At 34.2% G+C, this 49166-nt stretch carries 41 protein-coding genes (1 of these 41 only partly in view); 21 read left to right on the top strand and 20 right to left on the bottom strand.

Features of this window, described 5'->3' with window-relative positions; all coding sequences use genetic code 11:
* Together PMI10_RS09355 and PMI10_RS09350 are read left to right on the top strand one after the other, a co-directional pair.
* The coding region (locus PMI10_RS09355; RefSeq protein ID WP_007807049.1) for an RHS repeat domain-containing protein at window positions 1–1285 on the top strand (1285 nt) is incomplete at its 5' end.
* Window positions 1282–2067, top strand: a complete 786-nt coding sequence (locus PMI10_RS09350; protein WP_007807047.1) for a hypothetical protein — start codon at window positions 1282–1284, stop codon at window positions 2065–2067. The genes PMI10_RS09355 and PMI10_RS09350, both read left to right, overlap by 4 nt.
* Before the next feature lie 92 nt (window positions 2068–2159).
* On the opposite strand, the gene PMI10_RS21655 is transcribed toward PMI10_RS09350, so the two are convergent.
* Window positions 2160–2621 (bottom strand): DMP19 family protein, encoded by a 462-nt coding sequence (locus PMI10_RS21655; RefSeq protein ID WP_007807045.1) that lies wholly within the window; start codon window positions 2619–2621, stop codon window positions 2160–2162.
* Window positions 2622–2729: 108 nt separating this feature from the next.
* Here PMI10_RS21655 and PMI10_RS09340 point away from each other — a divergent pair, with 108 nt between their 5' ends.
* Window positions 2730–3614: an RHS repeat-associated core domain-containing protein gene (locus tag PMI10_RS09340; RefSeq protein WP_007807043.1), complete on the top strand. Its 885-nt coding sequence runs from the start codon at window positions 2730–2732 to the stop codon at window positions 3612–3614.
* Window positions 3615–3711: 97 nt separating this feature from the next.
* Complete coding sequence (locus PMI10_RS09335; protein WP_007807041.1) at window positions 3712–4389, top strand: IS1 family transposase; 678 nt, start codon at window positions 3712–3714, stop codon at window positions 4387–4389.
* A gap of 171 nt (window positions 4390–4560) precedes the next feature.
* Here PMI10_RS09335 and PMI10_RS09330 read toward each other — a convergent pair whose 3' ends face one another.
* Both PMI10_RS09330 and PMI10_RS09325 read right to left on the bottom strand, forming a co-directional pair.
* Window positions 4561–6150: a peptide chain release factor 3 gene (locus tag PMI10_RS09330; protein WP_007807039.1), complete on the bottom strand. Its 1590-nt coding sequence runs from the start codon at window positions 6148–6150 to the stop codon at window positions 4561–4563.
* Between the two features lie 146 nt (window positions 6151–6296).
* Window positions 6297–7736, bottom strand: coding sequence for an alpha-amylase (locus PMI10_RS09325; RefSeq protein ID WP_007807037.1), 1440 nt, complete (start codon window positions 7734–7736; stop codon window positions 6297–6299).
* Between the two features lie 530 nt (window positions 7737–8266).
* Here PMI10_RS09325 and PMI10_RS09320 point away from each other — a divergent pair.
* The 5 genes from PMI10_RS09320 (at window position 8267) to PMI10_RS09300 (ending at window position 17833) form a co-directional block, all read left to right on the top strand.
* On the top strand, window positions 8267–9697 hold the full coding sequence (locus PMI10_RS09320; RefSeq protein ID WP_007807035.1) for a peptidylprolyl isomerase: 1431 nt from the start codon (window positions 8267–8269) through the stop codon (window positions 9695–9697).
* Between the two features lie 77 nt (window positions 9698–9774).
* On the top strand, window positions 9775–10728 hold the full coding sequence (locus PMI10_RS09315; protein ID WP_007807033.1) for an AAA family ATPase: 954 nt from the start codon (window positions 9775–9777) through the stop codon (window positions 10726–10728).
* 465 nt (window positions 10729–11193) lie between these two features.
* The gene (locus tag PMI10_RS09310) at window positions 11194–13977 is read left to right on the top strand and encodes a bifunctional aconitate hydratase 2/2-methylisocitrate dehydratase (protein WP_007807030.1); all 2784 of its coding nucleotides are present in this window, start codon (window positions 11194–11196) and stop codon (window positions 13975–13977) included.
* 128 nt (window positions 13978–14105) lie between these two features.
* Window positions 14106–16370 carry an aconitate hydratase gene (locus tag PMI10_RS09305; protein WP_007807024.1) on the top strand — a complete coding sequence of 755 codons (2265 nt, stop codon included), beginning with the start codon at window positions 14106–14108 and terminating at the stop codon, window positions 16368–16370.
* Between the two features lie 332 nt (window positions 16371–16702).
* On the top strand, window positions 16703–17833 hold the full coding sequence (locus tag PMI10_RS09300; protein ID WP_007807022.1) for a C40 family peptidase: 1131 nt from the start codon (window positions 16703–16705) through the stop codon (window positions 17831–17833).
* 80 nt (window positions 17834–17913) lie between these two features.
* Here PMI10_RS09300 and PMI10_RS09295 read toward each other — a convergent pair whose 3' ends face one another.
* The 6 genes from PMI10_RS09295 to PMI10_RS09270 all read right to left on the bottom strand — a co-directional run bounded on the left by PMI10_RS09295 (window position 17914) and on the right by PMI10_RS09270 (window position 22554).
* Entirely contained in the window at window positions 17914–18471 is a 558-nt protein-coding gene (locus PMI10_RS09295; RefSeq protein ID WP_007807019.1) for a DUF4738 domain-containing protein, read from the bottom strand.
* Window positions 18472–18642: 171 nt separating this feature from the next.
* Window positions 18643–19179, bottom strand: coding sequence for an STM3941 family protein (locus PMI10_RS09290; RefSeq protein ID WP_007807017.1), 537 nt, complete (start codon window positions 19177–19179; stop codon window positions 18643–18645).
* A gap of 162 nt (window positions 19180–19341) precedes the next feature.
* The gene (locus PMI10_RS09285) at window positions 19342–20007 is read right to left on the bottom strand and encodes a DUF4844 domain-containing protein (RefSeq protein WP_007807015.1); all 666 of its coding nucleotides are present in this window, start codon (window positions 20005–20007) and stop codon (window positions 19342–19344) included.
* 108 nt (window positions 20008–20115) lie between these two features.
* Window positions 20116–20502 carry a response regulator gene (locus PMI10_RS09280; RefSeq protein ID WP_007807014.1) on the bottom strand — a complete coding sequence of 129 codons (387 nt, stop codon included), beginning with the start codon at window positions 20500–20502 and terminating at the stop codon, window positions 20116–20118.
* Window positions 20492–21799, bottom strand: a complete 1308-nt coding sequence (locus PMI10_RS09275) for a sensor histidine kinase (protein WP_238539462.1) — start codon at window positions 21797–21799, stop codon at window positions 20492–20494. Before PMI10_RS09275 ends, PMI10_RS09280 begins: the two co-directional genes overlap by 11 nt.
* 353 nt (window positions 21800–22152) lie before the next feature.
* Window positions 22153–22554, bottom strand: coding sequence for a DUF5958 family protein (locus PMI10_RS09270; protein WP_007807010.1), 402 nt, complete (start codon window positions 22552–22554; stop codon window positions 22153–22155).
* Between the two features lie 235 nt (window positions 22555–22789).
* On the opposite strand from PMI10_RS09270, the gene PMI10_RS09265 reads away from it, so the two are divergent.
* Both PMI10_RS09265 and PMI10_RS09260 read left to right on the top strand, forming a co-directional pair.
* On the top strand, window positions 22790–24199 hold the full coding sequence (locus tag PMI10_RS09265; protein WP_007807008.1) for an APC family permease: 1410 nt from the start codon (window positions 22790–22792) through the stop codon (window positions 24197–24199).
* Window positions 24200–24347: 148 nt separating this feature from the next.
* Window positions 24348–25355, top strand: coding sequence for an LLM class flavin-dependent oxidoreductase (locus tag PMI10_RS09260; RefSeq protein WP_007807006.1), 1008 nt, complete (start codon window positions 24348–24350; stop codon window positions 25353–25355).
* A gap of 47 nt (window positions 25356–25402) precedes the next feature.
* Here PMI10_RS09260 and PMI10_RS09255 read toward each other — a convergent pair whose 3' ends face one another.
* Together PMI10_RS09255 and PMI10_RS09250 are read right to left on the bottom strand one after the other, a co-directional pair.
* A complete protein-coding gene (locus PMI10_RS09255) occupies window positions 25403–25903 on the bottom strand; it encodes a pyridoxamine 5'-phosphate oxidase family protein (RefSeq protein WP_007807004.1) in 501 nt (166 codons plus the stop codon).
* Between the two features lie 17 nt (window positions 25904–25920).
* The gene (locus tag PMI10_RS09250) at window positions 25921–26295 is read right to left on the bottom strand and encodes a SpoIIAA family protein (RefSeq protein WP_007807000.1); all 375 of its coding nucleotides are present in this window, start codon (window positions 26293–26295) and stop codon (window positions 25921–25923) included.
* 215 nt (window positions 26296–26510) lie between these two features.
* Here PMI10_RS09250 and PMI10_RS09245 point away from each other — a divergent pair, with 215 nt between their 5' ends.
* The gene (locus PMI10_RS09245) at window positions 26511–27131 is read left to right on the top strand and encodes a DUF4230 domain-containing protein (protein ID WP_007806998.1); all 621 of its coding nucleotides are present in this window, start codon (window positions 26511–26513) and stop codon (window positions 27129–27131) included.
* Window positions 27132–27229: 98 nt separating this feature from the next.
* Here PMI10_RS09245 and PMI10_RS09240 read toward each other — a convergent pair whose 3' ends face one another.
* From PMI10_RS09240 to PMI10_RS09205, 8 genes are all read right to left on the bottom strand, one after another.
* Window positions 27230–28489, bottom strand: a complete 1260-nt coding sequence (locus PMI10_RS09240; protein ID WP_007806997.1) for a glycoside hydrolase family 5 protein — start codon at window positions 28487–28489, stop codon at window positions 27230–27232.
* A gap of 324 nt (window positions 28490–28813) precedes the next feature.
* Entirely contained in the window at window positions 28814–30559 is a 1746-nt protein-coding gene (locus tag PMI10_RS09235) for an aromatic amino acid hydroxylase (RefSeq protein ID WP_007806996.1), read from the bottom strand.
* 144 nt (window positions 30560–30703) lie between these two features.
* The gene (locus PMI10_RS09230; RefSeq protein WP_007806993.1) at window positions 30704–31144 is read right to left on the bottom strand and encodes a hypothetical protein; all 441 of its coding nucleotides are present in this window, start codon (window positions 31142–31144) and stop codon (window positions 30704–30706) included.
* Between the two features lie 100 nt (window positions 31145–31244).
* Complete coding sequence (locus PMI10_RS09225; RefSeq protein WP_007806991.1) at window positions 31245–31625, bottom strand: group III truncated hemoglobin; 381 nt, start codon at window positions 31623–31625, stop codon at window positions 31245–31247.
* A gap of 141 nt (window positions 31626–31766) precedes the next feature.
* Complete coding sequence (gene ilvA / locus PMI10_RS09220) at window positions 31767–33011, bottom strand: threonine ammonia-lyase IlvA (protein WP_007806989.1); 1245 nt, start codon at window positions 33009–33011, stop codon at window positions 31767–31769.
* A 336-nt stretch (window positions 33012–33347) separates the two neighbouring features.
* Window positions 33348–33884: a DUF4136 domain-containing protein gene (locus PMI10_RS09215; protein ID WP_007806987.1), complete on the bottom strand. Its 537-nt coding sequence runs from the start codon at window positions 33882–33884 to the stop codon at window positions 33348–33350.
* 127 nt (window positions 33885–34011) lie between these two features.
* Entirely contained in the window at window positions 34012–35988 is a 1977-nt protein-coding gene (locus tag PMI10_RS09210) for a urocanate hydratase (protein WP_007806985.1), read from the bottom strand.
* Window positions 35989–36240: 252 nt separating this feature from the next.
* Window positions 36241–36426: a DUF5522 domain-containing protein gene (locus PMI10_RS09205; protein WP_007806983.1), complete on the bottom strand. Its 186-nt coding sequence runs from the start codon at window positions 36424–36426 to the stop codon at window positions 36241–36243.
* Window positions 36427–36543: 117 nt separating this feature from the next.
* Here PMI10_RS09205 and PMI10_RS09200 point away from each other — a divergent pair, with 117 nt between their 5' ends.
* The 5 genes from PMI10_RS09200 to PMI10_RS09180 all read left to right on the top strand — a co-directional run bounded on the left by PMI10_RS09200 (window position 36544) and on the right by PMI10_RS09180 (window position 42656).
* Window positions 36544–36885 carry a hypothetical protein gene (locus PMI10_RS09200; RefSeq protein ID WP_007806981.1) on the top strand — a complete coding sequence of 114 codons (342 nt, stop codon included), beginning with the start codon at window positions 36544–36546 and terminating at the stop codon, window positions 36883–36885.
* A gap of 3 nt (window positions 36886–36888) precedes the next feature.
* A complete protein-coding gene (locus PMI10_RS09195) occupies window positions 36889–37785 on the top strand; it encodes a 1-aminocyclopropane-1-carboxylate deaminase/D-cysteine desulfhydrase (protein WP_007806978.1) in 897 nt (298 codons plus the stop codon).
* Window positions 37778–38650 carry a glucosaminidase domain-containing protein gene (locus PMI10_RS09190; RefSeq protein ID WP_007806976.1) on the top strand — a complete coding sequence of 291 codons (873 nt, stop codon included), beginning with the start codon at window positions 37778–37780 and terminating at the stop codon, window positions 38648–38650. The genes PMI10_RS09195 and PMI10_RS09190 overlap by 8 nt, the downstream gene beginning before the upstream one ends.
* Before the next feature lie 63 nt (window positions 38651–38713).
* On the top strand, window positions 38714–40000 hold the full coding sequence (gene hemL, locus PMI10_RS09185; RefSeq protein WP_007806974.1) for a glutamate-1-semialdehyde 2,1-aminomutase: 1287 nt from the start codon (window positions 38714–38716) through the stop codon (window positions 39998–40000).
* Between the two features lie 181 nt (window positions 40001–40181).
* The gene (locus PMI10_RS09180) at window positions 40182–42656 is read left to right on the top strand and encodes a zinc-dependent metalloprotease (RefSeq protein ID WP_007806972.1); all 2475 of its coding nucleotides are present in this window, start codon (window positions 40182–40184) and stop codon (window positions 42654–42656) included.
* 222 nt (window positions 42657–42878) lie between these two features.
* Here the strand turns inward: PMI10_RS09180 and PMI10_RS09175 are convergent, their stop codons facing one another.
* Window positions 42879–43322 carry a hypothetical protein gene (locus tag PMI10_RS09175; protein WP_007806970.1) on the bottom strand — a complete coding sequence of 148 codons (444 nt, stop codon included), beginning with the start codon at window positions 43320–43322 and terminating at the stop codon, window positions 42879–42881.
* A gap of 244 nt (window positions 43323–43566) precedes the next feature.
* On the opposite strand from PMI10_RS09175, the gene PMI10_RS09170 reads away from it, so the two are divergent.
* From PMI10_RS09170 to PMI10_RS09155, 4 genes are all read left to right on the top strand, one after another.
* Entirely contained in the window at window positions 43567–45039 is a 1473-nt protein-coding gene (locus tag PMI10_RS09170; protein WP_007806968.1) for an MFS transporter, read from the top strand.
* 289 nt (window positions 45040–45328) lie between these two features.
* Window positions 45329–46378 (top strand): hypothetical protein, encoded by a 1050-nt coding sequence (locus PMI10_RS09165; RefSeq protein ID WP_007806966.1) that lies wholly within the window; start codon window positions 45329–45331, stop codon window positions 46376–46378.
* A gap of 22 nt (window positions 46379–46400) precedes the next feature.
* Complete coding sequence (locus PMI10_RS09160) at window positions 46401–48617, top strand: molybdopterin oxidoreductase family protein (protein WP_007806964.1); 2217 nt, start codon at window positions 46401–46403, stop codon at window positions 48615–48617.
* Window positions 48618–48638: 21 nt separating this feature from the next.
* On the top strand, window positions 48639–49166 hold the 5' portion of the coding sequence (locus tag PMI10_RS09155) for a 4Fe-4S dicluster domain-containing protein (RefSeq protein ID WP_007806963.1). Its footprint extends 42 nt past the window's final position; only the first 528 of its 570 coding nucleotides appear in the window; its start codon is at window positions 48639–48641; the stop codon falls past the right edge of the window.

The raw sequence follows: 49166 nt of genomic DNA, 5'->3' as shown, positions 1-49166 counted from the left end.
TAAAGACAATAACAAAAACATCACAGTCATAACCTACAACCATCTTAACCTGCCAACTAAAATAACTTTTGCCACAACAGGAAGCATTGTTTATATTTACAATGCAACGGGACAAAAAGTACAAAAGATTGTAAACGAAACAGGTAAAGCAGCCATAACAACAGATTATCTGGGTGGTTATCAATATGATAATGCTTTACTGAAGTTTTTTCCAACCGCAGAAGGTTATGTAGAACCTTCAGGAAGTTCTTATAAATATGTATACCAATACAAAGACCATTTGGGTAATGTTCGTTTGAGTTATGATAAAACTCTTGCTATTAAGGAAGAGAGTAATTTCTATCCATTTGGTTTGAAACAGGAAGGATATAATAATGTTAAAAGTGGTGTAGAGAATAAGTATAAGTTCAATGGAAAAGAGCTGCAAGACGAGCTAGGGCTTGGGTTTTACGACTATGGGATGAGAAATTATGACCCTGCATTAGGACGATGGATGAACATTGACCCGCTGGCAGAGAAAATGAGGAGATATAGTCCTTATACATACGCTCTTGATAGTCCTGTATTCTTTGTTGATCCGGATGGCATGCAAGCAGAAGCTGGACAATCAGGAAATTATTATGATTGGGATGAAAAACAGTATAAAAATAAAGATACTGGTGCAACAGTGACAGCTGAGGAAGCTATTGCAAGTCATAGTAGTGAATCAGATGATGGTGGCGACCCTCCGAAAAAGAAACCAGGTTTATTTAAGCAATTTCTGTTGGCTGTTCCTGTTTTGGGAGCTACCATTGACAGTAGTGACAAAATGGGAGAAGGTGACTATTTAGGTGCAGCTTTAAGTTTTGGAGCTGGAGTTATGGATTTGTTTACTCTTGGGACCGCTAACAAATATAAAACTGGTACAGCTGGAGTTATAGCCGGAGTAGAAGTTGCTGCAGCTGAACAAGCAGGTAAATATGGAGGACTATCAGTTGCGGAAAAATATGGGATTAAATCATATTCAGCTTTAAAGACCTTGCTTAAAGGCAAAGGCTTACAAGCGCATCATTTAATAGAACAACGATTTGCTGGAACTTTAGGAGTCACACCAGGAAGTATGAGTTCTATAGCTGTAACAGCTGAAGAGCATCAGATATTTACTAATGCTTGGCGAGCAGAAATAGGATATGAAGGTTCCAAAGCCACGACAACAACATTAGAAGCTTCAAAGACGCAAATATATAGTGCTGCTAAAAGAATATATAAAGATTACCCTCAAATATTAAAAGCTTTAGGATTATGAAAATAATGTATCACGTAGCACTTGATTGGAGTGATGCTCAGATAAAGATTATGAATGAGTTTGGTATTTATCCTGTTAAAGGACATACTGCTGTTCAAATGGGTGAAGAAACCTATTTTAAGGTTAAAGATTATATTTATAAATGGGCTGGTAGTGACGGTATACGTTATCCTGAATTCACAAAACAAGAAATAAAGGAATCCTTATTGTCTGTAAAAAAAACAGCTTTTTCTCATGGTTATCCAATGCCTGATATGGATTTTGGATATAAAGAACTAACTTATGATTTAAGTGATTACTGTCCTAGTTGTGGCATAGGGTTTAAACAAAAAGATGCATTTAGACTTAAAAATGTTCCGCCAGCAGGTAAAAAGCAAATATTTAGTTTAGGTTGGGTTTTTGATGAATTGTTTGTTGAAAAAACAGTTTATGAAGAAATTTTTAAACCGTTAGGAATTAAATGCAGAGAAGTCTTAAAGTATAAAAAAGACACTCCTTTTGAAAATACAGTGCAATTGGTTCTGGAAGAAACCCAAGAAAAATTAAATCTAGAAGGATACCCGACCGAAATCTGTAATGTATGTGAGAGAACTAAATACCTAGCAATGCCACAAGGCTTTTATCCGATGCCCAAAGATATTATTGCACCTATTTTTAAAAGTCATGAGTATTTTGGTAGCGGTGCTTTAGCCTTTAAAAGAATCTTTGTAGAAAAAGAATTACGGGAAAAACTTGTAAAATCGAAAATTGATAAAGAAGATTGGTATATACCAACAAAATAAATAAAACGCTTAAATAAAAAAAAGACGACATTATGTCGTCTTTTTTTATAATTTGGAAGTTGAGAATGTACCGTATGCTTGTCGATAAACCCTTATTCTTTATCCAAACTTCCATCTGGATATTTATAAAACATTTCATCAAGTTTTTCCAATCCGGCTTTTACTTTTTCATCATCGAGTTCTTCAACTTCCCTTTTTCTAATTTTTTCTATAAGTTCTCTTTCTGAAAGTTGATTTGGATTAATTAAATCAATTGCACTTTTAAGTAGTTTTGCCGTCTTTGATTTTCCATTTTTTTTTAACGCTTTCAATGTTGCAAAACAATTTTGTCCAGAAGTATTGAAGAAGTATTGAAGGAATCCGCCATTATTAATTTCCATTTCTAATTCTTCAATGTTAGCTTTTGGAGTTACTTTTTTAAGCTCTGTATCTTTCAGTTCTTCTTTTATATTTTGATAAGTGTCAATTTTTCTGTTTTCAGGTGAGTTTTTTTGATTGCAGCTTGAGAGAATTGCAATTAGAAGAACTATTTGAATTTTTAAGAATTGTTTCATAAGAGTCGTGTGGAATAATGCTGTAAACTTTATGCCGCTAGGCGAAATTGTAGTTTTCGTTACTGATGTTTACAAATATACCGAAAAGTTAGAAAGAGGAAACTTATTTTGAAAAAAGAAAATAAGCACAGCCTATACTCTATTGTGCGTAACGGAACCAATGAAACAGCCACAGCAATCGATAACCTTGTTTATAGTTACGGCCCAACAAATGCCACAAACCAGTTGACCAAAGTTGCCGACAGCAGCAACAAGACGCTCGGATTTGTTGATAGTGCGGCCAATAGTGTTGATGATTATTCCTACGATGCCAATGGAAACATGACCAAGGACAATAACAAAAATATTACGGCCATTACCTATAATCATCTTAACCTGCCAATCAAAATAACTTTTGCCACAACCGGAAACATTGTGTACATTTACAATGCAGCCGGGCAAAAAGTGCAAAAAGTGGTAACAATTACTTCTCCAGCCAGCACTACAACAACCGACTATTTAGGAGGGTATCAATACCTGAATACCGTTTTGCAATTTTTTCCTACTGCTGAAGGTTATGTAGAAGCAGTTACGGCAAGTTCTTTTAAATATGTATATCAATACAAGGACCATCTGGGAAATGTACGACTGAGCTACAAAGACAGTGACGGCAATGGAAGTATCGCTGCTGCAGAGATTCTCGAACAGAATGACTACTATCCTTTTGGATTAAAACATACAGGTTATGGACCTGTAATACAATCAACAAACCCTGCCCTAAAGTATAAATACAACGGCAAGGAACTGCAGGACGAGTTGGGGCTTAACTTCTATGATTATGGAGCACGTAATTATGATCCTGCACTTGGTCGTTGGATGAATATGGATCCGTTAGCAGAGAAAGGGCGTAGATGGTCACCATATAATTATGCAATGGATAATCCTGTTTACTTTATTGACCCAGATGGAATGGGTAATGTATCAGATGTGTTGGTGGTTAATTATTCCATCTAACATTTGCAGATAATCAATGATTTATAGTAATATCGCAACAAAATTAAAACAACCTTCGGGTTGTTTTTTTATTATATAATGTCTTAAATTGAAAAAAATGGGTTCAAACCAGACTTGGTGTTGCAGATGTGTTGGTGACATTAGAAACATGATAAAATACGGGAAAACAAAGTCTGGTAATCAAAGATATATTTGTAAGCTATGCAGGAAAACAAGAGTTGAAAATTATACTTATCAAGCTTACAAACCTGATATTGATGGAAGTATCATTCAATTAACAAAAGAAGGTTTAGGAATAAGAAGCACTGCTAGAATATTAAAAATTTCAACAGCAACATTATTGAAAAGGATTGTGTCAATCGCCAGAAATATTATCAAGCCAATTATCAGCAAAGGCAAAACTTATGAAGTCGATGAACTGTGTACTTACGTTAGGCACAAGAAAAATTATATCTGGCTGGTTTATGCTTTAGAAAAAGATTCAAAAAGTGTAGTAAGTTTTAATGTCGGTAAACGAACCAATAAAACATTAAGCCGTGTTTTAGATTCTTTAAAATTATCAGAAGCAAAAAAGATATTTACAGACAGATTAAAAAACTACAGATATCTGATTAATGAGAAATTACATTCTGTAAAACGTTTTGGTACAAACCATATTGAAAGGAAGAATCTAACATTAAGAACACATCTTAAAAGACTAAACAGGAGAACGATTTGCTTTAGTAAAAGTTTGTCAGTTTTGATTGCCATTTTAAAGATTTACTTTTGGATTTGACTAATTAAATAATACGTTTATTTTTTAAAACAACGTCCTTTTAAACAGAATCAGATAGGTAATCACTCGCTGAAAATATTGTTTATATTTACAATGCAGGGTATCATTGATTTATTTCAACAAAAAACGCCAATTTTTAAGTTGGCGTTTTTGGTATTATGTAAATAGATCTTATTCAAATTCCGAAGTAAAAAATAATTTTACATTTGGATATTTACTTTGTGTCATCTGAATTGTAAAATCGGAATCGGCAAGAAAAACCAATTGTCCATATTTATCATGAGCCAGAAATTTTTGCTTGATTCTTCTGAACTCTTTAAATTCATCACTTTTAGGATCATTAGGTTTTACCCAGCATGCTTTATGTACAGGGAAATTTTCATACGTACATTTTGCACCATATTCATGCTCCAAACGGTATTGAATAACTTCGTATTGAAGCGCTCCAACTGTTCCGATAATTTTACGGTTATTCATTTCTAATGTAAATAACTGAGCAACACCTTCATCCATTAGCTGATCAATTCCTTTGTCCAATTGTTTGGCCTTCATTGGATCCGCATTATTTATATATCTAAAATGCTCAGGGGAAAAGCTCGGAATTCCTTTGAAACTCATTAATTCACCTTCCGTTAAAGTATCGCCAATTTTAAAATTTCCTGTATCGTGTAAGCCTACAATATCACCTGGATATGAAATATCAACAATTTCTTTTTTCTCGGCAAAAAATGCATTCGGGCTGGAAAATTTTAAGTTTTTCTTTTGGCGAACATGATAATAAGGCTTATTTCTTTCAAAAGTTCCGGAGACAATTTTAATAAATGCTAAACGATCACGATGTTTAGGATCCATATTAGCATGTATTTTAAATACAAAACCTGACATTTTTTCTTCCGTTGGATCAACCAGACGGGTTTCAGAATCTTTAGGCCTTGGAGAAGGAGCAATAGAGACGAAACAATCTAATAATTCGCGAACCCCAAAATTATTTAAGGCAGAACCAAAAAATACAGGCTGAATTTTTCCGTCTAAATAATCCTGACGATCAAATTTTGGATATACTTCGTCAATTAATTCTAATTCTTCACGAAGTTTATCAGCTGGTTTTTGACCAATAATTTTTTCTAATTCCGGATTTTGAACGTCTGAAAACGCGATAGTTTCTTCAATATTTTTACGGCTGTCTCCACTAAAAAGATTAATGTTTTGTTCCCATAAATTATAAATCCCCTGAAAATCATAACCCATTCCGATAGGGAAACTTAAGGGCGTTACCTTTAAACCAAGTTTTTGCTCCACTTCATCCATTAAGTCAAAAGCATCTTTTCCTTCACGGTCTAATTTATTGATGAAAACAATCATCGGAATGTTTCGCATTCTACAAACAGCAACTAATTTTTCAGTTTGTTCCTCAACCCCTTTTGCAACGTCAACAACTACAATAACGCTATCAACAGCAGTTAAAGTTCTAAAAGTATCTTCGGCAAAATCCTTGTGACCAGGAGTATCGAGGATATTAATTTTTTTATCTTTATAATTAAAAGCAAGCACAGAGGTTGAAACCGAAATACCTCTTTGGCGTTCGATTTCCATAAAATCACTTGTCGCTCCTTTTTTTATTTTGTTGTTTTTAACAGCACCTGCTTCCTGAATTGCACCTCCGAAAAGCAATAATTTTTCAGTTAATGTTGTTTTACCGGCATCAGGATGCGATATAATTCCAAATGTTCTTCTGCGTTGTATTTCTTTTAAAAAACTCATATTTTGTATAAATAGGATGCAAAAGTACTATTAATTAAGTGGTAATAAAAATATTCACTTCTTAATTTGGAAGTCTTTCCTTTTATATATGGAGAAAAAAATAAGGCTGTTTTTTACAACAGCCTTGAAATGTAATTTTATGTGAATTACTGATTAATCGACCAAACTGAATATCCTTTTGGAGGACATTGTATTTTTACCCATTTATCGGCCTGAGTAGTTGGGTACCAGGTTGAGTTTCCTGTAAAATCTTTGATTTGAGTATTGGCCCAATTAGTCTGAATCCATCTTTCCTGCCATGAAGTTGAGTTGTTAATGTAAACAACTAATCCCGGGTTGCCGTTATAACCATTTCTTCTTGCGATATACTCATCATTATCAGAATATAATATTGAAGTTGTTCCTGTTGCTTTGTTATTGTGAATCCAGATTAGATTATTCAACTTGTTTTTATCGAGCCATTCTTCATAATCTCTGTAGAATATTGTTGGATATCCTTCATGGGTCAGAATATATGAATAGGCCAATAATTTGTTTGAAATCTCATCAGTATCATGATTACTGACAAAAGTAACAGCTTTGTATGGATTTCTTTTCCACATCATATCGTCGTTTAACAGGGCAAGATTATTTCCATCAAAAGCATCATTCATTTTGTAATAACAGGCAAAATCAAATACAGAACTATTGGCATTATTGGCCCACCATTCAAGTGTATTTACATTTGCATCCCAATATTCCCCAACCGAAAATCCGCCTACATTAGCGTTCCATGCATTTATCACCCATGGTCCAAAACCTTTTACGTAGTCAAATCTCCAACCATCAAACTTCATGGTGTTTTTGTAATATTTACCAACTCCATCTGCTCTTATCCACAACCAATCCTGTACATATGGATTCGCGTGACATAAATCCGGAAACCCTCCAAAAGATCCTTCATCATTATTTCCGTAGCTGTTTTTATAAAAATCATTATAAGTACGCTTGAATTTTCCGGAAGCAATACCATTAAAATTAGTCCAGGTATTTGTTCCGGTGAAAGGATTGGCTTCTGATTGTCCTCCACTATTGTGATTAATTACAATGTCTGCATATACTTTCATGTTTTCGGTATGTGCTTTTGTAATTAGACTTTCCAGTTCAGCTTTTGATCCAAATCTGGTTTCTATTGTTCCGTTTTGATTATAATCTCCAAAATCAAAATAATCTGTAGGGTCGTATCCCATAGAAAATGCTCCATTTTGAGCTTTTGAAGCTGGTGGAAGCCATATTGAGCCAATTCCGGCATTAGACCAGTCTGTTACTTTAGCATTAATAGTATTCCACCAGTTTCCACCAGCAGGAACATCCCAATAAAAGGCCTGCATCATAACTCCGCCACCGGGATTATCAACATATTTCCCTGTAGAAGATGATTTTGTGTCTCCTGTATTGAATGGTTTACCGTCGTGATTCGTAACATTGATGATTTTAAATTGCTGACTTTCAGCTTTTGTATCAACATCTGTTTCGTTTTGAGAACACGAGTAAAAAAATACTGTGATGACAGCCATTAAATAAATCTGTAGCTTAGATTTTTTCATAATAATGATTTGGTTTAGGTTAGATAATATTTTAATTACATATTTTAAGCCTTTAAAAACGAATTATTCGTAATTTATAGACTTATAATTGTTAATTATCTATCTAAATTATATGTTTTTTGATTTGGTAATTTTTTTTAAGAAAATAGTTATACAGCGAAAACGTTGTAGTATGGAAAACTTTATTTGACTCTGAAATAGCTATTCACGAACTCATCAGAAATAAAAGTGATAAAGGAATTTTATGATATTTCTAAATGCAAAAATTTTTTAGTTTTTATAAGGTTTCATTTGATACCAGCACTTATTTTGTTGGATTTTAGAACTATCCTATAATTTTTTGTTAATAGTATAGCTGATACTTGTATTATGTAATTGAATTGTTATTTTTGTTCGTTATAAGTTGTAAAAAAACCGGATGCAATTTTTTTATATTTTCTAAAGTTTTGAAAATATTCATTTAATTGATTTTTGTTTTAAATAAAACGCTAAAAAACAAGACTTTACATTCAAAAATTAAATTTAAAATAATGTTATTAAAAAAAATACAGCTAAAAACTATTGATTATAAGTTCGTTCTGACAATATGTTTTTTACTTTTTTTCAACTCATTTATTTCTGCTCAGGAAATTATTAAAGATGCTGTAGCCGAAAAACCTGCAGAAAAGACTTCAATCAACAAGCAAAAAATTGACGGTATTATTGCAACTGTTGGAGATTATATTATTTTAGATTCTGATATTGATAAAGGATATTTAGAAATTTCAAGTCAGGGAGGTTCTATAAAAGATATTACAAGATGTATGATGCTTGGAAAACTTTTAGAAGACAAGTTATATGCACATCAGGCAATTCAGGATAGCATTATAGTTAGTGATGCCGAGGTGAAAAATATGATGGATGAGAGGCTGAATTATATGTTACAGCAGGTAGGTGACATTAATAAAGTGGTAGCTTATTATAAAAAGAACTCTGTTGAAGAATTTAAAACATATTTTGCTGATATATTAAAGGAGCAAAAATTATCTTCAGAAATGAGAGATAAAATTGTTAAAGATGTAGAGATTACACCTGAGGAGGTTCGTAATTTCTTTAAAAAAATCCCAAAAGAAGAATTACCAACTTTTGGAGCTGAAATGGAAGTAGCTCAAATTGTTGTAGAACCAAAAGTTTCAAAAGAAGACAAACAAAAGGTTATTGACAGGCTAAATGGTATCAAAAAAGATGTAATGGATGGTTCAAGTTTTGCTACGAAAGCCGTTTTATATTCTCAGGATCCTGGTTCATCACCGAATGGAGGATATTATAAAATGACCAGAAAGACTCCATTTGTAAAAGAATTTAAGGATGTTGCTTTTAGTTTGGCTGAAGGTGAAATTTCTGAGCCCTTTGAAACTACATATGGATATCATATCATAATGGTTGATAAAATAAAAGGGCAGGAGGTAGAGTTGAGACATATTTTAATATCGCCAACAGTCTCTGAAGATGCATTAAAAGAAGCTAAAGAGAGAATTACCAATATCAGAAATAAAATAGTAAGCAAAGAAATTTCTTTTGCTGATGCTGCCAGAACAGAGTCTGATGAAAAACAAACCAGAGCAAACGGAGGGACGTTAGTGAATCCGAATACGCAGGATACTCGTTTTGAGTTAACTAAAATGGATCCGACATTGTACAGCCAGGTTTCAAATTTGAAAGATGATGAAGTTTCCCAGCCTCTTTTAAATACAGATGATAAAGGAAAAAAGACATATAAGTTAATTACTGTTACCAACAGAATCGATGAGCATACTGCTGATTATGCTAAAGATTACACTAAAATTAAAGAATTAGCATTAAAAGAAAAACAAATCAATGCTATTGCTAAATGGTTTGATGCAAAAATAAAAGATACATACATAAAAATTATTGGAGAATACAGAGATTGTACTTTTACAAATAATTGGTTGAAAAAATAATTTTTATAAAATAAATAAAAAGAGTTAGTTTTATGAATTCATAGAGCTAACTCTTTTCAATTTTAAAATATATTTAAATGTCTGACGTAGCAGCAATTCACAATTTAGTTCAAAAAAGAAACGAATTAAAAACCGAAATAGCAAAAATCATTGTAGGCCAGGATGCCGTTGTAGATCAAATTTTATTATGCATATTTTCAGGAGGACACGCTCTTTTAATTGGTGTTCCGGGTTTAGCAAAAACTTTAATGATAAATACTTTATCTCAGGCACTGGGATTGGATTTTAAAAGAATTCAGTTTACACCGGATTTAATGCCTTCGGATATTTTGGGAAGTGAAATTTTAGATGAAAATAGACAGTTTAAATTTATCAAAGGACCAATTTTTTCAAATATAATTTTAGCCGATGAGATTAACAGAACACCACCAAAGACACAGGCCGCTTTATTAGAAGCAATGCAGGAGCGTTCGGTTACCATTGCCGGAGAAAATCATAAGCTGGATTTACCTTATTTTGTATTGGCAACCCAAAATCCAATTGAGCAGGAAGGAACTTATCCTTTGCCCGAAGCTCAGTTAGATCGTTTTATGTTTGCCGTAAAACTGGAATATCCGAGTTTTCAGGAAGAAGTTCAGGTAGTAAAACAAACTACTTCAGATATAAAAACGACAATTAATCCTTTGTTTACAGCACAGGAAATTATAGATTTTCAACATTTAATCCGCAGAATTCCTGTAGCAGATAATGTAATTGAATATGCAGTGACCCTGGTAAGTAAAACGCGTCCTGATAATCCTTTATCAAATGATTTTGTAAAAAATTATCTGGATTGGGGGGCAGGACCAAGAGCTTCACAGAATTTAATTTTGGCTGCTAAAGCACATGCGGCTTTTAATGGTAAATTTTCGCCGGATATTGAAGACGTGAAAGCAGTTGCAACCGGGATTCTTCGTCATAGAATTATTAAAAATTACAAAGCTGATGCTGAAGGAATCACAGAAGAGATTATTATTCAGAAACTGATGTAGAACTAAAAAGATATATTATGTAAACCTAACAGATTTTAAAGTCTGTTAGGTTTTTTTATTTTTAATAAAATTTTTCAGAAAAACATTCAGAGATTTGAATTAATAGAAAATTCGAAATAATTCAGTTAATTTTTTTTTAAAATTTTAAGTAGTATTACGTAGAAAGTAACATTGAAAGAAGAAACTACAACGTTATAATTGCTTATTTAGAAAAGTTCTTCCTTAAAAACGGGGTAAAATCCCACTTCCTTTGTAACATTAAATTTCGACTTTGTTAAAGAATAGATTTTAAATTATTGATAATTTATTATTTGAATTCAAAATTAAATTTTTGACAATAAAAAGTGGTGTAATTCATTATTTTGCAATAATAATTTTTGAAAAAGCTACATCTGTTATATTTTTTTTAATTGTCGGCTTTAATTCCTAAATTTGCGAACAAAAAAATAAAAATACCTATTTACTATGGCTTTTGATAATACTATTTATAAAGATTACCTTAAAGAAATTGAAGAGCGTAAAGAACAAGGACTTAACCCGAAACCAATTGATGGTGCCGATTTGTTAAGTGTAATTATTGCTCAAGTTAAAGATGTAAATAATGAATACAGAGAAGATTCTCTTAAATTTTTTATCTACAACACTATACCAGGAACTACTAGTGCTGCTAGTGTAAAAGCCAAATTTTTAAAGGAGATTATTTTAGGTCAATCTGTTTTAAATGAAATTACTCCTGCTTTTGCTTTTGAATTATTATCACATATGAAAGGTGGTCCTTCAATTGAAGTGCTTCTTGATTTAGCTTTGGGTAATGATGCTGCTATTGCGAAAGAAGCTGCAAAAGTTCTTAAGACACAAGTGTATCTTTATGATGCGGATACAGATCGTCTTAAAGAAGCGTTCGAAAGCGGTAATGCAATTGCCAGAGAAATTATTGAAAGTTACGCACAAGCTGAGTTTTTTACAAAACTTCCGGAAATAGCGGAAGAAATTAAAGTTGTAACCTTTATCGCTGGAGTTGGAGATATTTCGACAGATTTACTTTCTCCGGGTAACCAGGCTCATTCACGTTCAGATCGTGAATTGCATGGTAAATGTATGATTACTCCTCAGGCACAAGACGAAATTAAGGCACTTCAGGCACAACATCCTGATAAAAGCGTGATGTTAATTGCTGAGAGAGGTACCATGGGTGTAGGTTCATCAAGAATGTCAGGTGTAAACAACGTGGCTCTTTGGACAGGTAAACAAGCAAGCCCATATATTCCATTCGTAAATATTGCTCCAATTGTTGGAGGTACAAACGGTATTTCTCCAATCTTCCTAACAACTGTTGATGTTACTGGTGGTATTGGTATTGACCTTAAAAACTGGGTTAAAAAATTGGATGCAGATGGCAACCTAATTCGTAATGAAAGTGGTGATCCGGTTCTGGAAGAAACATATTCTGTTGCTACCGGGACAGTTCTTACAATAAACACAAAAAAGAAAAAACTATATAATGGCGATCAGGAATTGATTGACATTTCTAAGGCATTTACGCCTCAGAAATTGGAATTCATTAAGGCTGGTGGGTCATATGCGATTGTATTTGGTAAAAAAATACAAACATTTGCATGTAAACTTTTAGGTATCAATATTCCTACTGTATTTGCTCCATCGAAAGAAGTTTCTATTGAAGGACAAGGACTTACAGCTGTTGAAAAAATCTTCAACAGAAACGCTGTTGGTACGACTCCAGGGAAAGTATTACACGCCGGATCTGATGTTCGTGTAGAAGTTAATATTGTAGGATCGCAAGATACTACAGGTCTTATGACTGCTCAGGAATTGGAGTCTATGGCTGCTACAGTAATTTCGCCAATCGTGGATGGTGCTTACCAATCAGGTTGTCATACTGCTTCAGTTTGGGATAAAAAAGCGCAGGCAAACATTCCAAAATTGATGAAATTCATGAACGACTTCGGTCTAATCACTGCTCGTGACCCGAAAGGAGTTTATCATTCAATGACGGACGTAATTCACAAAGTACTTAACGATATTACAATAGACGAGTGGGCGATCATTATCGGTGGTGACTCACATACAAGAATGTCCAAAGGTGTTGCTTTTGGTGCTGATTCAGGAACAGTTGCTCTTGCACTTGCTACCGGAGAAGCTTCAATGCCAATTCCGGAATCTGTAAAAGTTACTTTCAAAGGAGATATGAAAAGTTACATGGATTTCCGTGATGTGGTTCATGCTACACAATCTCAAATGCTTAAGCAATTTGGTGGTGAGAACGTATTCCAGGGTAGAATCATTGAGGTTCACTTAGGAACGCTGACTGCTGACCAGGCATTTACTTTTACGGACTGGACTGCAGAAATGAAAGCAAAAGCTTCTATCTGTATTTCTGAAGATGATACTTTAGTTGAATCATTAGAAATTGCAAAAGGCAGAATCAAAATCATGATCGATAAAGGAATGGACAATGATAAACATGTTCTTCAGGGATTGATTAATAAAGCGGATAAGAGAATTACAGAGATTAAAACTGGAGAGAAACCAGCTTTGACTCCTGATGCAAATGCTAAATATTTTGCTGAAGTTGTGGTTGATCTTGATGTGATTGCAGAGCCAATGATTGCTGATCCGGACGTAAATAATAATGATGTTTCTAAAAGATATACTCACGATACAATCAGACCGTTATCTTTCTACGGAGGTGATAAAAAAGTAGATCTTGGATTTATTGGTTCTTGTATGGTTCATAAGGGCGACATGAAAATCCTTGCTCAAATGCTTAAGAATATAGAAGAGCAAAAAGGAAAGGTAGAATTTTTAGCGCCTCTTGTAGTAGCGCCTCCTACTTATAACATCGTAGATGAGCTTAAAGCTGAAGGTGATTGGGAAGTTTTACAGAAATATTCTGGTTTCGAATTTAATGATGATGCTCCTAAAGGTGCAGCGCGTACAGAATACGAAAACATGTTATATTTAGAGCGTCCTGGTTGTAACCTTTGTATGGGGAACCAGGAAAAAGCTGCTAAGGGAGATACGGTAATGGCAACATCTACACGTCTTTTCCAGGGAAGAGTAGTTGAAGATACTGAAGGTAAAAAAGGAGAGTCGCTTCTTTCCTCTACTCCGGTTGTAGTTCTTTCTACAATATTGGGCAGAACTCCTACTATAGAGGAATACGTAACAGCGGTGAAAGGTATTAATTTAACCAAGTTTGCACCTTCTCATAAATTACTTGTGAAATAATCAATGATTAGTTAATTTAATCATAATTCTGAAAGCCTGAGTCATAAACTCAGGCTTTTTTTTATGTAACTACTCAATTTTTCGTATCTTAGAATGTTGAAAAAAACTAACAAAAACAATTAAATCATATGGCTTTTGATATTGAAATGATAAAAAAAGTGTACGCCAACATGCCTGGTCGTGTTGATAAGGCACGAGAAATTGTTGGTCGTCCACTTACATTGACTGAGAAAATTTTGTACAATCACCTTTGGGACGGAAATCCAACGAAGGCGTTTGGAAGAGGTGTTGATTATGTTGATTTTGCACCGGATCGCGTAGCATGTCAGGATGCAACGGCGCAAATGGCTTTATTACAATTTATGCATGCCGGAAAGAAAACAGTGGCTGTTCCAACAACAGTTCACTGTGATCACCTGATTCAGGCTAAAGTTGATGCTGCAACCGATTTGGCCAGAGCAAAAACACAAAGTAACGAAGTTTTTGATTTCCTTTCTTCTGTTTCTAATAAATACGGAATTGGTTTCTGGAAACCGGGAGCCGGAATTATTCACCAGGTAGTACTTGAAAATTATGCTTTCCCGGGTGGAATGATGATTGGTACCGATTCTCACACTGTAAATGCAGGTGGTTTAGGAATGGTAGCTATTGGTGTTGGAGGAGCTGATGCTGTAGATGTTATGTCCGGTATGGCTTGGGAATTGAAATTTCCTAAATTAATTGGAGTAAAATTAACCGGTAAATTATCAGGATGGACTGCTCCTAAAGATGTTATTCTTAAAGTTGCCGGTATCTTAACCGTAAAAGGTGGTACTGGTGCTATCGTTGAATATTTTGGTGAAGGTGCTACTTCTATGTCCTGTACAGGAAAAGGAACTATTTGTAATATGGGTGCAGAAATTGGAGCTACAACTTCAACTTTTGGTTATGATGCTTCTATGGGGCGTTACCTGCGTTCTACAAACAGAGCTGATGTTGCTGATGCTGCAGATAAAGTTGCTTATTACTTAACCGGAGATCCTGAAGTATATGCTAATCCGGAAAAATATTTCGATCAGGTTATCGAAATCAACTTATCTGAATTAGAGCCACATTTAAACGGCCCTTTTACTCCGGATTTAGCTACTCCAATTTCAAAAATGAAAGAAGAAGCAATCAAAAATAACTGGCCATTACAAATTCAGGTTGGTTTAATTGGTTCTTGTACAAACTCTTCTTACGAAGATATTTCTCGTGCTGCTTCTTTGGCAAGACAAGTAAGTGCTAAAAACTTAAAAACTAAATCTCAATTTACAATTACTCCAGGCTCTGAAGTAGTTCGTTATACAATTGAAAGAGATGGATTTATCGATACTTTCGAAAAAATTGGAGCTACTGTTTTTGCTAATGCCTGCGGACCATGTATTGGTATGTGGGACAGAGATGGGGCAGAGAAAGAAGAAAGAAACACCATTGTTCACTCTTTCAACCGTAACTTCTCAAAACGTGCAGATGGGAACCCAAACACTTTGGCTTTCGTAGGTTCTCCGGAATTGGTTACCGCTATGGCTATTGCAGGTGATTTAGGGTTTAACCCATTAACAGATACTTTGATCAACGAAGATGGAGAAGAAGTAAGACTTGAAGCTCCAACAGGAGACGAACTGCCTCCAAAAGGATTTGATGTTAAAGATCCGGGCTTCCAGGTTCCGGCTGAAGACGGTTCCGGAGTTCAGGTAGTGGTAAGCCCAACATCTGACCGTTTGCAATTATTAGCGCCGTTTGACCCTTGGGATGGAAAAAACATTACTGGTGCTAAATTGTTAATTAAAGCATTCGGAAAATGTACTACGGACCACATTTCTATGGCTGGACCATGGTTACGTTTCCGCGGACACTTAGATAATATTTCTAACAATATGCTGATTGGTGCCGTAAATGCATTCAATCAAAAAACAAACTCTGTTAAAAATCAATTGACAGGAGCTTACGATGCAGTTCCTGCGGTAGCGCGTGCATACAAAGCAGCCGGAGTTCCCTCTATTGTTGTAGGAGATCACAATTATGGTGAAGGTTCTTCTCGTGAGCATGCTGCAATGGAGCCGCGTTTCTTAGGAGTTAAAGCGGTATTGGTAAAATCATTTGCCCGTATCCACGAAACAAACCTTAAAAAACAAGGTCTTTTAGGATTAACTTTCGCCAACGAAGCTGATTACGATAAAATTCAGGAGAACGATACAATTAACTTCATTGATTTAGTTGATTTCGCTCCGGGAAAACCATTAACGTTAGAATTCGTTCATGCAGATGGTTCTAAAGATATCATTTTGGCAAACCATACTTACAACGCAGGTCAGATTGGCTGGTTCGTTGCAGGTTCAGCATTAAATTTAATTGCTGCGGGAAAAGCTTAATCTTTAAGATTCAATTATATTCAAAACGCTCTGTGAAAACAGGGCGTTTTTTGTTAGAAGCTATTTCCAGCTGTGCGCTATATCTTTTGTGGCGAACTCCGCCACAAAAGGATGCCGCTTCCATCTGGGCTAGGGCTTATGTGTTTTATCATGAATATTTTAAAAAATAGTTATCCCAGAAGCATTTTTAAATGTTAAGCAGAACTTAAAAACTTGTTAAAAAAAGTGCTTTTTTTAGTTTAAAAAGTTAAATTCGCTTTATAGGTATGCATTGTTTTTATTGGATTCTCTTAAATACATCATACACAGTTAAATAAAAAAAATCCCCCCAAATGATTTTTAGGTTAGCCATCATAATATTCTTTTTTAGTATAGCAGGTTTTTCTCAGGAAAAATATATCAAACACACCATTTCAAAAGGTGAAAACCTTACCATAATTGCTAAGAAATACGGACTGAAACCAAAAGATATAATTAAAGCAAATCCAAACGCTCCTAAAATTTTAAAACTAAATTCGGTTTTATTAATTCCAAATACCAATCAATCAGCAACAATAAAACCTAATGAAACTGTTGCTAACACAACTCCCGGATTACACGAAGTTCAGGCAAAAGAAACGTTATGGGGAATCTCAAAAAAATATAATATTTCCGTGGAGGATTTAAAAAAAGCCAATCCACTTTTAGAAACCGAAGGGCTAAAAATAGGACAGCAAATTACGATTCCATCGAATGTAATTGCAGTTTCAGATTCAGAAAAAACAATTGAAAGTAGTATTCAAACATCTACGGATGTGGAAGTTTCAAGAGAAGTTTTGCCCAAAGAAACGAAATATGGAATAGCAAAAGAGTTTGGAATTTCTGTTGCTGAATTAGAAAAGCAAAATCCGGAAATTAAAAAGAAACTGCCACTGGGATATATTTTAAAAATCCATGTCTCAAAAGAAAAAGCAGATGCTTTGCAGGCTTCAAAGCCAACTCAGGTAATAAAAGATACTTTAGGATCTCCTCAGCAATCATATGATAAAGTAATAGTTAAAAATGATTCTGCTGCACTAATAAAAGTGAGTAACCATTATGATTTAATAGATCAACTAATATCGAATGCTACTGAAAATATAGGAACCCGTTATCGTTCCGGAGGGACAACAAAAGCAGGTTTTGACTGCTCAGGATTAATGTACTGTACTTTTGGAAATTTTGATATTAAGCTCCCAAGAAGTTCAATCGAACAATCCCGAATTGGGATGAAAGTTAACACTGATGAGGCGCAAAAAGGCGATTTAATTTTCTTTAAAACCAATGGCAGGCATCACATTAATCACGTAGGAATGGTGGTAGAAGTTGTTGACGGAGAAATTAAATTTGTTCATTCCTCAACCCACGGAGGTGTTATGATTTCTTCAACAAAAGAGCCTTACTATGAAAGAACTTTTTCTCAGGTAAATCGTATTTTGGAATAATGTTTTTTAAGTCCAATGTTTTGATCTTGAGTAATAATAAATTTCTCGTTTTAAGACATATGCTGTTATGGGTTGCTTTTCTATTCTTCGTCTTCTTCGGGTTTTTGAATAAAAGTCAATTTTCTATTTGTCAAGTCAAAATAATGATAAAAGTCAATAGCATAATCGGTTTCTGGTTTGCTAATAGATCCAAAAAATTCAATTTTATCTTTGTCTAACTTGTTAAACCAATAGTTATGGAAAATTGCAATATCCATAAATCCATTGTCAGCGTATTTTGAAAATTGTTTTTTTATAAATATTGTGTCTAAAAGTATTTGTGAATTTCGTTTAATTGTCAGCGATATTTCAGCGTCTCTGTATTTGTCAATTTGCTTGTTGCCATTTTCTTCATATTCATTGATTACATAACTGTCAAGATCTGTTCTTTTAATAGTGATATGTATCTTTCTGTCGGCTATTATTGTGTCAAATTTTTCAGTTTTCTTTGTCTCAGGAATAAATCTTTCTGATTTTTTATTTACCAAAGTCACGCCAGAATTGTCAGCAGTCTGAATAATTGTTGCTTTTTTTTCTGTATGTGAATTACAAGCAAAAAATAAAAAAGCCAAAGTTAGAATCAATGTATTGTTTCTCATATGTGTCGTTTGTCTTTTAACGTTGTCTATAACGTTCCCTTGCTACAAGTGGTTTGAAGTTAAATTAAACCTTATTTTCGGATCAAATAAATACTTACAAATACAAACCATTTCCAAATTAAGCCAATTACCCAAATCCGTTGTAGTAGCTGTTAGTCGTTCGTTGTTTTTCTATGTATTTTCGTTGAATTTTCTTTGTAACAATTCATATAATTCTTCAAAATTTGTGTCTAATGTGTTTGCAGAAATACTAATTGGCGAACCGTAAGTTCTATAATTTATTTCCATTGCTTTTCTTTTAACAATTCCATTTTGACGATTTATATATTCTTCAGGATTTTTTACAATAAACATTAAGAATTTTTGGTTCATTACGTTCGATGTTGAAATTTCGATTATATCTGTCCACAAAATGATTCCTGCTGAAACTCCACTAGAATTATCAATTATTCCTTCGGAATTAATTATTAAACATGGTTTATTGTCAGGTAATTTTTTAAAAAGGGTAAACGTAATATATCCAAAAAATACAATTGCAGATATTCCGCTTATTAAAATTATCATTGGATTTCCAAAAATTGGATGATTACTTTTAGGTGGATTTACTACCAACCAAGTTCCAATTCCAACAAATATTATTGAACCAAATAACATTAAATATAATTTTTGCTTACTTAATGGTATTTCAATTTGATTTTCTTCTGACATCAATTTTTAGTTTCGTTTGGTTTGAATTTTAGTTCTTTTTTCTTCTTTCTGAGGTACAATGACGCCTAACGTTCTGGTACTACAACGGGTTTGGTACAAAACTAACTTCCCATTAAGCCAATTACCCAAATTCGTTGTAGTAGCTGTTACCAGTTGCCTTTATTACTGGGTTTTTAATTGTTCTAATCTTTGTAAAGCTTTAGATAAATCGTATTCCTCTTTTGGTAACTCTTCTATTAGTTCATAATTTAAGAATCGATATCTTTTTATTCCACAACCTTTATCGAGAATATTAAGTTCAGAACATTTTACACATTTAATTATGTCAAACTCGAAACTAGGAATGCTATTGTCTTTTTCTAATATAAAAGTTTCCAATTGTGTTCTACATTTCGAGCATTCCATAGAAATAATCTCGTGTCTTTTTCTTTCTTCTTCTAGTATTTTCTCCGAAAGTTTTTTAACAGCTTTCTCGTAGTCATAAGCTTCAGTTCCGTATGTCCAAGAGTTTAGTTTTTCATTAAGACTATCGCTTTTTAAAATTTTAGCAATCTCGTCAAAATAGTCCACAACAAATTCTCTTTCTTCTGTATCTAATTCATCAGATTTAATTTTATTAAAGTATTTTTCGAATATGGTTTCAATTTCTTGAGGCGATTTTTTTGTATTACTGGAAGAAATTAAATTTGTTATTAAATCATTAAAAGACTTTTCAAGTTTAATGCATAGACTTTTTTCTGAAGGATTCAATCCACGATTTTCCCATTCTTCGTTAGAGAATTTTTCCTTGTTTTTTAATTTTTCTAATGCTAAAATCTTATTATTCACTATTGTTTCTTTAAGGTAACTGGTAACTTGTATTGCTCTCTTTTCAAAAATAATAAAAAAGATTTTCAATCGCGAATAACTTTCTCGCAGGTAAATCGTGTCTTAGAATTAAAGGTGAATTTTCTTTATGAAATCCTCAATTTGTAAAGGTTTGTTTAAAAATTCAGTTACATAATTATTTTCGTTAATTCGTTTAATTTCATCGGGGTCTAATGTAGATGAAAGGACATAAATCTGAATTTCTTTTTTGAATTTTTCACTTAATTTATCAAACTCTTCCAAAAAATCTAACCCATTCATTATGGGCATCTGAATATCCAGCAAAATAATTACAGACTGATTTAAATTTTCGTGATCGTGCAGCCACAGTAAACCCTCCCTGCCATTGTTAGTAATATTTACTTCAATATCAAGAGATTTTCTTATGAGCTGTTTGATAACAAGCTGATCGATAAGATTGTCTTCAATTAATAAAAATACAGGTTTAAATTCCATAAGACCTTGGTATTGTTACAATAAATTTGCTTCCGATATTATTTTCTGAGGTCATATAAATGTTTCCTTTAATGTTTTCAACTGCTTCTTTTACTATATACAGTCCCAGTCCGGATCCTTTGTTTTTGTTTGTCCCAAAATACATTTCAAAAATATGATCTTTAAATTCGTCCTTAATTCCAATTCCATTATCAGATATTTCAATTTTATAAAAATCATTATCCATATAAGTTTTAATGGATATAGACATTTGCTCTTTACTATTGTCAGCATATTTTATAGCGTTTGAAAGTAAATTCGAAATAATGATTTTCAGGCGTAAACTGTCACTTTGAATTTCATCTGCCAATAATTCTTTTGTAATCTCAATTTGGCTGACATTTTCAAAATGCATAAGCTGCAATATGGCTTCATCAATTAGTTCGTGTAAGCTAACAGGTTCTATGATGATTTCTTTTCGTTTGTTTTTCGAATAATCAATAATGTCGATAATAAACTGATCTTGTCTGGCTAAACTTTCGTGCATTAAAGACAGATATTCCCTAATTTGATCGATATTATCTTCAAATTGAGTAATTTCTATCAGGCCTTTTAATGAGGTTATTGGAGATCTTAAATCATGTGAAGCACTGTAGACAAAACGGTCAAGTTCGTGATTTGCCAGTATTAGGTTTTCATTTTTTATTTCGATTTCTTTTTTAGAAGCAATTAGGTGTTTTACCATTATTGAATAATAAAAACTAACACTGCAAATAATAATCAGAATGAAAAATACATTAGTAAAAATAAGCAAGTCTTTTATTTTGCGGGCTCCTTCGCCCAGTGTATTCGAAAAGTTACGTTCATTAATAGTGAGTTTATCGCTGATTGCACTAATATCCTGAAGGAATTTTTGTTGATCTGCAACAGTTAAAATATCATTTTTTATTTTGGTATTGATTTGCTGTCCTGTTATAAATAAATTAAAAATTAATTCATCAGCCTGTTCCCATTCGTTAATAGCATTTGCTAAAAAAGAAACCTGTTTAAAATTAACAAATAACCAAATAATATCGTTTAAGTCTTCCTGGTGGTTTCGGCCCAGAAGTAGTGCCTTGCGGGCAATTTCTTCATCTCCTCCTTTTAATAATGCTACTCGTGCCATTCCGTCACTTTGTGGAACTTTGAGTTCTTCAAGGTATAATTTCCATTGGTTTTCGTCTTTAGTATATAGGTATGTTATCAAATGACGGGAAGCATCTTTTTGCCCTTTTGAATAATATGATTCTCCGCTTATATAGGCTCTGTTTGCAGACAAGGTTTTAATGGTGAAAAAATTGATACAAATTAGCAAGGCACAAGAAACAAAAACAATTAAGAGAAGAATGAAAATATTTGTGAAACGTAATTTCTTATAAACTTGAAATTTAGACATAGCTTCTGAATTTGCAGATTAATAATTTGATTCAAGTCTTGTAGTTTTTTTGAAGAAAAGATGCTTCCTTGGTATTCCCAGGCATGAATAATTGAGAAATTAAACAATTGTTAATTAAATGCTTGACTTTAAACCAAAATAATACTTGATTCAAATTTAATAAAAAAAACAGAATTTACTTTTTATATTTTATTGCTGTTGACATAATTATAAAATTGATATTTATTGATTTAAAATTATTCGAGCTCATGCCAAAAATGCCCACAACCATTTTTACATTCAGTATTTCTTCTTTCGGTATCAGTTATTTTAAAGATCCAAAGTAATGCTGTTATTGTTTTTTTATTTTCGTTTTCAGGAAGTACTGCTAATTTATTAAATGCAATTTTTGTCGGATTGTTTTTTAGAATTACAATTGGAGTGAAAGTTGATTTTAATGGAATTGTGCTTAATGCTTTTTGATAAGCTTCTGAATTATAATCTGTTTTGTTTGGAATAGAATTGATTATATGATTTTTTAAAGTTGAAAAAAGCTCATTAAAATTACATTCTGTATCTTCTAATAAGAGCTTTATACCAACATTAAAATCTATTTTATCTTGAGCAATCCTGTTGATTAGTTCTTCTTTTAAATTCATGTAGTGAAAAAACAACTTTTTAATTTATTCTCTGAAGGTCTTGTCATAGATTCAAGTCTATTACTGCTAAAGTATAAATATCCTTTGAATTATTGAATAATTTTATTTTCTCATGAAAATGAAATCCCGCTCCGGAAGGACACACACAAAATAATTTTAAAGAATCTAAAATCTGCATTCTAAATCTAAAATTTCCAAAAAAAGTATATCTTTAACCAACCAAAAAACCAAAATAATGCAGGAAAACAATCAGGAAAATTTTAAAAGAGAACTCGGATTACTAGACGGAACCATGCTTGTGGTAGGTTCTATGATTGGCTCAGGAATATTTATTGTAAGCGCCGATATTGCCAGACAAGTTGGTTCGGCAGGATGGCTGACACTAATTTGGCTAATTTCAGGATTAATTACCATTATTGCAGCGGTAAGTTACGGTGAGCTGAGTGCGATGTTTCCAAAGGCCGGCGGACAATATGTGTACCTGAAAGAAGCGTACAACAAACTGATTGCTTTTTTATACGGCTGGAGCTTTTTTGCGGTGATCCAAACCGGAACGATTGCTGCCGTTGGTGTGGCTTTCTCAAAATTTGCAGCATATCTTTATGAACCTCTCAGCGATGAAAATATATTGTTTGAACTGGGTTCTTTTAAACTCAACGGAGCTCAGATTGTATCGATTGTAACTATTGTTTTATTGACATACATTAACAGTCGTGGTGTAAAAAACGGAAAAATTTTACAAACAGTCCTTACGATTATTAAAATATTATCCTTGCTGGGTTTAATCGTTTTTGGATTAACGCTTGCAGCAAAAGCATCGGTTTGGGATGCTAACTGGGCAGATGCCTGGACACCAAGATCATATAATACAGATAATGGTTCATGGCTTCCTATCAGCGGAAAAGCGTTGATTACAGGAATTTCGGCAGCGATGGTGGGTTCACTATTTTCGAGTGATGCCTGGGTTGGCGTGACTTTTATTGCCGGAGAGATTAAAAATCCAAAACGTAATGTGGGTTTAAGTTTGTTTTTAGGGACTTTTATCGTTACCATTATTTATGTTTTGACAAATTTGATGTATTTGGCGGTAATTCCGTTAGATGAAATTGCTACGGCAAAATCAGATAGGGTAGCGGTGGTAGCTTCGCAATATATTTTTGGTGATATCGGAACTTTGGTTATCGCCATTATGATTATGATTTCGACTTTTGCCTGTAATAATGGTTTGATTATGGCCGGAGCAAGAGTATATTATACGATGGCAAACGATGGTTTGTTCTTTAAAAAAGCAGCAGTACTTAATAAGTTTAGTGTACCTGCATGGGCTTTATGGGCACAGTGTATTTGGGCTTCGGCTTTATGCCTGACAGGAAAATACGGGGACTTATTGGACTTTGTAATCATTATCGTTTTGATTTTTTACATCTTAACGATCTACGGAATTTTTATATTGCGTAAAAAAATGCCGGACGTCGAAAGACCTTATAAAGCTTTTGGATATCCATTTTTACCATTATTATATATTGTGATTGCTTCAGCGATTTGTGTATCACTTCTTTTTACAAAGTTCTCAACCTGTGGATGGGGAATTTTGATTATGCTGATCGGAATCCCGGTTTATTATCTGACGAAACCAAAAGAATAAAATTATAAAACCCAAAAACGCCTTACTATAAATAAGGCGTTTTTTTATGGATTAATATGTTTCATTTCAAATATTATAATTCTATTAACACCACAGAATTTAGCTTTCGTTTTAAATGGATTAATTTTGCACAATAGCAAATATTTACATGAAAGACTCCATTTCAATCTCCATATTAGAACTCGCCATTATTACACAGGATAGTAATGCGTCTGAAACTTTACAAAAAACAAAAGAGATAGCTCAATTAGCAGACAGTTTAGGATATAAACGATTTTGGCTTGCCGAGCATCATAATATGGCACATGTAGCAAGTTCGGCAACGGTGGTTTTGATTGGATATATTGCCAGTCAGACTCAAAACATACGGGTGGGCTCCGGCGGAATTATGCTTCCGAATCATTCACCTTTGATCGTTGCCGAACAATTTGGAACTCTTGAAACTCTTTATCCGGGCAGGATTGATTTGGGCTTAGGAAGAGCTCCGGGAACTGATCAGCCAACAGCGGAAGCTATCCGAAAAGATTTTTTTGAACAGGCACAGCGATTTCCGCAAAATGTAGCGAAACTTCAGGAATATTTTTCAGAAAAAAATGCGACTGCAAAAGTCAGGGCTTTTCCTGCTGAAGGAACAAAAGTCCCAATCTGGATTTTAGGATCAAGTATGGAAAGTGCATCTTTAGCTGCTTCTTATGGTTATCCGTACGCTTTCGCAGGACATTTTGCACCTCGCCAAATGTTACAGGCATTTGAATTTTACAGGGATAATTTTCAGGCTTCTGCCGTTGCAGACAAACCAAAAACTATTGCATGTGTGAATATCATTGCTGCCGACACAAATGAAGAAGCCGAAAAATTGTCAACGAGTTTGTATCAAATGTTTTTAAATTTAATCAGGAATGATCGTAAAGGACTGCAACCACCTGTTGATTCTCTTGATGATATTATGAGCGAAGAAGAGCGGTTTCATGTAAATCAGATGACAGCTTGTTCTTTTGTGGGAAGTAAAGAACAACTCATAATTGATTTAAAGGAGTTTATTGAATATTCTAAAATTGATGAACTCATGATAACAAGCCCTATTTTTGACCATCATGCCAAATTAAAAAGTATTAAGCTTACAAAAGAAGTAATCGATGAACTAAATAAAAACTAATGTTGTTTTAAAATAAAAAGAAAGAGACTCGTTTGAGTCTCTTTCTTTTATAAATTTAATTTCCCTTCAACACCAATATCCGGGTTATTGCCGAAAAGTGCCGATCCGGCCATTTTAAGCAATGAAATTATTTTGCCGTCTTTCGTATCCCAATAATATGCATCAGAAGGTGTAACCTTTATAATAGTAACGTTTGGGTCTCTTTGTCCTTCTTCAAACCAGGCTTTGGCAATCGGGTTCCATAATTCATCTATTTTTTCCTGATCCCTGTATATTGTTGCATGACCATAGATAGAAATATATTGTGAACTCGAATTATTAGCAAAAAAAAGCTGAACCTGATCGTCTTTTAGAATTTCGAAATTCTTATTACTTGTCGCAGAACTAATAAACCATAAATTACCCTGATCATCTACATCTTCAACACTCATTGGTCTTGATTGAATTGGGGTTTTTGTTAATTCAGTACAAAAAATCCCTATATGTATGCCTTTTACCAATTCGATCAATTTATTGACAGCTTCTTTATTATTTAAATTTTCGTTCATGACATAATTTTTTAAATTTAATCCAAATCAATTTTTTCTGCAGTCCAGTCAACGGCCAGCAAATAATCTTCTTTTTTGAATCCTTTAAATTCCCCGGGCATTATTTTATTAAAAACTTTCGTAAAATTGATCATTCTCTGGCAATCAGTTACAATTGCTGCACGTGTCCATTTTGTAATGTTTTTAATGCTGAGTAACGCTTCATGCAGCCAGGCGCCTAAAGTAAAATCGGTCGGAGAATTGTCAAAAAAGAGTAAATAATTAAGTTTTTGAGTGTCCTCAATTAAAAGTCTTACTTCTGAGGTAACAAAATCAACATCGCCTTTAATAATGTGTCCGGCAGTTTTGAAACCAATCATATTCGGTGGTAATTCTTTAATTTTTTCGATCATGACATTTTCATTTAGGAGGTTTAAAAATCATTTTTCACAAAATTATGCGAAAGGTTGTTTTAAAGGTTATTTAAAAAGCTGATAATCTTACATAATTTCAATGTTTGGAATTAATCGCTCTTTTTTGATTTAAAAAAAGGGTTCAGAATAACTTAAGAATTCTTCTAAAAAAAAAACACTAAATTAGCTATGCGTTTCATTATTAAATCAAAATTATGCTTAAAAGAATTTTAGCCGGTATCGGGATTGTCGTTATAATTGTGCTTGCTTTCAAATATTGTGAATTCAAAAAAGATGACGATTCTACAATCGATTATAATACCAATCTGATACAGCAGCAAATTTTGAATGTTGGAAAATTAGTGGTTACCGAAGGGCATTTTTCCGAAGTACTGACCTATAAAAATCAACAGAAATATTTGATGGACATGGTTTCTTTTGAGAAAAAAGCACTTATTGTCGTGAATGCAAATGTTACGGTAGCGTATGATTTGCATAAAATGAAATACGATATTGATGAAAAAAATAAAACAATTACGATTCTCAATATTCCAAAAGAAGAAATTACGATCAATCCGGATATTCAGTTTTATGATGTTGAGCAAAGCAAACTAAATCCGTTTACAGGGGATGATTACAACAAAATAAACAAATCGGTAAAGGCAAACCTGGCCAAAAAGATTGAAAAATCTTCATTAAAAACAAATGCTCAAAATCGATTAATCAGTGAGTTGTCCAAAATTTTGATTTTGACCAATACAATGGGATGGAAATTACAATACAATGGTAAAGCGATTGAATCCGATAGCGATTTTAATCAGGATTTGAAGTTGTAAAGAAAATAAAAACACGAATTCCACAAATTAGAACAGATCGATTCGTGTTAATTTGTGGAATTCGCTATCTTTTATAAGGGTTGAGGGACAGAAATAATTTATTTTAATCCTTCCATTAAGGCATTTAAAGCCTGGGTATCACCAACAGTATTATTGCTTCTTTTAAAGATTCCAAAACCATTGTTGCCTAAGCTTCCTTCATCCCAATAAAAAGGTACCAAACCGTTGATTTTTGCTTGTTTAACAACATATTTTAAATAATAAGCTCTGGAAGCCAAATGTTTTGTCAAATTTGTACCTGTTAATGAAGTACGTCGCATAGCGCCAAACTCTCCCATGATAACAGGAATTCCTTTATCTATAAATTGCTTTTTCATAAGTCTAAAATCGGCAGTAACAGCGGTTTCTTCTCCCCATGTAGCATTTCTGCCAGTATCGGTTGTTGAATGAAAACCTGAACCCCAATAGTAAAACATTTTTCCCCAGATCTCATCTTTAGTCAATCCACAAAAATTCCATGGCGCATAATAATGAATCTCGACCATCATTCTTCCAGCTATTTTATCGGTAGGCAATGATGTCATTAACTGATTTGTTTTCCCGATATCTGTACCTGGTCCCTGAATTATTAATGTTCTGTAAGCGTTTTTCCCTCCTGTAGAACGTACTGCATTTATGAAAGTTTGGTGATATGACTTTAAAACGGCCATTTCGGTTGCGTCTTTTACATCAGGTTCATTGGCACTGGCAAAAAGCAAATGTCCATTAAAGTTACGTAAATGGGTGGCTATTTGCTCCCAGAAAGCTCGTTGCTTTTCGTTATTTTCAGCTTGTTTGGCTACAGTTATATTCTTTTCTAACCATCCGCCATCCCAGTGGATATTTACTATCACATACATATTATTATCAGTACAGTACTGAACTACCTCTTTTACTCTGTTGAGCCATTCCAATTTTATTTTCAAAGTAGCAGAGTTGGCTAAATTGTTACTCCACGAACAAGGAATACGAATAGCGTTAAAACCTTTGCTTTTTACTGCATCAATTAAAGCTTTTGTGACCTTTGGATTTCCCCAGGATGTTTCGCCACCAGTTGCTTCCAGAGTATTTCCGATATTCCACCCAATTTTTATATTGGATGCAATAGCCTGTGCATTGCTTCCCATTCCGTTAGCGTCTGCCGGCAATGGATTAGTATTATAATTAGGGAACCTTGCTGTTGAAATGGTAGTCTGGGCTGCAATCTCTTGTTTTGCAGCTGCCTCCTGCTCTTCAATAAGTGAATCTTTACTGCAAGCAAGATTTCCAAATAATGCTATGCATAGAATAGCAAAAATTTTGTAGTTTTTAAGTGTCATAAAAAAATGGTTAAATAATTTGTTATAGTTTTAGTAAGTCAGGTTCACATTGCAAGAATTTCAATTACAAATGACACCTGTTTTTCTAATGGTTAATTTGACCACAAGTATAAAGTATATTTTTTATTTGACAAAAAAAATCATAAAAAAGAAGAAGATTAATAATTAATATAAATTAAAAATAAGTTAAAAATATATTTTTAACTTAAACGTTTTGTTATAACTAACTTATAAGTAGGGAACTAATAAATTGAAAATGCGGGGATATAGTAAGGAATATAAATATCCTTATTTTTTGTTCAGTACATGTTTGTAGTATTGTTTTTACACAAAAATCAAATCCAATCCGCCGGAAATTAAATGCGCTATTTCAGGACGTTTTTCTTTTAGCTGGTCAAGATATACCAGGACTTCCGATAATAATTGTTTTTCATCTGAATCCTTCAAAAGTTCTGCAATTTCTACAGAAAGCAGCCAATCGGCAGGATGATCTTTTTTTATTTTTTCAAAAACAGCTTTTAGTTCTGATTTAGAATCTTTATTTTCTCTAATCATGCGTACGGTCTGATATAAAATTTCCAGAGCATCACGCTTGTCAGTATGTTTTGCTTTAATAGTTGTAGTTTTAGGAACTGTATTAATTAAGTCAAAACTATTTACATCGGCAGGACCGGAAAATGCCGAAACGACTTTTTTTCCAATCGCCATATCGTAATTTCCCCACTCTGGCTGAAACAAAACTTCCTCACCATGAGTTACAGTACAATTCCTGAAACTAATCAGGATAATTTCTCCATGTAAATTTCTGGAGCCAGTGATGATTTCACCTTCAACTATAATATTGCCTTCAAATTCTAATTTTACAGTTTCATTTTCAACAATATTGTACGCTTGCAAGTCTTTTGGACTCATGTCTTCTATGGCTAAATTAAAGCCTTTCAGTTTTCCGATCGGGCTTCCAAATCCTTCAGAATGTGTCAGGGTACCATGACCGACTAATTCTTTTTCGCGATAGGATAAAGCGGTTTTTCCGGTTGTCTGAATGTAAACAGGTTTTCCTTCTTCTTCAATTACTTTGGTAAAAACACCGGAAATCTGTAGACCTGTACTTAATTCAATTGTACCTAAAGCATTCGAATGAATCAATTTATTAAGCCCCGAAAGCCCTCCGGTTCGCAAAGCCATTTTGTTGGCGAACTCTTCTAAAATCAAACTTAAATAAGAGAAATTTGGTGTTACATATAATTGAGGCTGTAATTGGGTAATATCAAAATTCTGATTCGCAGCTGAGATATCATAAGGAATTTTCTTTACATTATCTGTCATGCACCAGGCACTTTCACCAATTGAAGAAAGCAATCCGGCACCATAAATTTTAGGATTTTCGACAGTTCCAATCAGGCCATATTCAACTGTCCACCAATGCAGGTTTCGAATCTGAGCCATCTCTGATAATTCGCCCATATTATTTTGTAAATCGGCAACCGCTTTTTCGGCTTCATCAATTTTTTGTTGTGGCGTATCTTCGGCTTCTTTCAAAATCGAAAGTAACCGGATCGCTTCATACATTTGATAATCTTTATGAGATGAAATCGCTTTACAGCCAATTTCTCCAAAACGGCGCAGGTATTCTGCATATTCCGGATTCGCAATAATAGGGGCATGACCGGCACCTTCGTGAATGATATCCGGAGCTGGTGTGTATTCGATATGTTCTAATTGTCTGATGTCTGATGCGATAACTAAAACGTTATACGCCTGAAATTCCATAAAAGCATTGGGCGGAATAAACCCATCAACAGCAACGGCAGCCCAGCCGATTTCGGTCAGAATTCGGTTCATGCCATACATGCTCGGAATCGAATCAATTTCGATTCCTGTTTTTCGTAAACCTTCTAAATAGGAATGATGTGCAACTTTCGATAAATAATCCACATTTTTACGCATCACATAACGCCAAACCGCCTGATTGATTGGAGTATAATCACTATAATCCTGAGGCTTAATAAATTGTTTTAAATGTTTTGGCAATCGTTCTAATAACGGATTTGTTTCAATTGTTGGATTCATTTTGAAAATCGTTGTAGATTAGAATGTAAAATTACGAATTTCAGACGCTATTTTTTGCTGTTAATTACAAAAAAAATATTTAAAACCATTTTTTGTTACATTTTTCATTGATTTATCTCAAAAGCAAGGAAAAACAAATGTCTTTTAACAGTCATTATTTTCATAATTTATTTTCTCCATTTTTTTCTCGTAATTTTCAATTTCTTTTTTAGTCATAAGAACTTCCTTTACGTCTATTTTTAATTGTTTTTTAGTGTCAGGACTTATCCATAAACCACTAAAAGTATTGCTTTCTTTTTTTAGGATCATTACGCCGGTAAATCCATGTTCTACTAATACAAATTTGTTTTCGCTTTTTTTATTTTGAGTAATGTCTAATTGTATCCAGCTCCCTGATTTGTCATAACGATAAATTGCGGTATACATCAAATCAGCTGTACATGGGTTTTCTTCAGTTTTTATGTAAAATGTTACTGGTGTTTTTCCGTCAACTGTACCTTTATATAAGCTGGTTTTTGCAGAAGATTGTGCATTAGCAAGGCTAAAAAAGAAAATACATAATAAAAGGAACAGAATTTTTTTCATATTCAAATGAGATTTTTACAGGTTATGGGACTTTTTGTTTGATTTAAAAGTAATCATATTTTGGTATTGAAAGCAAATATTAATTTGAGCGGATTTTTACTTATTTCTCCAAATTCCTAAAATATTCAATTTTATAATTAAACATATACGCCATATTTGCTGCTCTGACCTTTGCTTCTTCGGCTAATTTTCCAACAAATAAAGAATCTACAGTTGAGGTGAAAATTTCCATCCATCGATTGAAATGAGATTGGTTTACCGGTAATTGTTTATGTGGAGGAAAAGGACTTCCTGAATAAGTATGTTCTTCTAAAAGAATAGTTTGCCAAAAGCGATACATTTTCTCCAGATGTTCTGGCCATCTTCCCATCATTTTCTGATTGAATATTGGGCCAATTAAATCGTCTTTTTGTACCTTATCGTAAAATGTATTTACTAAAATTTTAATGTCTTCAATGTTGGAAATATCTTGAGTCGCCATGTTTTTTAGAATAAGAATAATTACTTTTCTTAGTGAAGTTTTGCGAAAACTTTGTGAATCTCTGTGAAAAAGCAATTACGCAAAGTTACACAAAGATTACACAGAGAATCTCAAAGTTAAAAACAAAAAGCGGAATTAATTTTAACCAATCAGTTGCGTAAACAAATCCTGATTATCATTCAGATATTGAAATTCAAAACCATTTTTTGTCATATTCATTTTAATGGCAAGAATGTCTTTTTTGTTTTTCAGTTCTAATCCAACTACAACTGAACCCATTTCACGACTGGTTTTCTTTGCAAACTGAAAATAAGTAATGTCGTCATCAGGTCCTAAAATATTATTAACGAATTCTTTTAGTGCTCCCGGACGCTGCGGAAACTGAATCATAAAATAATGCATCAATCCTTCGTAGAGCAAGGAGCGTTCTTTTATTTCGGCAGTTCTTTCAATGTCGTTATTACTTCCGCTTACAACACAGATTACGTTTTTACCTTTTATTTTGTCTTTATAAAAATCTAAAGCTGCAATTGTCAAAGCTCCGGCGGGTTCTACAACCATTGCCTCTTCATTGTATAATCTCAAAATCGTGGTACAAACCTTTCCTTCGGGAACTAAAATAATATCGTCAAGATTTTCACGGCAGATTTCAAAAGTCATATCGCCAACTTGTTTTACGGCGGCTCCGTCAACAAATTTATCAATGGTTTTTAGTGCTATATTTTTATTTTCCTGAATAGAATTTTTCATTGATGGAGCACCTTTAGGCTCAACACCAATAATTTTGGTATTAGGACTTAAATGTTTAAAAACTTCAGATAATCCGGAAGCCAGTCCGCCGCCGCCAATCGGAACAAAAACATAATCAATTGGTTCTTTGCAGCTGTCCAGGATTTCTAAACCAACAGTTCCCTGACCTGCAATAACTTTTAAATCATCAAAAGGATGAATGAAAATTTTATGATTTTTTATGGCATCCGCAGTAGCCGAAGCATAAGCATCATCAAAAGTATCTCCGGTCAGAACGATTTCAACAAATGATTTTCCAAATAATTGCACTTGCTTTACTTTCTGCTTCGGAGTTGTTTTCGGCATATAAATTTTGCCTTTTATATGAAGCAAGTTGCAGGAATATGCTACGCCCTGTGCATGATTTCCTGCGCTGGCACATACAATTCCTGTTGCTTTTTCATCATCGGTTAACGAAGAAATTTTGTTGTATGCTCCTCTGATTTTATACGAACGGACAATTTGTAAATCTTCTCTTTTTAATAAAACAGTCGATTTAAACTCGTCAGAAAGATTCAGGTTTTGTGTGAGCGGAGTAGCGGCAACTACATTTTCGAGTTGCTTTTTTGCATTCAGTACTTCGTTAAATAGATTCATAATGTTTGTTTTTGCCACGAATTACACAAATTTGCTCTAATTTTTTTTATTTAATAGCAAAAAATAATTTGTGTTAATTCGTGCAATTCGTGGCTGTTTTTTAATTATTCATTAAATAAAAAAACCTCCCGATTTGGGAGGTTTAATAAATTATATTGATTTAAATTTATATAACACCTCGCCATTATTGCTGAATTGCAATAATGCTAATTATGATGTTATTGTTGTTTAAGTTTGTCATTTGTTTTGTTAGAAAAACAAATGTATTAATTATTTTTAGAAGAATTCAGAAACTGTTTTTAGTTTTTTTGGAAAACTGAAAACTGCGACTGAAAACTATTTTTTTACGGGTGGATATTGCGCTAAAATTTTGTTTACAAATTCGGCTACTTTTTCGTCTTTTTTATTAACGTTTTTAGTCAGGTTTCCAATACCTTCACCCTGCCAGATCATTTCTTTCTTTTTGGCATCAATGAGATCAATATATAATGTCCCTTCGGTAGAAGTAGAAATCATAGGCTGTCCTCCGTACATCATGTAAGGATTCCATCCCCAACCCCAACCGTAACCCCATCCGGCACTAAATTGGTTTACATTTACCTGCTCTCTTGATTTGGTAAAAATATTTACTAATAAATCCGGGTTTTCGCTTTTGGTAAACCCTTTAGCCTGCATTTCAGTATCTATTGCATGAAGAATACGTCTTTTATCCAAATCAGAAATCTCGACCTTATCAATTCCGGGCTTAAAAAAAGCATAAGTCTTATAAGGTGCAAAATCTACGTTTTTATCATAATCAGAATAAACACTAACGGTACTGCATGAAGTTAGTATTAAAAGCAGAAAAATCGGTACTAATTTGAATGTTTTCATATGTTTAAGATTTAATGTTCACAATTTTTTGTCAGGCTGAGTCCATTCATCTTCGCTTAGGATAAACTTAGTTGAAGCCCTTTTTTTTTTCATCATCCTTCGACTTCTCTCAGGATGACACTATTAGCTAAAATAAACTTTCGTCTACTATATTAGGTAAAGTTACTTTTAGTAAAGGCTGCACTTCCATAGCTCTTTTTATGGCAAAAATAGCTTCGTCATTTCTGGCCCAGCTTCGTCTTGAAATTCCGTTGTTAACATCCCAGAAAAGCATTGATGCTAAACGTTTTGAAGCCTCTTTAGAACCATCAAGAACCATACCAAATCCGCCGTTTATAACCTCTCCCCAGCCAACTCCTCCGCCATTATGAATAGAGACCCACGTAGCACCTCTAAAGCTGTCCCCAATCACATTTTGAATCGCCATATCAGCCGTAAAACGAGACCCGTCATAGATATTTGAAGTTTCTCTGTACGGAGAATCAGTTCCGGAAACGTCATGATGATCGCGTCCTAAAACAACGGTTCCAATTTCGCCTTTCGCAATTGCCTGATTGAAAGCTTCTGCAATTTTAATACGCCCTTCGGCATCTGCATATAAAATACGTGCCTGAGAACCCACAACCAGTTTATTTTCCTGTGCACCTTTGATCCATTTAATGTTATCCTGCATTTGCTGCTGAATTTCATCCGGAGCCGTTTTTGCCATTTCTTCCAAAACCTGAGAAGCGATTGTATCGGTTTTTTGCAAATCTTCCGGTTTTCCGGACGTACAAACCCATCTGAAAGGTCCGAAACCATAATCAAAACACATTGGTCCCATAATGTCCTGAACGTAACTAGGATATTTAAAATCTATATTATTTTTCGCCATTACATCTGCACCTGCACGCGAAGCTTCAAGTAAAAAGGCATTTCCGTAATCAAAGAAGTAAGTTCCTTTAGCCGTGTGTTTATTGATGGCTGAAGCATGTCGACGCAAAGTTTCCTGAACTTTTTCTTTGAATAATTCAGGATTATTGGCCATCATCTCATTCGCTTCTTCAAAGGAAATTCCAACCGGATAATAACCGCCCGCCCAGGGATTATGAAGAGAGGTCTGATCAGAACCTAAATCGATTTTGATGTTTTCTTTATCGAAACATTCCCAGACATCAACTACGTTTCCTAAATAGGCAATCGAAACCACTTCTTTATTGGCTTTCGCCGAAGTTACTCTCTTAACCAATTCTTCGGTCGAAGTTACGATTTCATTTATCCAGCCTTGTTCATGGCGAATTTTAGTAATTTTAGGATTTACTTCGGCACAAACTGTGATACAGCCTGCAATATTTCCGGCTTTTGGCTGTGCACCGCTCATTCCGCCCAATCCGGAAGTTACAAATAAACTTCCTTCAGGGTTTTGTTTTATTTTTCTAAAACCATTCAAAACGGTAATCGTGGTTCCGTGAACAATTCCCTGCGGACCAATGTACATATAGCTTCCGGCCGTCATTTGTCCGTATTGCGAAACGCCCAATGCATTCATTTTTTCCCAATCGTCCGGTTTGGAGTAATTCGGAATTACCATTCCGTTTGTAACCACAACTCTTGGAGCTTCTGAATGCGAAGGAAATAATCCCATCGGATGTCCGGAATACATGGTTAAAGTCTGCTCATCTGTCATTTCAGACAAATATTGCATTGTCAATAAATACTGTGCCCAGTTCTGAAAAACTGCTCCGTTACCGCCATATGTAATTAATTCATGTGGATGTTGCGCCACAGCATAATCCAAATTATTCTGAATCATGTGCATAATGGCTTTTGCCTGCAATGATTTTCCGGGATATTCGTCAATTGGACGCGCATACATTCTGTAATCCGGACGAAGACGATACATATAAATGCGTCCGTAAGTTTCTAATTCTTCTGAAAACTCAGTAATTAATTCGGCATGATGTTTTGATTCGAAATAACGCAATGCATTTTTTAAAGCCAGTTTTTTTTCTTCTGCCGAAAGTATTTCTTTTCTCTTTGGAGCATGATTAATAGTCGGATCGTATGCTGCTTTTTGAGGTAATATGGAAGGAATTCCTTGTTGTATTTGTTCTTTAAAAGTCATTTTTTTTATTTTAGATTTCTGAGTTTAGATTTTAGATTTGAATTATCTAATTTTCAAATTGGCACATTTTCTAATTAAAATGACTAAGGATAACGAATATCCGACCTGTGATAGGATTTGTGGATCGTAATCCTAAATTTTCGCAAGAGAATATCCATTTATAATTTTAGATTTTAGATTGATGATTTTAGATTTGTCCTTCGACTTCGCTCAGGATGACAAAATTATCTAATTGACACATTTTCAAATTGACTAATTAGCTTTCTTTCTTATTTCCCCTGTTCGTTTATCAAACCCATACGGACAATGACGACAGCCGCTTTTGCAGCAATAACCACGTTTTAGGTGGTATTTTTCGGTAAAACACTTATAACCTTCGGGGGTATAATAAAAATCTTCGCCTTCGGTTAATTTATTTTCATTACTTTGCTCTTTCATAATGGTAATTTCTGTGCAATATCTATTTGTTTTAAAATCAAAATCAATATTATTTGGATTGTGATTTTAATGAAAATAAACAATTTTGCTTCTACAAATTTATAAATTTTACAGCCAATGTTTCTGATTGTTGCTAAATATTTAATTCCGAATGGATATCGTGGAATGGCTGTGTTTCCCTTCATTTTGATGAAATATGATTTTGATAAAGTGAATAAGACTTTTGTAAATCACGAAAAAATTCATTTACGACAGCAACTGGAAATGCTGGTAATTCCGTTTTTTATTTGGTATATTTTAGAATATTTGGTGCGTTTGATTCAATATAAAAATGCGGCATTGGCGTATCGGAATATTAGTTTTGAGAGAGAAGCATATTCAAACGAAACCAATTATGATTATTTGAAAAAACGTTCCCTTTTTCAATACTGGAACTACTTAACTTTAAAACAAAAATAGATTTTGAACCAACAAATTCATATCGATTTCCCTAACGATATTTCTTTGACAATAAAGCGCGAAGACTTGATTCATCCGTTTGTTTCCGGGAATAAATTTAGAAAGCTAAAATATAATTTACTTCAGGCGAAAGCCGAAAATAAAGAAGTATTATTGACTTTTGGCGGTGCTTTTTCGAATCATATTGCAGCGGTTGCTTATGCGGGAAAAGAACAAGGTTTTAAGACAATTGGAGTTATTCGCGGAGAAGAGCTTTTTGATAAAATTGAAGAAAACCCAACCCTGAAATTCGCTCAGGAAAATGGAATGAAATTTGAATTTGTTTCCAGAGAGAATTATCGCCTTAAAAGTGAAATTTCTTTTTTAGAAAAGTTAAAAGAAAAGTTTGGAGATTTTTATTTAGTGCCCGAAGGCGGAACAAATGAATTGGCAGTAAAAGGCTGTGAAGAAATTTTGACTACTGAAGACACTGTCTTTAATTATGTTTGCTGCGCTGTAGGAACAGGTGGAACTATTTCCGGATTGATAAATAGTGCTTTTCCAAATCAGAAAATTTTAGGGTTTCCGGCGTTAAAAGGTGATTTTTTAAAGGATGAAATTCGTATTTTTGCAAAAAAAGATAACTGGGATTTAATTTCTGACTATCATTTTGGAGGATATGGCAAGATAAATTTGGAATTAATTGAATTTATTAATTCTTTTTTTGATGAAAATAAAGTGCCTTTAGACCCAATTTATACAGGAAAGATGGTTTTTGGCGTTATAGATTTAATCCATAAAAACTATTTTCCTGCAAATTCAAAAATTTTACTCATTCATACCGGCGGATTGCAGGGAATTGAAGGAATGAATTTAAAATTGAAGCAGAAGAAATTACCAATACTAAAAACGAATGTTTAAAAAAATAGCAATACTTTTTATAATTGCAGCGTTGGCAAGCTGTTCTTCCGGCAAACCTGCAATTGCAACAACCAGAAAGGCAGCGGCGGTTCAGAAACCCAGAGTAGCTTCAACTAAAAAAGGAACGTATTCTAAGCCAATTGCTAAAAATCCCACTACAAATAATACCGAAGTAATTCAATCCACATCAAGAACAGTAGTAACTAGTGATTTAATAAATAATTACGTTTTGCAATACAAAGATATTGCAATGGGTAATATGCAGAAATATGGTATTCCGGCAAGTATCATTCTGGCGCAGGGGATTTTAGAGTCAGGAGCGGGAAGAGGGGATTTAGCAATAGAAGCAAACAATCATTTCGGAATAAAATGTCATAAAGACTGGCTGGGAGAAAGCGTTCGTCATGACGATGATTCCTCTCAGGAATGTTTTAGGAAATATAATGAAGCTTCAGAATCTTATAGGGATCACGCTTTATTTTTAGTCGGAAAAAATAGATATGCAGCTTTATTTACTTACGAAAAAGACGATTATAAAGCGTGGGCAAAAGGACTGAGAGCGGCTGGATATGCTACAGATCCTAATTATCCGGATAAATTAATTAGTTATATCGAACGTTATAATCTGCATCAATATGATTGTCAGGTTACCGGGAAAACTTATACGGCAATTAATAAATCAGCTCCCGCCAGAAGTTCATCTTCAAATTCCGGTTCAAACGATCCTGATTTATATGAAGTTCAAAAAGGGGATACATTGTATTCGATTTCAAAAAAATTCAACATATTGGTTGATGACTTAAAACAAAAAAACAACCTTACAGATAATGCGCTTTCAGTAGGACAGAAGTTGAAAGTTAAGTAGTTTTCAGTCGCAGTTTTCAGTTTAAAATAATCTAAAATCTAAATTCAGAAATCTAAAATCATAATGATCTATAAAAGAAGTAGTCAGCTTTTTGCTGAAGCAGAAAAAGTAATTCCGGGAGGGGTAAATTCACCAGTACGAGCTTTTAAAGCAGTTGGAGGAACTCCTATTTTTGTAAAAAGTGCTAAAGGAGCCTATTTGTATGATGAAGACGGAAATAAATTAATCGATTATATCAATTCATGGGGTCCAATGGTTTTGGGTCACGCCTATCAGCCGGTTGTTGATGCCGTAATCGAAAAAGCAAAACTGGGAACTTCATTCGGAATGCCAACTGAATTAGAAACAGAAATTGCAGCTTTGGCAGTTTCTATGGTTCCGAATATAGATAAAATTCGTTTTGTAAATTCAGGAACTGAGGCTTGTATGAGTGCCATTCGTTTGGCTCGCGGATTTACGAAAAGAGATAAAATTATAAAATTTGCAGGTTGTTACCACGGACATTCTGATTCATTTTTGATTCAGGCCGGAAGTGGTGCCGTAACTTTTGGATCTCCAAATAGCCCGGGCGTTACAGAAGGAACTGCAAAAGATACTTTGTTGGCAAAATACAATGATTTAGAGAATGTAAAGACTTTAATCGAGGCCAATAAAAATGAAATTGCAGCTATTATTATTGAGCCGGTTGCCGGAAACATGGGTTGTATTCCGCCACAAAAAGGTTTCCTGCAAGGATTAAGAGATTTGTGTACTGCAAACAGAATTTTATTAATTTTTGATGAGGTTATGACAGGTTTCCGTTTGGCTCGCGGCGGAGTTCAGGAATTGTTTAATATTAATGCTGATATCGTAACTTTCGGAAAAGTAATTGGCGGCGGATTACCGGTTGGCGCTTTTGCTGCACGTGCAGAAATTATGAATTATCTGGCACCACTAGGCCCGGTTTATCAAGCCGGAACATTATCAGGAAATCCGTTGGCAATGGCTGCCGGGTTGGCAATGTTACAAGCATTAAATAATGATCGTGCTGTTTTTGATCGTTTAGAAGAAAAAACAGCCTATTTAGAAGCAGGAATTGACAGAGTTCTAAAAGCAAACAATGTTGTATTTACCATTAATAGAGTAGGTTCAATGATTTCTGTACATTTTGATGCAAATCCTGTTACAGATTTTCAAACTGCTGCAAAAGGGGATAATGAAACCTTCAGGAAATTCTTTCACGGATTATTGCAGGAAGGAATTTATATTGCGCCATCAGCATATGAGACCTGGTTTATTACTGATGCATTAACATACGAGGATTTAGATTTTACGATTAATGCTATTGATAAGGTTTCAAAGACGTTTTAAACTAAAAATACTGCAAAATTATAAACTATAAGGTTTAGCTTTGATTAAAGTTAAACCTTATTTTATGAATTAGATTTTAATTTTTAACAGTTAATTAAAAGTTAAATAAAATGTGATTTCGTGAAAGATTAGAGTCAAAATTTATTTTTGTTTATCAAATTACTATTAATCTTGTTGATAAATGAATAAATTTTACATTTTTGTTGTAGTAACAGTTTTTTTGCTGTTTCCGGCAAGCCAATTTGCGCAATCTAAAAAAGAAAAATCCAAAAAAGGCGAAACTGAGGCCGCTCCTCCGGAAAAAAAACCAGAATCTACAATTAAAGAGTACAGCAAAGTAATTACCAAAGATGCTGTTTCTGATGATGGGCTTTTTACAGTACATAAAGTTGATAAAAAATATTATTTCGAGATTCCGAATAAATATTTAAATAAAGATATGCTTTTGGTAAGCAGATTATCCAAACTGCCTTCTAATTTGGGTGGAGGATATGTAAATGCGGGTTCAGAAACAAATGAACAATTAATTGTCTGGCAGCGTTTTCAGGATAAGATTCTTATAAAATCAAAATCATATAATGCTGTTGCAAATGATACTTTACCAATAAGTATTTCGGTTAAATCAAATAATTATGAGCCTACATTATTTGCTTTTGATATTGCTGCTTTTAGTAAAGATTCGGCAAATACGGTTATTGATGTCACTAAATTTTATAGTACAGATGTAAAAGCGATCAGCGGAATATCTGCAGAAATGCGGGAAACATACAAAGTAAAAGGACTGGATGATTCCAGAAGTTTTATTAATACAATGAAAAGTTTTCCGATGAATATCGAAGTTACTCAGGATATGACTTATAATGCCTCAAAGCCTTCAATGCTGGAAGAAACCGAATCGATAAGTATTCAGATGAATCAATCAATGATTTTATTGCCTGAAATTCCGATGAAACCAAGATTGGCAGATCCAAGAGTAGGATGGTTTACGCTAAGTCAGTATGATTATGGAAGCAATGAATTAAAATCAGACCTTAAAACCTATATCCGCCGTTGGAGATTAGAGCCTAAAGATCCTGAAGCGTATGCCAGAGGAGAATTGGTTGAACCCATAAAACCAATTGTATATTATTTGGATCCTGCCACTCCTGAAAAATTGAAAAAATATATTAAGCAGGGAATTGAAGAATGGCAAAAACCATTTGAAACAGCAGGATTTAAAAATGCAATAATTGCAAAAGATGCTCCAACAAAAGAGCAAGATCCTGATTTTAGTCCGGAAGATGTTCGGTATTCTGTAATTCGTTATGTGGCGAGTACAACAAGAAATGCTGTCGGGCCAAGTGTTTCAGATCCCAGAACCGGAGAAATTATAGAAAGTGATGTAATCTGGTATCACAATCATTTGCGTTCGTATAGAAACAGATATTTGTTAGAAACCGGAGCATCAAATCCATCAGCAAGAACTTTGCAGACAAGTGATGAGGAGATGGGCGAAATGATGCAAATGGTAATTGCGCACGAAGTGGGTCATGCATTAGGTTTTCCGCACAATATGGGGGCAAGCTGTGCTTATGATACAGAAAGCTACAGAAATGGAGAATTTACTCAGCAAAACGGAATTTCAGCAAGTATAATGGATTATGCCCGTTTTAATTATATTGCACAACCGGGAGATAAAAATATTCGCTTTATCCGTAAAATGGGCGCATACGATCATTATGCATTAAATTGGGGTTACAGAGTGATTCCGAATGTAAAATCAGCGCAGGACGAATTACCCATATTAGATAAATGGATTCTGGAAAAAGCAGGAAACCCAATTTATAAATTTGGGAAACAAAGCAGTGCTTTTGATCCTTCATCTCAAACAGAAGATATTGGGAATAATTCTATGAAAGCAAGTTCATACGGACTTAAAAATCTGGAATATGTAGCTAATCATTTAAGTGAATGGACAAGCAGTGTTAGTAATAATTATGAGGATTTAGATGAATTATATAAAGAATTATTAGAGGTTTGGAGCCGATATGTTGGACATGTAGTGACAAATGTAGGAGGCGTTTATGAGAACACTAAAAACCCAAACCAGCCTGGAAATGTTTATGAAGTGGTTCCCAAAGCAAAACAAATAGAAGCAATGAATTGGCTTCAGACTAATGCTTTCGCTTCTCCGACATGGATTGTAAATATGAATACTTTAAAAAATACAAATTTTTCAGGGTATACAGAAATATTTAGAAGTCTACAGGTTAGACACCTAAACAGTTTATTGAGTTTAGGACGTATTGGCAGATTAATGGATAATGAAATACTTGGAGCTGATACGTATAAAGCTTTAGATTTGTTTAAAGATACTCGTAAAGGAATTTGGAAAGAAGCGAATACAGCGGCTAATGTAACCATTTACAGAAGAAACCTGCAGCGTGCTTATATTGATCGAATGGGATATCTGATGACAGAAGAAATTAAGCCGGTAGATAAATCGACAATATATTATAACGTATCTCAGTCAGATCTTAGGGCTTTAGTACGTGGTGAATTGAATACGTTGAAAAAATCACTTTCAACAGCAAAAGTGATGGCTGTAAATACCGAAACAAAATATCATTATGAAGATTGTATCAAAAGAATAGATTTGATACTTAATCCAAAATAGAGAATACCGAAGAAACAAAAAAAGCCCTACCGTCTGGACACAAATATTATAATTCAATTTGAACACGAATTTCACAAATTGCCACTAATTCATTTGTGAAATTAATTTCACAAACGTAGGTTATCCCATTAAAATTTGTGCAAATTCGTGAAATTCGTGTTGTTTTTTATACTTGTGTCCAGACGGTAGGGCTTTTTTCCTTCCTTTTTTTATGTACTAAAATTAATTATCGTTTCTGCGTTCTTTCATTTTTTCTCTGATTTTGTCTTTGTTCTCTTCCTGAATTGCTTTCCATTTGGTGTATTGGTCAGCAGTTAGAATTCCTTTCATTTTGGCATCATTTGCATCCTTTTCTGCCATCATTTCTTTTTTGAAAGCTTCTTTTTGTTCAGCAGTAGGTTTGGTGCCACTTTCTTTTTGTTCTTTTCTGGCGTCTCTAAATTTTTCAGCTTTAGTGCTTCTTTCTGCCAACAATTGTTTTACTTGTTCTTGTTGTTTAGTATCCAAGCTTAAATCAGAAGTTAGTTTTTTTAACTGTTTTTCGTTTCGTTGTTCCGGGGTTAATCGCTCTCTTTGTTCACGAGGCGGCTTTTGATCCACATCCGCATCTTGTGCGAAACTTGCTATTCCAACGAATAATAATGCTGCAATAAATAATTTTTTCATGATTTGTTTTTTATTTGATTAATAGATGTAAGACAATAAATCAAACGAAGGGTTTAATGGTTTAACAAAATTTTATTATTTATTTATCTGAAGGTCAAATAATTTGCTTGTTATCCAGTGTTTGTATAGTAACTAATTTGTAAATTGATAAATCATTTTAGGGATTTTTAAACCAAACTGATTTATATCATGTTTTAAGGCGCAGGACGTATCTATCTTTATACTGAGTTAAATTTTAAAATTTATGAGCAATTTATCACAATCACACAGGATATTATTTTTAAATACACTTGCCTTCGCAGTTTGTTTTGCCTGTTGGACTTTAAACGGGGTTTTGGTTACATTTTTGGCAGATCAGGGAATTTTTGACTGGAATGTAGTTCAGATAGGATGGCTTTTAGGTATTCCGATACTTACCGGTTCACTCATGCGATTGCCAATGGGAATTTTAACGGATAAATTTGGAGGCCGCGTAGTATATTCCGGTTTGCTTATTCTGGCTTCAATTCCTTTGTTTTTACTGCCGTTTGCGGTTAATTTCTGGATGTTTGCTTTCCTGAGTTTTTTGTTTGGAATGGTAGGGACAAGTTTCGCCATTGGTGTAGCTTATACATCGCTTTGGTATCCGAAAGAATGGCAGGGACGAGCACTTGGTATTTTCGGAATGGGTACTGCAGGGGCTTCAATTACTCCTTTTATAGCACCAAGTTTGTTGAAATACTTTACAGAATTAGATCCTGAAAACGGTTGGAAATATTTGCCGGTAATTTATGGTGCTGCCTTGTTGCTTATGGGAGTTGTTTTTATTCTCTTTTCAAAAACAAAAAAAATAGACGCAAAACCAAAATCGGTTAAAGAACTTTTGCAGCCACTCAAAAAAGTACAAGTATGGCGTTTTGGAACCTATTATTTTCTGCTGTTTGGTTCTTTTGTATCATTTTCTCAATGGCTGCTGCCTAATTTTATGAATGTTTACCACACGACTTTAATTTTTGGGGGCTTGTTTACTACTTGTTTTAGTTTGCCGGCGGGTATTATTCGAGCCTTTGGAGGATTTTTGTCGGATAAGTTTGGCGCCAGAAAAGTAATGTATTGGGTTTTAAGCTCCTCAGTGGTGTTGAGTTTTTTATTATTGTTTCCTAAAATGAATATTACTACTTCAGGGAGTGGTTTATTGGCTGGGAATGCAGGAACGGTAACTCAGGTGTCACCATCAAAAGTTGTTATTGGAAAAAGAGAATATCAGATAAATCAAAAAGATTCTAATGTAGAGTCTAGTAAATTTTTTCCATCTAAAACGACGTGGCAGGAAGTAGTAGTTGCCGAAAATCAAAAAGTACAGAAAAAAGAATTGATTGCTGACGGAATTACTCAAATTCATTTTGAGGCAAATATGTGGATCTATTTGGTTTTGGTAATTTTAATAGGGGCTTGTTGGGGAATTGGTTCGGCAGCAGTTTACAAACACATTCCTGAATATTTCCCAAATCAGGTAGGGGTAATAGGAGGAATGGTCGGAATGATTGGTGGTTTAGGAGGATTTACAGGTCCGATAGTTTTTGGATACCTGCTTGCTTTTACTGGTTTCTGGACAAGTTCCTGGCTCTTTATTTTTATACTATCAATAGTTTGCCTGATTTGGATGCATCGCGTAATTGTAAAAATGACAAGAGAAAAATTACCTGAGTTTGCCCAGGATATAGATAGAAAAGAATAAGCTAATCGCTGATTAAGTATAAAAACGAGTTTCGGGAAAATATTAAGTAACGATATGTTGTTCAAATACTCATGTTGAATGAAGTTTTTTGATTTTTATTATTGTAAATTAGCATTTACCAAATATTATAACATAATAGCATTTATTGTGTTAGAAAAAATATACTTAAGTAGTATTACTTAGTTTTTCTTTTATTTAATTTTACTCCCGAAGAAATACCATCTCGATTTTTTAATTAAAATTGATAGGGTAGATTTATAATTATAAGCGTGTATTAATATAACCTAAAATGAAAAATAGAACATACAATATAAAAGCATTACTTATTGCTACAATACTTTCTGTATTTATGATCGTTTTGGTATTTTATGGATCGAGGGAATTGCAAAATTTTGATGCGGCGCTGATTACGTATCTGTTCGGAACTGTGTTTGCTTTTTTTGGAATCGTTTATCGTTATACCGTTTGGCTGCAAAGACCACCTACATGGATTTATTTTAAAAGAGGAATTTGTTTCTTGTTTACAGGAAAAGTTTTTTCTCATTTTTGGTTTGCTTCTAAAGAATCTATAGAAAATATTGCTTTTCAAAAATTTATTTATCCAAGGGGGAAGTACCGTTGGATGGCGCATTTTATGATAGCATTGGGTTGTACATCAGCTTTCTTGATTACAATTCCGCTTACATTTGGATGGATTCATTTTACTATGGCCCCCAATTCAATATCGGTCTATGAAGCACATTTTTTCGGATTTAAAGTGATGGACTTTAAATTGGATTCTATCATGGCATTCCTGACATTTCACGCATTAAACTGGTCTTCTTATTTGGTGATTTTTGGTTCATTGTATTATTTAAGGAGACGACTGACTAATCCGGGCTTGATTGCAACTCAGACTTTTGAAGGTGATTTATTGCCTCTTATATTATTAATAGCTATTTCGGCTACAGGATTGGGATTGACATATTCGTATCAATTCATGAAGGGGTTTGCATTTGACTTTCTGGCGGTACTTCATGCCGTTACAGTAATTATGTTTTTGATATGGATCCCGTTTGGGAAGTTTTTCCACATTATTCAGCGTCCGGCACAAATTGGTGCACACATTTATAATAAGGTAGGAAAGAAGAAAGGTATGGCAGTCTGCAAACATACCGGAGAAGAATTTGCAACCAAACTTCATATTGACGATCTTAAAATAGTTACTAAAAAATTGGGTTTTGACTTTTCAATGGAAGATGGAGGGTCACATCTGGATTTAAGTCCCGAAGGAAAAAGAGCCCGTTTGGCCCAGGCACATTTGAAGGCAAGACAGGCAGGAGGAAATTTATTTGGATAGTTAAAAAACAAAGGAGATAAACATGGCAAAATTACCTGTTTCAGCAGAAAATATTATAAAACATTTTGGGCCACATAAAAATTATAGCCCCAAGGAAGGTTTTGAAGGGAGGGACGAACCGGATGAATTGGTAAAAACACATTGTTGTTTTTGTGGAATGCAATGTGGTATTCAATTGTCGGTAAAAGACAACAAAGTAGTCGGTTTTGAACCCTGGATGGAATTTCCTTTCAATGAAGGCCGACTTTGTCCAAAAGGAGTGCAGCGCTATTTACAAAATAACCATCCGGACAGACTTTTAAGTCCATTAAAAAGGGTGGAAGGTCAAGGATTTGTTCCAACATCCTGGGATGACGCAATGAGTAAAACGGTTTCGGAAATTAAAAGAATTCAAGAGAAATATGGAAACGATGCGTTCTCAGTTCTTTCCGGAGTTTCGCTGACTAATGAAAAAAGTTATTTGATGGGTAAGTTTGCCCGTGTAGCTTTGAAAACTAAAAATTTAGATTATAATGGACGTTTATGCATGGTAAGTGCAGGAGCGGGAAATAAAAAAGCATTTGGTCTCGACCGGGGCTCTAATAATTATTCAGATTTAGAATATGCCGAAGTGATTATTGTGGCCGGAGCCAATATCAGTGAAACCTTTCCAACATTAACACACTGGATTTGGAAAGCCAGAGACAGAGGGGCCAAATTAATAGTAATTGATCCAAGGATGATTCCATTGGCCAGAACAGCTGATCTCTATTTAGATGTGAGACCAGGAACGGATTCTGCTTTGTATGGTGCAATGTTAAAATATTTGGTGGATCACGATATGCTCGATCACGATTTTATTGACAATCACACTTCCGGATTTCAGGAAACGTTAGATGCGGTAAAAGACAATACGCTGGAATGGGCTGAAGAAATTACAGGAATTAAGAAAGAAAAAATACAACAGGCAGCTGAGTTATGGGGCAAAGCCAATACCAGTTTCTTGCTTCATGCCCGAGGAATAGAGCATCATTCTAAAGGTGTTGATAACGTTTTAGGATGTATCAACTTGGTTTTGGCAACAGGAAGAATTGGAAAGCCATACTGTGGATATGCAACCATTACAGGACAAGGAAACGGACAGGGAGGCAGAGAACACGGTCATAAATGTGACCAATTGCCCGGAAACAGGGATATAGAAAATCCGGAACACCGTAAATATATTTCAGAAGTTTGGGGTATTAATGAGAAAGATTTGCCAGGAAAAGGTTTATCTGCTTACGAAATAATTGAAGCCATTCATCGTGGGGAAATCAAAGGATTATTGTCTATTTGTTTTAATCCGTTAGTTTCTTTGCCGAATAGTAATTATGTTCGGGAAGCTTTGGAAAAGCTGGAATTTTATGTTTGTATTGACTTTTTCCTAAACGAAACTGCCCGCCATGCTGATATCATTTTAGCGGGTTCTTTGCAGGAAGAAGAAGAAGGTACAACTACCTCTGCCGAGGGACGTGTGATTCGTATTCGTCAGGCAGTTACGCCTCCGGGAGATGCAAGAACAGATACTTCGATTATTTTGGAAATAGCGAAACGTTTGGGTGTAAAAGATAAGTTTACTTATGAAAATAGTGAAGCCATTTTTAACGAATTGCGTATTGCTTCCAAAGGAGGAACTGCTGATTATTATGGAATTACCTACCAAAGAATTGAAGACGAAATGGGGGTTTTTTGGCCATGTCCAGAAATAGGACATCCTGGAACCCCGCGTTTATGGGAAGACAGGAAATTTAAAACACCAGATGGAAAAGCTCATTTTAATCCGGCGCCATACAAACTTCCGGGTGAAGTAACGGATGCCGAATATCCGGTGATTTTAACTACGGGACGCGTGGTTTCTCAATATTTAAGTGGGACACAAACACGCAGAATTGGAAAATTAGTAGATCAGTATCCGGAACCGCTATTGGAAATTCATCCGAATTTGGCTAAACAATACGGAATTAAACAAAGAGAATTAATTTGTGTTTCAACCAGAAGAGGAGAAGGGATCTTTCCTGCGAATATTGTAGAAACTATTAGAGAAGATACTGTATTTATTCCGTATCACTGGTCCGGAAAAAAATCAGCAAACCAATTGACACCGGGAACATTAGATCCGATTTCTAAAATACCTGAATTCAAGGTCTGTGCCTGCCATTTGGAACCGCTCAATGAAATAGCACCGCCTTCAAGTGAATCAATGGCGTATGCAAGTGTTTAATCTATTAAGAATTGATAAAAAATGAACTATACGAGTTTCAATAAAAATGAAGAATTTTTTGTAGATATGCAACGCTGCATTGGCTGTAAAGCCTGTGAATTGGCTTGTTCTGAATGCGAAACTAACGGTCAGGAATCCATGATTCATGTTAATTACATCGATCGTGCTACAACAGTACAAACAACAGTACAGGTGTGTATGCATTGCGATGATCCTGTTTGTGCCAATGTTTGTCCTGCCGATGCCATATCAAAAGATGAATTCGGGATTGTTCATACAGCGAATACAGAACGTTGTATAGGATGTTCTAATTGTGTAATGGCTTGTCCTTTTGGTGTACCAAAGAAAGAAGAGAATTACGATTTGATGATGAAATGTACCATGTGTTACGACAGGACCAGTGTAGGTAAAAAGCCAATGTGTGCCACAGTCTGCCCAAGTGGAGCTTTGTTTTATGGGACGAGAGAGGAAATCCAGGAAATGCGCCCAAATAGTACACCGGTAAATTCTTTTATTTTTGGGAAAGAAGTAGTGAATACCAAAGTTAAT

Origin of the sequence: Flavobacterium sp. CF136 (genome assembly GCF_000282055.1) — a bacterium.
Classification (GTDB): domain Bacteria; phylum Bacteroidota; class Bacteroidia; order Flavobacteriales; family Flavobacteriaceae; genus Flavobacterium.
The sequence above is the reverse complement of the archived record's forward strand: the minus strand, read 5'-3'. Positions and strand labels throughout refer to the sequence as shown.

What these genes read in the sequence shown, in the direction of transcription:
- PMI10_RS09350 (WP_007807047.1), top strand. Translation starts at nt 1,282, where the DNA reads ATGAAAATAATGTATCACGTAGCACTTGATTGGAGTGATGCTCAGATA.
- PMI10_RS21655 (WP_007807045.1), bottom strand. Translation starts at nt 2,621, where the DNA reads ATGAAACAATTCTTAAAAATTCAAATAGTTCTTCTAATTGCAATTCTC.
- PMI10_RS09335 (WP_007807041.1), top strand. Translation starts at nt 3,712, where the DNA reads ATGGGTTCAAACCAGACTTGGTGTTGCAGATGTGTTGGTGACATTAGA.
- PMI10_RS09330 (WP_007807039.1), bottom strand. Translation starts at nt 6,150, where the DNA reads ATGAGTTTTTTAAAAGAAATACAACGCAGAAGAACATTTGGAATTATA.
- PMI10_RS09325 (WP_007807037.1), bottom strand. Translation starts at nt 7,736, where the DNA reads ATGAAAAAATCTAAGCTACAGATTTATTTAATGGCTGTCATCACAGTA.
- PMI10_RS09320 (WP_007807035.1), top strand. Translation starts at nt 8,267, where the DNA reads ATGTTATTAAAAAAAATACAGCTAAAAACTATTGATTATAAGTTCGTT.
- PMI10_RS09315 (WP_007807033.1), top strand. Translation starts at nt 9,775, where the DNA reads ATGTCTGACGTAGCAGCAATTCACAATTTAGTTCAAAAAAGAAACGAA.
- PMI10_RS09310 (WP_007807030.1), top strand. Translation starts at nt 11,194, where the DNA reads ATGGCTTTTGATAATACTATTTATAAAGATTACCTTAAAGAAATTGAA.
- PMI10_RS09305 (WP_007807024.1), top strand. Translation starts at nt 14,106, where the DNA reads ATGGCTTTTGATATTGAAATGATAAAAAAAGTGTACGCCAACATGCCT.
- PMI10_RS09300 (WP_007807022.1), top strand. Translation starts at nt 16,703, where the DNA reads ATGATTTTTAGGTTAGCCATCATAATATTCTTTTTTAGTATAGCAGGT.
- PMI10_RS09295 (WP_007807019.1), bottom strand. Translation starts at nt 18,471, where the DNA reads ATGAGAAACAATACATTGATTCTAACTTTGGCTTTTTTATTTTTTGCT.
- PMI10_RS09290 (WP_007807017.1), bottom strand. Translation starts at nt 19,179, where the DNA reads ATGTCAGAAGAAAATCAAATTGAAATACCATTAAGTAAGCAAAAATTA.
- PMI10_RS09280 (WP_007807014.1), bottom strand. Translation starts at nt 20,502, where the DNA reads ATGGAATTTAAACCTGTATTTTTATTAATTGAAGACAATCTTATCGAT.
- PMI10_RS09270 (WP_007807010.1), bottom strand. Translation starts at nt 22,554, where the DNA reads ATGAATTTAAAAGAAGAACTAATCAACAGGATTGCTCAAGATAAAATA.
- PMI10_RS09265 (WP_007807008.1), top strand. Translation starts at nt 22,790, where the DNA reads ATGCAGGAAAACAATCAGGAAAATTTTAAAAGAGAACTCGGATTACTA.
- PMI10_RS09260 (WP_007807006.1), top strand. Translation starts at nt 24,348, where the DNA reads ATGAAAGACTCCATTTCAATCTCCATATTAGAACTCGCCATTATTACA.
- PMI10_RS09255 (WP_007807004.1), bottom strand. Translation starts at nt 25,903, where the DNA reads ATGAACGAAAATTTAAATAATAAAGAAGCTGTCAATAAATTGATCGAA.
- PMI10_RS09250 (WP_007807000.1), bottom strand. Translation starts at nt 26,295, where the DNA reads ATGATCGAAAAAATTAAAGAATTACCACCGAATATGATTGGTTTCAAA.
- PMI10_RS09245 (WP_007806998.1), top strand. Translation starts at nt 26,511, where the DNA reads ATGCTTAAAAGAATTTTAGCCGGTATCGGGATTGTCGTTATAATTGTG.
- PMI10_RS09240 (WP_007806997.1), bottom strand. Translation starts at nt 28,489, where the DNA reads ATGACACTTAAAAACTACAAAATTTTTGCTATTCTATGCATAGCATTA.
- PMI10_RS09235 (WP_007806996.1), bottom strand. Translation starts at nt 30,559, where the DNA reads ATGAATCCAACAATTGAAACAAATCCGTTATTAGAACGATTGCCAAAA.
- PMI10_RS09230 (WP_007806993.1), bottom strand. Translation starts at nt 31,144, where the DNA reads ATGAAAAAAATTCTGTTCCTTTTATTATGTATTTTCTTTTTTAGCCTT.
- PMI10_RS09225 (WP_007806991.1), bottom strand. Translation starts at nt 31,625, where the DNA reads ATGGCGACTCAAGATATTTCCAACATTGAAGACATTAAAATTTTAGTA.
- ilvA (WP_007806989.1), bottom strand. Translation starts at nt 33,011, where the DNA reads ATGAATCTATTTAACGAAGTACTGAATGCAAAAAAGCAACTCGAAAAT.
- PMI10_RS09215 (WP_007806987.1), bottom strand. Translation starts at nt 33,884, where the DNA reads ATGAAAACATTCAAATTAGTACCGATTTTTCTGCTTTTAATACTAACT.
- PMI10_RS09210 (WP_007806985.1), bottom strand. Translation starts at nt 35,988, where the DNA reads ATGACTTTTAAAGAACAAATACAACAAGGAATTCCTTCCATATTACCT.
- PMI10_RS09205 (WP_007806983.1), bottom strand. Translation starts at nt 36,426, where the DNA reads ATGAAAGAGCAAAGTAATGAAAATAAATTAACCGAAGGCGAAGATTTT.
- PMI10_RS09200 (WP_007806981.1), top strand. Translation starts at nt 36,544, where the DNA reads ATGTTTCTGATTGTTGCTAAATATTTAATTCCGAATGGATATCGTGGA.
- PMI10_RS09190 (WP_007806976.1), top strand. Translation starts at nt 37,778, where the DNA reads ATGTTTAAAAAAATAGCAATACTTTTTATAATTGCAGCGTTGGCAAGC.
- hemL (WP_007806974.1), top strand. Translation starts at nt 38,714, where the DNA reads ATGATCTATAAAAGAAGTAGTCAGCTTTTTGCTGAAGCAGAAAAAGTA.
- PMI10_RS09180 (WP_007806972.1), top strand. Translation starts at nt 40,182, where the DNA reads ATGAATAAATTTTACATTTTTGTTGTAGTAACAGTTTTTTTGCTGTTT.
- PMI10_RS09175 (WP_007806970.1), bottom strand. Translation starts at nt 43,322, where the DNA reads ATGAAAAAATTATTTATTGCAGCATTATTATTCGTTGGAATAGCAAGT.
- PMI10_RS09170 (WP_007806968.1), top strand. Translation starts at nt 43,567, where the DNA reads ATGAGCAATTTATCACAATCACACAGGATATTATTTTTAAATACACTT.
- PMI10_RS09165 (WP_007806966.1), top strand. Translation starts at nt 45,329, where the DNA reads ATGAAAAATAGAACATACAATATAAAAGCATTACTTATTGCTACAATA.
- PMI10_RS09160 (WP_007806964.1), top strand. Translation starts at nt 46,401, where the DNA reads ATGGCAAAATTACCTGTTTCAGCAGAAAATATTATAAAACATTTTGGG.